This is a genomic window from Mesorhizobium sp. M6A.T.Ce.TU.016.01.1.1 (assembly GCF_003997065.1).
Classification (GTDB): domain Bacteria; phylum Pseudomonadota; class Alphaproteobacteria; order Rhizobiales; family Rhizobiaceae; genus Mesorhizobium; species Mesorhizobium mediterraneum.
Map to the genome: position 1 here is coordinate 111723 of NZ_RZTJ01000011.1, position 55691 is coordinate 167413.

At 63.0% G+C, this 55691-nt stretch carries 56 protein-coding genes and 1 riboswitch (2 of these 57 cut by a window edge); of the genes, 32 read left to right on the top strand and 24 right to left on the bottom strand.

Annotation, left to right across the window (positions count from 1 at the left end):
• Window positions 1-572, top strand: the 3' end of a protein-coding gene (fhuB, locus tag EOC94_RS20470; protein WP_127293052.1) for a Fe(3+)-hydroxamate ABC transporter permease FhuB. Its footprint begins 1426 nt before the window's first position; the window shows 572 of its 1998 coding nt (coding positions 1427-1998); its start codon lies beyond the left edge, outside the window; it ends in the stop codon at window positions 570-572.
• Window positions 565-1665: a siderophore-interacting protein gene (locus tag EOC94_RS20475; RefSeq protein ID WP_127293054.1), complete on the top strand. Its 1101-nt coding sequence runs from the start codon at window positions 565-567 to the stop codon at window positions 1663-1665. Before fhuB ends, EOC94_RS20475 begins: the two co-directional genes overlap by 8 nt.
• An 18-nt stretch (window positions 1666-1683) precedes the next feature.
• Here EOC94_RS20475 and doeB read toward each other — a convergent pair whose 3' ends face one another.
• From doeB to EOC94_RS20525, 10 genes are all read right to left on the bottom strand, one after another.
• Window positions 1684-2685 (bottom strand): N(2)-acetyl-L-2,4-diaminobutanoate deacetylase DoeB, encoded by a 1002-nt coding sequence (gene doeB / locus EOC94_RS20480; RefSeq protein ID WP_127293056.1) that lies wholly within the window; start codon window positions 2683-2685, stop codon window positions 1684-1686.
• A 5-nt stretch (window positions 2686-2690) separates the two neighbouring features.
• A complete protein-coding gene (gene doeA / locus EOC94_RS20485) occupies window positions 2691-3869 on the bottom strand; it encodes an ectoine hydrolase DoeA (protein WP_127293058.1) in 1179 nt (392 codons plus the stop codon).
• A 38-nt stretch (window positions 3870-3907) separates the two neighbouring features.
• Complete coding sequence (locus EOC94_RS20490) at window positions 3908-4900, bottom strand: cyclodeaminase (RefSeq protein ID WP_127293060.1); 993 nt, start codon at window positions 4898-4900, stop codon at window positions 3908-3910.
• Window positions 4897-5889 (bottom strand): hydroxyectoine utilization dehydratase EutB, encoded by a 993-nt coding sequence (gene eutB, locus EOC94_RS20495; protein ID WP_127293062.1) that lies wholly within the window; start codon window positions 5887-5889, stop codon window positions 4897-4899. Before eutB ends, EOC94_RS20490 begins: the two co-directional genes overlap by 4 nt.
• Before the next feature lie 4 nt (window positions 5890-5893).
• Entirely contained in the window at window positions 5894-6670 is a 777-nt protein-coding gene (gene eutA / locus EOC94_RS20500; protein ID WP_127293064.1) for an ectoine utilization protein EutA, read from the bottom strand.
• 6 nt (window positions 6671-6676) lie between these two features.
• Window positions 6677-7336 (bottom strand): ectoine/hydroxyectoine ABC transporter permease subunit EhuD, encoded by a 660-nt coding sequence (ehuD, locus tag EOC94_RS20505; RefSeq protein WP_127293159.1) that lies wholly within the window; start codon window positions 7334-7336, stop codon window positions 6677-6679.
• Window positions 7337-7352: 16 nt separating this feature from the next.
• Window positions 7353-8012, bottom strand: a complete 660-nt coding sequence (ehuC, locus tag EOC94_RS20510) for an ectoine/hydroxyectoine ABC transporter permease subunit EhuC (protein WP_127293066.1) — start codon at window positions 8010-8012, stop codon at window positions 7353-7355.
• Window positions 8013-8199: 187 nt separating this feature from the next.
• Window positions 8200-9051: an ectoine/hydroxyectoine ABC transporter substrate-binding protein EhuB gene (ehuB, locus tag EOC94_RS20515; RefSeq protein WP_127293068.1), complete on the bottom strand. Its 852-nt coding sequence runs from the start codon at window positions 9049-9051 to the stop codon at window positions 8200-8202.
• Window positions 9052-9155: 104 nt separating this feature from the next.
• Window positions 9156-9941 carry an ectoine/hydroxyectoine ABC transporter ATP-binding protein EhuA gene (ehuA, locus tag EOC94_RS20520; RefSeq protein WP_127293070.1) on the bottom strand — a complete coding sequence of 262 codons (786 nt, stop codon included), beginning with the start codon at window positions 9939-9941 and terminating at the stop codon, window positions 9156-9158.
• A 124-nt stretch (window positions 9942-10065) separates the two neighbouring features.
• The gene (locus EOC94_RS20525) at window positions 10066-11451 is read right to left on the bottom strand and encodes a PLP-dependent aminotransferase family protein (RefSeq protein ID WP_127293072.1); all 1386 of its coding nucleotides are present in this window, start codon (window positions 11449-11451) and stop codon (window positions 10066-10068) included.
• Window positions 11452-11535: 84 nt separating this feature from the next.
• On the opposite strand from EOC94_RS20525, the gene EOC94_RS20530 reads away from it, so the two are divergent.
• The 4 genes from EOC94_RS20530 to EOC94_RS20545 all read left to right on the top strand — a co-directional run bounded on the left by EOC94_RS20530 (window position 11536) and on the right by EOC94_RS20545 (window position 16185).
• On the top strand, window positions 11536-12027 hold the full coding sequence (locus EOC94_RS20530; RefSeq protein ID WP_127293074.1) for an Lrp/AsnC family transcriptional regulator: 492 nt from the start codon (window positions 11536-11538) through the stop codon (window positions 12025-12027).
• Window positions 12028-12158: 131 nt separating this feature from the next.
• Window positions 12159-13652 (top strand): NAD-dependent succinate-semialdehyde dehydrogenase, encoded by a 1494-nt coding sequence (locus tag EOC94_RS20535; RefSeq protein WP_127293076.1) that lies wholly within the window; start codon window positions 12159-12161, stop codon window positions 13650-13652.
• Window positions 13653-13687: 35 nt separating this feature from the next.
• A complete protein-coding gene (locus EOC94_RS20540) occupies window positions 13688-15067 on the top strand; it encodes an aspartate aminotransferase family protein (RefSeq protein ID WP_127205531.1) in 1380 nt (459 codons plus the stop codon).
• Between the two features lie 8 nt (window positions 15068-15075).
• Window positions 15076-16185, top strand: coding sequence for an alcohol dehydrogenase family protein (locus EOC94_RS20545; RefSeq protein ID WP_127293078.1), 1110 nt, complete (start codon window positions 15076-15078; stop codon window positions 16183-16185).
• A gap of 107 nt (window positions 16186-16292) precedes the next feature.
• On the opposite strand, the gene EOC94_RS20550 is transcribed toward EOC94_RS20545, so the two are convergent.
• The 4 genes from EOC94_RS20550 to EOC94_RS20570 form a co-directional block, all read right to left on the bottom strand.
• Window positions 16293-16973 (bottom strand): MBL fold metallo-hydrolase, encoded by a 681-nt coding sequence (locus EOC94_RS20550; RefSeq protein WP_127293081.1) that lies wholly within the window; start codon window positions 16971-16973, stop codon window positions 16293-16295.
• A complete protein-coding gene (locus EOC94_RS20555; protein WP_127293083.1) occupies window positions 16964-17263 on the bottom strand; it encodes a hypothetical protein in 300 nt (99 codons plus the stop codon). The genes EOC94_RS20550 and EOC94_RS20555 overlap by 10 nt, the downstream gene beginning before the upstream one ends.
• 270 nt (window positions 17264-17533) lie before the next feature.
• A complete protein-coding gene (locus EOC94_RS20560) occupies window positions 17534-18142 on the bottom strand; it encodes a YkoF family thiamine/hydroxymethylpyrimidine-binding protein (protein ID WP_127293085.1) in 609 nt (202 codons plus the stop codon).
• Window positions 18133-18244, bottom strand: a riboswitch (TPP riboswitch). (Overlaps the previous gene by 10 nt.)
• 347 nt (window positions 18245-18591) lie before the next feature.
• Window positions 18592-19968 carry an aspartate aminotransferase family protein gene (locus EOC94_RS20570; protein ID WP_127293089.1) on the bottom strand — a complete coding sequence of 459 codons (1377 nt, stop codon included), beginning with the start codon at window positions 19966-19968 and terminating at the stop codon, window positions 18592-18594.
• A gap of 273 nt (window positions 19969-20241) precedes the next feature.
• Here EOC94_RS20570 and EOC94_RS20575 point away from each other — a divergent pair, with 273 nt between their 5' ends.
• The 6 genes from EOC94_RS20575 (at window position 20242) to EOC94_RS20595 (ending at window position 22879) form a co-directional block, all read left to right on the top strand.
• Window positions 20242-20883 (top strand): FAD-dependent oxidoreductase, encoded by a 642-nt coding sequence (locus EOC94_RS20575; protein ID WP_245465611.1) that lies wholly within the window; start codon window positions 20242-20244, stop codon window positions 20881-20883.
• On the top strand, window positions 20816-21052 hold the full coding sequence (locus tag EOC94_RS34605) for a hypothetical protein (protein ID WP_245465612.1): 237 nt from the start codon (window positions 20816-20818) through the stop codon (window positions 21050-21052). The genes EOC94_RS20575 and EOC94_RS34605 overlap by 68 nt, the downstream gene beginning before the upstream one ends.
• Before the next feature lie 94 nt (window positions 21053-21146).
• A complete protein-coding gene (locus EOC94_RS20580) occupies window positions 21147-22031 on the top strand; it encodes a hypothetical protein (protein WP_127293091.1) in 885 nt (294 codons plus the stop codon).
• Window positions 22028-22252, top strand: coding sequence for a hypothetical protein (locus EOC94_RS20585; RefSeq protein ID WP_095489135.1), 225 nt, complete (start codon window positions 22028-22030; stop codon window positions 22250-22252). The genes EOC94_RS20580 and EOC94_RS20585 overlap by 4 nt, the downstream gene beginning before the upstream one ends.
• The gene (locus EOC94_RS20590) at window positions 22249-22464 is read left to right on the top strand and encodes a hypothetical protein (protein ID WP_095489134.1); all 216 of its coding nucleotides are present in this window, start codon (window positions 22249-22251) and stop codon (window positions 22462-22464) included. Before EOC94_RS20585 ends, EOC94_RS20590 begins: the two co-directional genes overlap by 4 nt.
• Before the next feature lie 55 nt (window positions 22465-22519).
• Window positions 22520-22879 carry a nuclear transport factor 2 family protein gene (locus EOC94_RS20595; RefSeq protein WP_127205528.1) on the top strand — a complete coding sequence of 120 codons (360 nt, stop codon included), beginning with the start codon at window positions 22520-22522 and terminating at the stop codon, window positions 22877-22879.
• Between the two features lie 181 nt (window positions 22880-23060).
• Here the strand turns inward: EOC94_RS20595 and EOC94_RS20600 are convergent, their stop codons facing one another.
• A complete protein-coding gene (locus EOC94_RS20600) occupies window positions 23061-23498 on the bottom strand; it encodes a CBS domain-containing protein (protein ID WP_127293093.1) in 438 nt (145 codons plus the stop codon).
• 235 nt (window positions 23499-23733) lie between these two features.
• Between EOC94_RS20600 and EOC94_RS20605 the strand changes: the two genes are divergently transcribed.
• Together EOC94_RS20605 and EOC94_RS20610 are read left to right on the top strand one after the other, a co-directional pair.
• Window positions 23734-24174 carry a hypothetical protein gene (locus tag EOC94_RS20605; RefSeq protein WP_127293095.1) on the top strand — a complete coding sequence of 147 codons (441 nt, stop codon included), beginning with the start codon at window positions 23734-23736 and terminating at the stop codon, window positions 24172-24174.
• Window positions 24175-24243: 69 nt separating this feature from the next.
• Window positions 24244-25434 carry an NADH-quinone oxidoreductase subunit D gene (locus EOC94_RS20610; protein ID WP_127293097.1) on the top strand — a complete coding sequence of 397 codons (1191 nt, stop codon included), beginning with the start codon at window positions 24244-24246 and terminating at the stop codon, window positions 25432-25434.
• Window positions 25435-25553: 119 nt separating this feature from the next.
• Here the strand turns inward: EOC94_RS20610 and EOC94_RS20615 are convergent, their stop codons facing one another.
• Window positions 25554-26306, bottom strand: a complete 753-nt coding sequence (locus tag EOC94_RS20615) for a metallophosphoesterase (protein WP_095489129.1) — start codon at window positions 26304-26306, stop codon at window positions 25554-25556.
• Window positions 26299-27111, bottom strand: a complete 813-nt coding sequence (locus tag EOC94_RS20620; RefSeq protein WP_095489259.1) for a hypothetical protein — start codon at window positions 27109-27111, stop codon at window positions 26299-26301. Before EOC94_RS20620 ends, EOC94_RS20615 begins: the two co-directional genes overlap by 8 nt.
• A 193-nt stretch (window positions 27112-27304) precedes the next feature.
• On the opposite strand from EOC94_RS20620, the gene EOC94_RS20625 reads away from it, so the two are divergent.
• Both EOC94_RS20625 and EOC94_RS20630 read left to right on the top strand, forming a co-directional pair.
• Entirely contained in the window at window positions 27305-27589 is a 285-nt protein-coding gene (locus EOC94_RS20625) for an acylphosphatase (protein ID WP_127293161.1), read from the top strand.
• Between the two features lie 246 nt (window positions 27590-27835).
• Window positions 27836-29542: an HAD family hydrolase gene (locus EOC94_RS20630; protein ID WP_127293099.1), complete on the top strand. Its 1707-nt coding sequence runs from the start codon at window positions 27836-27838 to the stop codon at window positions 29540-29542.
• Window positions 29543-29691: 149 nt separating this feature from the next.
• Here EOC94_RS20630 and EOC94_RS20635 read toward each other — a convergent pair whose 3' ends face one another.
• Entirely contained in the window at window positions 29692-30126 is a 435-nt protein-coding gene (locus EOC94_RS20635; RefSeq protein WP_095489126.1) for a hypothetical protein, read from the bottom strand.
• A gap of 301 nt (window positions 30127-30427) precedes the next feature.
• Between EOC94_RS20635 and EOC94_RS20640 the strand changes: the two genes are divergently transcribed.
• Entirely contained in the window at window positions 30428-30613 is a 186-nt protein-coding gene (locus EOC94_RS20640) for a hypothetical protein (RefSeq protein WP_095489125.1), read from the top strand.
• A gap of 37 nt (window positions 30614-30650) precedes the next feature.
• Here the strand turns inward: EOC94_RS20640 and EOC94_RS34140 are convergent, their stop codons facing one another.
• A complete protein-coding gene (locus EOC94_RS34140; RefSeq protein ID WP_158302706.1) occupies window positions 30651-30812 on the bottom strand; it encodes a hypothetical protein in 162 nt (53 codons plus the stop codon).
• 132 nt (window positions 30813-30944) lie between these two features.
• On the opposite strand from EOC94_RS34140, the gene EOC94_RS20645 reads away from it, so the two are divergent.
• The 8 genes from EOC94_RS20645 (at window position 30945) to dhaL (EOC94_RS20680) (ending at window position 40061) form a co-directional block, all read left to right on the top strand.
• Window positions 30945-32423, top strand: coding sequence for a sugar ABC transporter ATP-binding protein (locus EOC94_RS20645; protein ID WP_095489123.1), 1479 nt, complete (start codon window positions 30945-30947; stop codon window positions 32421-32423).
• A 35-nt stretch (window positions 32424-32458) separates the two neighbouring features.
• Window positions 32459-33463 (top strand): sugar ABC transporter permease, encoded by a 1005-nt coding sequence (locus tag EOC94_RS20650; RefSeq protein ID WP_095489258.1) that lies wholly within the window; start codon window positions 32459-32461, stop codon window positions 33461-33463.
• A 118-nt stretch (window positions 33464-33581) separates the two neighbouring features.
• Entirely contained in the window at window positions 33582-34568 is a 987-nt protein-coding gene (locus EOC94_RS20655; protein ID WP_127293101.1) for a substrate-binding domain-containing protein, read from the top strand.
• Between the two features lie 60 nt (window positions 34569-34628).
• Window positions 34629-35399: an SDR family oxidoreductase gene (locus tag EOC94_RS20660; RefSeq protein WP_127293103.1), complete on the top strand. Its 771-nt coding sequence runs from the start codon at window positions 34629-34631 to the stop codon at window positions 35397-35399.
• A 22-nt stretch (window positions 35400-35421) separates the two neighbouring features.
• A complete protein-coding gene (locus EOC94_RS20665; RefSeq protein WP_127293105.1) occupies window positions 35422-36414 on the top strand; it encodes a dihydroxyacetone kinase subunit DhaK in 993 nt (330 codons plus the stop codon).
• Window positions 36415-36424: 10 nt separating this feature from the next.
• On the top strand, window positions 36425-37087 hold the full coding sequence (dhaL, locus tag EOC94_RS20670) for a dihydroxyacetone kinase subunit DhaL (RefSeq protein ID WP_127293107.1): 663 nt from the start codon (window positions 36425-36427) through the stop codon (window positions 37085-37087).
• A gap of 146 nt (window positions 37088-37233) precedes the next feature.
• Window positions 37234-39330, top strand: a complete 2097-nt coding sequence (locus EOC94_RS20675) for a bifunctional sugar-binding transcriptional regulator/dihydroxyacetone kinase subunit DhaK (protein ID WP_127293109.1) — start codon at window positions 37234-37236, stop codon at window positions 39328-39330.
• A gap of 53 nt (window positions 39331-39383) precedes the next feature.
• The gene (gene dhaL, locus EOC94_RS20680; RefSeq protein WP_127293111.1) at window positions 39384-40061 is read left to right on the top strand and encodes a dihydroxyacetone kinase subunit DhaL; all 678 of its coding nucleotides are present in this window, start codon (window positions 39384-39386) and stop codon (window positions 40059-40061) included.
• A 48-nt stretch (window positions 40062-40109) separates the two neighbouring features.
• Here dhaL (EOC94_RS20680) and EOC94_RS20685 read toward each other — a convergent pair whose 3' ends face one another.
• Entirely contained in the window at window positions 40110-41042 is a 933-nt protein-coding gene (locus EOC94_RS20685; protein ID WP_185928286.1) for a GntR family transcriptional regulator, read from the bottom strand.
• 136 nt (window positions 41043-41178) lie between these two features.
• Between EOC94_RS20685 and EOC94_RS20690 the strand changes: the two genes are divergently transcribed.
• Genes EOC94_RS20690 through EOC94_RS20710 form a run of 5 tightly spaced genes read left to right on the top strand, consistent with a single transcriptional unit; the run spans window position 41179 to window position 46561 of the window.
• Complete coding sequence (locus EOC94_RS20690; RefSeq protein ID WP_127205003.1) at window positions 41179-42378, top strand: C45 family peptidase; 1200 nt, start codon at window positions 41179-41181, stop codon at window positions 42376-42378.
• Complete coding sequence (locus EOC94_RS20695) at window positions 42360-43301, top strand: ABC transporter permease (protein ID WP_095489116.1); 942 nt, start codon at window positions 42360-42362, stop codon at window positions 43299-43301. The genes EOC94_RS20690 and EOC94_RS20695 overlap by 19 nt, the downstream gene beginning before the upstream one ends.
• The gene (locus EOC94_RS20700; RefSeq protein ID WP_127205004.1) at window positions 43298-44125 is read left to right on the top strand and encodes an ABC transporter permease; all 828 of its coding nucleotides are present in this window, start codon (window positions 43298-43300) and stop codon (window positions 44123-44125) included. Before EOC94_RS20695 ends, EOC94_RS20700 begins: the two co-directional genes overlap by 4 nt.
• Before the next feature lie 11 nt (window positions 44126-44136).
• Window positions 44137-45798, top strand: coding sequence for a dipeptide ABC transporter ATP-binding protein (locus tag EOC94_RS20705; RefSeq protein WP_127293115.1), 1662 nt, complete (start codon window positions 44137-44139; stop codon window positions 45796-45798).
• Between the two features lie 7 nt (window positions 45799-45805).
• On the top strand, window positions 45806-46561 hold the full coding sequence (locus tag EOC94_RS20710) for an MOSC domain-containing protein (protein WP_185928287.1): 756 nt from the start codon (window positions 45806-45808) through the stop codon (window positions 46559-46561).
• A gap of 1063 nt (window positions 46562-47624) precedes the next feature.
• Here EOC94_RS20710 and EOC94_RS34610 read toward each other — a convergent pair.
• The 3 genes from EOC94_RS34610 to EOC94_RS20735 form a co-directional block, all read right to left on the bottom strand.
• The gene (locus tag EOC94_RS34610) at window positions 47625-49772 is read right to left on the bottom strand and encodes a hypothetical protein (RefSeq protein WP_245465613.1); all 2148 of its coding nucleotides are present in this window, start codon (window positions 49770-49772) and stop codon (window positions 47625-47627) included.
• Between the two features lie 323 nt (window positions 49773-50095).
• A complete protein-coding gene (locus tag EOC94_RS20730) occupies window positions 50096-51682 on the bottom strand; it encodes an ABC transporter substrate-binding protein (RefSeq protein WP_127293121.1) in 1587 nt (528 codons plus the stop codon).
• 31 nt (window positions 51683-51713) lie between these two features.
• Entirely contained in the window at window positions 51714-52559 is an 846-nt protein-coding gene (locus EOC94_RS20735; RefSeq protein ID WP_127293123.1) for an alpha/beta hydrolase, read from the bottom strand.
• 347 nt (window positions 52560-52906) lie between these two features.
• On the opposite strand from EOC94_RS20735, the gene EOC94_RS20740 reads away from it, so the two are divergent.
• Window positions 52907-53605, top strand: coding sequence for a GntR family transcriptional regulator (locus EOC94_RS20740; RefSeq protein WP_095489110.1), 699 nt, complete (start codon window positions 52907-52909; stop codon window positions 53603-53605).
• A 12-nt stretch (window positions 53606-53617) separates the two neighbouring features.
• On the opposite strand, the gene EOC94_RS20745 is transcribed toward EOC94_RS20740, so the two are convergent.
• Window positions 53618-54766 carry a serine hydrolase gene (locus EOC94_RS20745; protein WP_126105511.1) on the bottom strand — a complete coding sequence of 383 codons (1149 nt, stop codon included), beginning with the start codon at window positions 54764-54766 and terminating at the stop codon, window positions 53618-53620.
• A 352-nt stretch (window positions 54767-55118) separates the two neighbouring features.
• Here EOC94_RS20745 and EOC94_RS20750 point away from each other — a divergent pair, with 352 nt between their 5' ends.
• Window positions 55119-55691: the beginning of a glutamine synthetase family protein gene (locus EOC94_RS20750; protein WP_127293125.1), read on the top strand. The gene runs 783 nt beyond the window's last position; the window shows 573 of its 1356 coding nt (coding positions 1-573); it begins with the start codon at window positions 55119-55121; its stop codon lies beyond the right edge, outside the window.

Here is a 55691-nt window from a genome sequence, read left to right on the forward strand (position 1 = left end):
TCGGCTCCGAGCGGTTGCTGCTTGCCGGCATTGCCATGAGCGCGCTGTGCAGCGCCGTGATCACCGCGACGATCGCCATGGGAAATTCCCAATCCTATGTCCTGCTGCGCTGGCTCGGCGGCTCGACCAGCCAGGCGACCGGCGCCGATGCCTGGGTGGCCTTGGCGTGTCTGATGCTGTTGACGCTGCCGCTGTTTCTCGCCGCCCGCTGGCTCGATATCTTGCCGCTCGGCGAGGATACCGCACGCGGGCTCGGCCTGCCGATCGCGGGCGGACGACTGACGCTGATCGTGCTCGCAGCAATCCTCACCGCGCTTGCCGCGATGTTCGTCGGGCCGCTGAGCTTCGTCGGTCTCATCGCGCCGCACCTTGCACGGCTGATCGGCTTTGCCCGCGCCCGCCTTCACCTCGCCGGCGCGGTCCTTGTCGGCGCGCTGCTGATGATCGTGTCGGACTGGCTGTCGCGCATGGTGGCGTTTCCATACGAACTGCCCGTCGGCCTGTTCGCCTCGCTGCTTGGCGGACCTTATCTCGTCCATCTGCTCGCAAAAGGAGTGCCGCGCCATGGTTGAAATGCCGAGGAACCTCAAGGCATCCGCCGAAATCATGCTGTCTTGTCCGCAAGACATCATGAAGCGGCTTTGCGCGCATTTTGCCGACCATGGCGATGTCGCCGTCGACGGCGCCTGCAGCCGCATCGACACGGCCTTCGGTTCAGCCAGCATGGAAGCCTGCCAAAGCTGCCTGAAGGTTTTTGCCGAAGGCAAGGACGAGACATCCCTGGCCTATGTGAAGCTCTCCATCGCCGAGCATCTGCTGCATTTCGCGGCGGCGGAGAGCCCCAGCATCGTCTGGCAGGGCGACGGTGCAGCAGGTCAGCCGCTACCCTATTTCCGCGAGATGCGCGTTGTGCGGACCGCCGATGTGACACCGCATATGCGACGGCTGACCCTGGCCGGAAGCGACCTTGGACGCTTCGCAACGGGCGGGCTTCATGTCCGTCTGCTGCTTCCCAGGGATGGCGCCGCACCCGCCTGGCCTGTGACCGGCGTGGACGGCCGTCCGGTATGGCCCCAAGCGGAACGGCGGCCGGACGTGCGTGTCTACACGATCCGCCGCATCGACGTCGAAAAGGGCGAGGTCGATATCGATTTCGTGTTGCATGATGGCGATGGCATGCCCGGCGCACGCTTTGCGGCCAACGCACGCATCGGCGACATCGTCGGGATGACCGGGCCGGGCGGCGGCGACGTGCCCACAGCCGACTGGTGCCTGCTTGCCGGCGACGAGACCGCCCTGCCCGCGATCGGCCGCATGTTGGAGGCGCTGCCGGCAGGCGTGCACGCCGTCGTTCGCATCGAAGTCGCTGATGGCGACGAGGAGCAGGAGCTGGTTTCGCAGGCCACGCTGGACATAAAATGGCTGCACAGGAATGGCGTGGCGCCAGGCAAATCCGCTTTGCTTCAGGATGCGGTCCGGAACGTGCCCTGGCCCGAAGACGAGCGCAGCGTCTTCGCCTGGGTTGGCTGCGAGCACAAGAGCTTCCGCGCCATCCGGCCCTACCTCAGGCAGGACCGGAAGCTGCCGCGCGGCGCGCACCTCGTCGTCGCCTATTGGCGTTGCGGCTTCGAAGGCGATACCGCGCGGCAGAACGACCAAACCTGAGTTTGGCTGGCTCCGCCTTCAATCGACCAGCACAGCGACCACTGCGGTGCAGTCGCCCGCCTTGACCAGTCCGGGGAAATGCCGCGCGGCCAGAAGGCCGGACATTGTTGCCCTGATCTCCTGCGGTGCGGAACCGGTGCGGCCGATGGAATGGATGCGCGCCAGGACCTGGCCCTCTTCGACGGGCTCGCCGAGATCGATCATCGTTTCGATCATCCCGTCATCCTCGGCAAACGAGAAGCAATCGCCCGACGGCATGTCCAGCCAGCGGGTCGGCTGCATCTCGACCGCACCGGCGACAATGCCGGCATGGCGCAGCACATTGAGCACGCCGCGACGGGCGATCCGCACCGTTTCCGCGCGAGAAGTCCCACCGCCGCCAAGCTCGGTGGTGATGAACAGCTTGCCCATTTCTTCGGCGGCAGTGTCGAACATGCCGACCGCGTCGATCTCCAGCATCTTCATCGACCACGGTGCCGAGAACGCCTCGACCGCGGCGAAGCCCTTCGCCTCCAGCACCTTGTCGGGCCGGATATGGGCGGCGCAGAACGGCACGAAGTCGAGTGTCTTGCCGCCGGAATGGAAGTCGAGCGCGATGTCTGTGCGCGGCAAGAGTTCGCGCTGGAAGTAGTCGGCGATCTTCTCGGTCACCGTGCCGTCTGGCCGGCCTGGAAAGCTGCGGTTCAGATTGCCCTTGTCGATCGGCGAGGTGCGGGTGCCGGCGCGGAACGCCGGATAGTTCATCGCCGGCACGATGATGACCGTGCCGCTGACGTGCTTTGGATCGAGCGTGCGGGCGAGATCGTAGAGCGCCAGCGGCCCCTCATATTCGTCGCCATGGTTGCCGCCGGTGAGCAGTGCGGTCGGCCCGTTGCCGTTACGGATCACGCAAATCGGGATCATCACCGATCCCCAGGCCGAATCGTCGCGGCTGTAGGGCAGCCGCAGGAATCCGTGCTGCACGCCGTCGCGGTCGAAGTCGACGGTCGGCGTGATCGGCGATGGGCGAAGCTGGGACATCGGGCTCAATTCTTCACCACCAGCTTGCGCGGCACGTTGGCCAGGCACTCGACGCCGGTCTCGGTGATCAGGATGGATTCGGTGATCTCGAGCCCCATCGTCTCCAGCCACAGGCCAGTCATGAAATGGAAAGTCATGCCGGGCTTCAGCTCGGTGCGATCGCCAGGGCGCAGGCTCATCGTGCGTTCGCCCCAGTCCGGTGGATAGGAAAGCCCGATCGGATAGCCGGTGCGGTTATCCTTGACGATGCCATATCTCTTCAGCACGGCGAAGAAGGCATTGGCGATGTCTTCGCATGTGTTGCCGGGCTTTGCCGCGGCAAGCCCAGCCTCCATGCCTTCCAGCGTCGCCTTTTCGGCATCGAGGAATTCCTGCGTGGGTCTGCCAAGGAACACAGTCCGCGAAAGCGGACAATGGTAGCGGTTGTAGCAGCCGGCGATCTCGAAGAAGGTGCCCTCGCCCGACTTCATCGGCTTGTCGTCCCAGGTCAGATGCGGCGCCGACGCATCGGCGCCCGACGGCAGCAGCGGCACGATCGCCGGATAGTCGCCGCCGATACCGTCGACGCCGCGCGTGCCGGCATCATAGATCTCCGCGACCAGATCGCATTTGCGCATGCCGACTTCGATCTTGTCGACGATGCGCAGGTGCATCGCTTCCACGATGCGGGCGGCCTTGCGCATATAGTCGATCTCGGTCGGGCTCTTCACCGCGCGCTGCCAGTTGACCAGTGCCGTGGCGTCGACAAAGCGGGCATTGGGCAGATGTTTCTGCAGCGACGCGAAGGCAGCGGCGGAAAACCAGTAATTGTCCATCTCGACACCGATCCTGAGCTTGCCCCAGCCGCGATCTGTCAGCACCTGCGAGAGAAAATCCATCGGGTGTCGTTCGGTCGACTGCACATAGTGGTCGGCATAGCCAACGATGTTGTCGTGGGCGAGATAGGCGGTGCGCTTGGCGCCGTTGGCGTCCTGGCCGCGCCCGTACCACACCGGTTCGCCCGACGGCGGCACGATGACGGCCTGGTGCACATAGAACGACCAGCCGTCATAGCCGGTCAGCCACGCCATGTTGGATGGATCGCTGACAACAAGCAGATCGACGCCCTTGGCCTCCATGGCCTTCCGTGTCTTGGCGAGGCGCTCCGCATATTCGCCGCGCGAGAATTTTAGATTAGGCTGCATTGTTCTTGGTCCTCGTTTGTTGGGCCTTGCGGCCAGCATCAGCTTTCGAAAATAGTCCCGGTGTTGGCTGCCCGGGCACGATCGCGGGCGAGCGTGGCGATCGCTGTGTCCTGCACGCCAGTGCCGGTGAGGTCGGCGATGGTGATGTCGCTGGCCGAGCGCCGGCCATGTCTTTCACCGGCGATGATCTGGCCGAGCTCGGTAATCTCGGCATCGGCCGCCATGACACCTGTCGCGATGGCATGATGCAGTTCGCCCAGCAGCCGCGTCTGTTTCGCGCTGTCGGCGACGTAGAGATCGGCCATGCGCAGGATCGCCGGCGCGATCTCGTTCTTGTGCTCGGCGTCCGAGCCCATAGCGGTGATGTGCTGGCCGGCGGAGATGAAGCCGGCCTTGATCAGCGGCTCGGTCGACGGCGTCGTGGTGACGATGATGTCGGCGTCGGCCGCCGCTATTGCCGCATCGGGCTCCGCACGCACGACAATTCCCAGTCTTTCGCGCAATGCATCCGCCGCAGCCTCGGCCTTGGCGGCGTCCCTGGCCCAGATGCGGGCCTCGGCGATCGGCCGCACCAGCCTGAGTGCCTCGAGCTGCAGCCCGGCCTGGATACCGGCGCCGAAGATCGCGGCAATCGAGGAGTCCGGCCGCGAAAGGTGTTTCGCCGCGACCGCTCCAGCCGCCGCCGTGCGGACGTCGGTCAGATAGCCATTGTCGAGCAGCAGGGCCTCGACCAGTCCTGTTTTTGACGACAGCAGCACCATCATGCCGTTGACGCTGGGTAGGCCGAGCTTCGGATTGTCGAAAAAGCCGGGACTAATCTTTATCGCAAAACCGTCGATCCCAGGCACATAGGCGGTCTTGACGTCGACCTCGCCGCGATGCTCGGGAATGTCGAGCCGTAGGATCGGCGGCATCGCCACCGGCAAGGTGGCAAGCGCGCGGAAGGCATTCTCGACGCAGGCGACGGCATCGAGATCGAGCTTAACGATCGCGCGCAATTCGGCTTCGGTGAGTATCGTCATCCGGCTCATGCGGCGTGCTCCTCAATTGCTTCGCCGCAGATGATTTTCCTGTGCAGCGTCATATCGATGTTGCGGCCCGACAGAATGAGCACCGTGGGGCCGCTCGCCCTGACCTTGCCGGCAAGCACGGCGGCGATGCAGACCGCGCCGGCGCCTTCGACGATCTCGCGCTCCTGTTCATAGGCATGGCGGATGCCGGCGGCGATCTCGTCCTCGCTGAGCAGGATCACGTCGTCGAGCAGGTCGCGGCACATCGAAAAAGTCAGCCGGTTGTCGAGGCCGATGCCGCCGCCGAGCGAATCCGCCAGCGTCGGCAGTTCCTCGACCAAAACTGGATGTCCGGCATCAAGGCTTGCCTTCATCGCCGCACCCCGCGCCATCGAAACGCCGATGACCTTCGTGCTCGGGCTTACACCCTTCACGGCAGCGGCGACACCTGCCGCCAGCCCACCGCCTGACAGCGGCACCAGCACCAAAGCGGCATCCGCAACCTGCTCGATGATCTCCAGCCCGAGCGTCCCTTGTCCGGCGATGACATCAGGATGGTCGAAGGGCGGCAGCATGACCAGCCCCTCTTCCGCGACCAGCCGTTCAACCTCCTGCTGCGCATCGTCCTGGCTGTTGCCGACGATGCGGATCTCGGCGCCGAGCCGGCGGATTTCGTCGAGCTTATTCTGCGGTACCAGTCGCGACATGCAGATCGTCGCGCGCATGCCTTCGAGCTTCGCCGCATGAGCCAGCGCCCGGCCGTGATTGCCGGTCGACGCGGCGACCACGCCGCGCGTCTTCTCCTCGGTGTTCAGCGACGCGATGGCGTTCGAGGCGCCGCGCAGCTTGAAGCTGCCGGTGATCTGCCGATGTTCGAGCTTGAGATAAACAGGGGCGCCCAACTGCCCGGAAAGACTCGGGGAAAGCACGATCGGTGTGCGCTCGACCTTGCCTGCGACGCGCTCGCCCGCCGCGCGGATATCGGAGAGGATGAGGGGCGCAAGTGTCATGGCCTCAATGTCCCAACGGCAGCGTCATCAGACGGCCGAATTCAGCGCGCGGCTCGTCGTCGCCGCAAAGCCGCAGGCAGTTCCAGGCCGTTGCCTGGTTGCTGGTCACGACCGGACGGCCGATCGCCTCTTCCATGCCGACCACAGCAAGTGCGGCCCGCAGCGCCGTGCAGGAGACGAACAACGCGTCCGCTTGCGCATCGGTCGCCTCGCGCGCCAGATCGACCAGCGACGTTGGCGCAATCCGCGCCATCTCGCGGTCGTCCTCGAAGCCGAGGCAGGTGAAGCTGGCGATCTCGAAACCGTGCGCCGCGAAATAGTCCGCCATCGGCCGGCTGGTCTCGACCGTGTAAGGGGTGAGAATGCTGATCGTCCTGGCGCCCAGCGCCTTCAAGCCACGCACCCCCGCCATCGGCGGCGTGACCACGGGCACGCCGGGCTTGGCGGCCTGCACCGCCGCCTCGATCTCGGCATCGCCGATAACCACGGAGGCCGACGTGCAGGAATAGCAGATCGCGTCGAGTGGCTCGTCGGGCAGGATGAGCGCCGCGCCCGCGGTCAGCGACGGCTGCATCTTGCGCAAATTCTCCGGCGTCGTCGGATTGGCGTATGGGATGCGCGCGACATAGACGCCGATGCGGTCGCTTGCCACGATGCGACGAAAATCCGGCTCGGTCGTATGGTCGGTGGCAAGGATGATCAGGCCGACGCGCTTTTCCAGGGGGCGGGCGTCGAGCGCCGGCCGTGTCGGCGTCAGTCTGATTTCGGGCAAGTGTTTCATAAAAGACTACCTCTCGATCTTGCCGTAGCGGCGTTCCAGCCAGCGCAGCAGCACGACCGAGAATAGGCTGATGACGAGGAAGAAAGCGCCGACCAAGGTCATCGGCTCGACGTAGCGGTAATAGGTGTTGGCGACGCTCTTGGCCTGGTTCATCAGTTCCAGCACGGTGATCGCCGAAAGCAGCGGCGTCTCCTTGAACATGGCGATGAAGTAGTTGGCAAGCGCCGGGATCATCGGGGGAATCGCCTGCGGCATGATGATGTGGGTCCAGGTCTGCCTGGCGTTCAGATTGCAGGCCTTGGCGGCTTCCCACTGGCCGCGCGGCACATTCTCGATGCCGGCGCGGTAGACCTCGGCCGTGTAGGTGCCGTAATGCAGGCCGAGGCCGATGACGCCCGCCACCAGCGGCGGCAGCAGGATACCGATATCCGGCAGCACGTAGAAGATGAAATAGAGCTGCACCAGCAGCGGCGTGCCGCGGATGAATTCGGCGAGGAAGCCGACGGTGCGCGACAAGGTCTTGTTCGGCGAGCGCCGCGCCAGCGCGATGGCCAGCCCGATGATCGCAGCCAGAACCGAGCCGAGCAGCGTCGCCAGGATGGTGATCTTCACGCCCTGGATCAGGGTCGGCATGATCTCCCAGACGAAATTCCAATCCCACTCCATTATGAGGCCCGATCCATCAGACACGCACCCCGTCGAGGCCGCGCGCCATGCGCCTTTCAAGCGATCGGACACCCCAAGAAATGATCAGCGCAAGGGCGAAATAGATGATGAGGATTGTGGTGAACGGCACCAGCGTGTTGCCGGTCTGCGAGCGCACCACTTGCGCCTGGAAGGTCAAGTCGGTGAGCGAGATCAGCGAAACCACGGCGGTGGCCTTGAGCAATTCGATGGCGTTGTTGCCGAAGGTCGGCAGCATGACCAGCAGCGCCTGCGGCAGGATTACATGACGCATGGCTTGCCAGCGGCCGAGATTGAGCGCGGTGCAGGCCTCGTACTGTTCGCGGCCGATCGACTGGATGGCGCCGCGCACTACCTCCGCCGCATAGGCGCCGACGTTGAGGCCGAGCGCCAGCACGCCGGCCTGCAGCGGCGTCAGCGAAATGCCGATGAAGGGCAGCACGAAATAGGCCCAGAACAGCTGGACGAAGATCGAGGTGCCGCGGAAGAATTCGATATAGGCGGTGGCCAGCGCCCGAATGACGAAAAAACGCGACAGCCGCCCCAGCCCGGCGAGAAAGGCCATGACCAGGGCAAGCACCGACCCCATCAGCGTCAGCTCGATGGTGATCAGCGCTCCCTGCAATATCAGGCCGAAATAGCCGGACCATTGGGTCATGAAGTCAAGAGTTTCCAACGTTTACAGTTGTGCGAGACGGTAGTCTTGGCCCCTTCTCGCCGTTCACGGGGAGAAGATGCCGGCAGGCAGATGAGGGGCAGAGCCAGCTTCGTAAAACTTTGTGCCACACCTCATCCGACCCTTCGGACCCCCTTCTCCCCGTGAACGGGGAGAAGGAAAAAGGCGCCTACTTTGCCGAGCAGAGCTTGTCGCGGGTCGTCGACATCGCTGCCGCCGCCGAGAAGCCGTATGGCTCGATGATCTTGGCGAATTCACCGGACTCTTTCAGCTTGGCCAGCTCGACGTCATAGGCGTCGCGCAGCGCCTCGTCGCCCTTCTTGAAGGCCGCGCCGTCGCAATAGACCGGCGCGCCGACCACCGGGGCGACGACTTCGAGGTTCGGATCGTTGGCCTTCTTGACCAGATCGTTGATCGACAGCACCGGCAGCGAATAGGCATCGATGCGGCCGTCCTGCAGCATCTTCAGGCCACTCTGGCCGTCCGGCACGACGATGACGCGGTCACGCGGCACGCCGGCAGTGAGCGCCAGCTTCTCCTCGGTGCCGCCGCCCGGCGCCCCGATCGTCGCGGTGGCATCCTTGGCAACATCCTCATAGCTCTTGAAGCCCTTCGGGTTGCCCTTCTTCACCAGCATCGCCTCGGCGTCGCATAGCACCGGCTCCGAATAGACGACCGCTGCGCAACGCTCAGGCTTCATGAACAGGCCGGCGGTGACGACGTCGAAACGGCCTGCCTGCAGGCCGGGGATCATAGCGCCATATTCCGAGATCGAGGCGACGATGTCGTTGACGCCGAGGCGCTTGAAGATTTCACGCGCCACATCGGGCGCCGCACCCGAAACCTTGCCGTCGGCCGCAACCGCCGTATAGGGCGGCTCATTGGCGATGGCGACGCGGGCGAAGCCCTGTGCCTTGAGCTCTTCGAGCTTGCTGTCGTCGGCCGATCCCGCGGTCGATGCGGCCAGAATCGCGGTCAGTGCAACACCGGCCACGCCGGCCAGAATGCCAAGTTTCTTCATTGTTCCCAACTCCTTGTGTCTCTTCTTGGTTTGGTCGTTCTCGGTTTGGTTACGGGACGGCTTCGCCGCCTTTGAGGACGGCGTTACCGCCTCTGGCATGGCGGTCAGACGCGATGTCCAGCCGCGATGATCTTCTTCAGGAAGCCTTGCGTGCGCTCCTGCTTGGGATTGCGGAAAATCTCGTCGGGCTTGCCTTCTTCGACGATCTTGCCGCGGTCGAAGAACAAAACCCGGTCGGCGAAATCATGGGCAAAACCCATTTCATGGGTGACGAGCAGCATGGTCATGTCGGTCTCGGAGCAGAGCCGCCACAAGACATTCAGCACCTCCTCGACCAGTTCCGGATCGAGCGCCGATGTCACCTCGTCGAACAGCATGATCCTGGGCTGCAGTGCCAGCGCCCGGGCGATCGCCACCCGCTGCTTCTGCCCGCCGGAGAGCTGTGCCGGCATCGCTTTGGCCTTGTCGGCCATGCCGACCATGTCGAGCAGTTCCATCGCTCGCTTTTCGGCGGCGGCGCGCGGCATGCCCTTGGTCAAGATCGGCGCCAGCGTGACGTTGTCGATGACGCTCTTGTGCGGAAACAGGTTGAACAGCTGGAAGACCATGCCGATCTTCTGGCGCATTCTTGCCAGATGCCGTTCGTCGGCGGCCAGCAACTGGCCGTTGCGCACCATGTGGTAAAGCTGCTCACCGTCGATCTGGATGTGGCCGCTGTCGATCCTCTCCAGCGTCATCAGGATGCGTAGGATCGTCGTCTTGCCCGAGCCGGACGGGCCGATCAGCGCCAGCTTCTCGCGCGGCATGACCTGCATCGACAGGCCGTCCAGCACCTTGAAGGTGCCGAAGCTTTTCGAAATGCCGTCGATCTTGATGATGGGCGCGGACAATGAATTTCCCCGTGCTGGAGAACCTGGTGCCTTCAACGATGCGGAACGCGCCAAATCATGTCAATCAGGAAAATAATATCATGACAATGTTTCTGACTCCGCACAATTTCGCGGCAATGTCTGCCTAGATCGCCAGCAGAAGATGCTCCGGATCGCCGAGCAGAAGTTTGGTGACAACGCTCAAGCCGGCGCGCAGTTCCCCCTCGGTGGTCGAGCCCAGCGAGATCCGCACTGCCGGCTGCCATGGCTCCTGCGAAATGCGGAAGGATGTGCCTGGCGCGATCGCCACGCCCTGCAAACGGGCCTGTGAGACGAAACTCTCCTCGGCGCGGTCGCCGGGCAGCTGCAGCCACAGATGCAATCCGTCGCGATGGACACGGTAGTCGACCCCGGCAAGCACTTCGGTGGCGATCTCCTGCCGCCGCCGCAGCGCCGAACGTTGCCAGCGGACGAGCTCCATCGCCGTGCCGTCGGTCACCCATTTTGTCGCGATCTCCGCCACCATCGGCGTCGCCATCCAGTTGGAGACGAGATGCCGATTGGCGACGGCGGCGACATAGCGATCGGGCGCCGCGAGGTAGCCGATGCGCAGGCCCGGCACCACGATCTTGGTGAAGGAGGTAACGTAGAGCGTGCGCTCTGGCGCGAAGGCGGCGACCGGCGGCGGACGGCCCTCGACCAGGGGGCCGAGCACGTCGTTCTCGATGATGGCGATGTCGTGCTTGCGCGCCACCGCGGCGATCTGCTCGCGCCGCGCGGCGTCCATAAGCGTTGCGGTTGGATTGATCACCGAGGGCTGCACGAACACGGCGCGGATGTCGGAAAGCCGGCACGCCTCGTCGAGCGCCTCCGGGATCAGGCCGTTGTCGTCGATCGGCAGGCCCTCGAGATTGAAGCCGAGATAGCGCGCTAGCGGGATCAGCGTGTGATGGCCGATCGCCTCGGTGGCGACGGTCGAACCCGGCGGCGCCACGCTCATCAGCGCCACCGTCATCCCGGCCGTGGCGCCGTTGGTCAGGCTAACATTCTGCGCGGACACATCGAGACCGCAGAGCCGCAGCCAGTCGACCGCCACGGCGCGGTGACGTGGAAACACCATGTTCGGCCGAAACGACAGCGCCGAGCTCGACGGCAGGTTCTCGGCAAGCCAGCCCAACGCCTGCTTTAGCCGCTCCAGATGCATCGGCTCGCAGACCGGCTTCAGGATGGAGAGATCGATGACCTCGCCAAGGCGCTCAGGTAGGTATGGCGGCTCCGGCTCGCGGCGCTGTGTCTGCACGAAGCTGCCGCGGCCGATCTCGCCGGAGACCAGGCCCCGGCGGATCAGTTCCTCATAGGCGCGACTGACTGTCTGCACCGAAAGCTTCAATTCGTCGGCCAGCCGGCGATGTGTCGGCAGCCGCGCGCCGTTGGCCAGGCGGCCATCATGAATGGCGCGCGCGAACTGGTCGGCAAGCGACTGATAGGCCGGCCGCCGGATGAGCGCGGGATCTGGATGCCACAATGTCATGACATATTAGAGATCGAAATCAGTGCAATTGACAATCGAAATAATGCGCCGTCATGGTGTCGGGGACGAAAAAAGTGGACGCTCATGGCTGCACCTAAACTCGATCAGATCGACCTCAAAATCCTTGACGCGGTCCAGCGCGACGGGCGCATCACCAAGCTGGCGCTGGCCGACAAGGTTGGCCTGTCGCCGACGCCGTGCTGGATGCGGCTGCGCAAGCTGGAAAAGGCCGGCATCGTCTCCGGCTATCACGCCAAGGTTGCGATGCGCGCCGTCGCGCCGGTCGCCACCGTACTGATGGAGGTGACGCTGGCCAGCCACCGACAAGCCGATTTCGACCGCTTCGAGCGCGTCATCCGCGACGTCCCCGAAATCGTCGCCTGCTGGTCGGTAGGCGGCGGCGTCGACTATCTGCTGAAAGTGATGGCGCGCGACATCGATGCCTACCAGCGGCTGGTCGACGCCCTGCTCGAACGCGAGATCGGCATCGACCGCTATTTCACCTACATCGTCACCAAGACGGTGAAGGAGGAGATTGTCTTACCGGTGGCGGATCTGTTGCCGGTGTCGTCGTAACGCTAGAGAGATCGTCTGCCCGAGCGATGCAATAGAGACAATCTCTCTACGCAACGGCGTTGAAACAGTCTCTCTGTCTGCACCGCGCGCATAGTCTCTCCGCATCGCCTCGACATCGGGAGACCTCGAACATGTCCGCGCATTTTGCCCGCCCACACCGCCATGATGCACTCGACCGCCTCGCCGACCGCCGGCTGCTGCGCGAGCTCGCCTATGTCGACGGCCATTGGACGGCGAGTGAGGCCGCCGAGAGCTTCGAGGTGACCGATCCTGCCACAAGCGCCACCGTTGCCTGGGTTGCCGCGCTCGATAGCAGGCAGACGAGCAAGGCGATCGACGCGGCATCGCGCGCCTTTCCCGCCTGGCGCGGACTTTTGCCGCAGGAGCGCTCGAAAATCCTACGAAAATGGTTCGACCTGATCATCGCTGCCAAAGAGGATCTGGCGCTCTTGATGACGCTCGAGCAGGGCAAGCCGCTTAGGGAAGCGCTTGGCGAGATCGACTACGCCGCCTCTTTCGTCGAGTGGTATGCCGAGGAGGCAAAACGCCTTAACGCCGAAAGCGTCACCAGCCATCTGCCGAACGCCGAGATGATGGTGCGGCGCGAGCCGCTTGGTGTCGTCGGCGTCGTCACGCCGTGGAATTTTCCCGCGGCCATGCTGACCCGCAAGGCGGCCGCCGCCCTTGCCGCCGGCTGCACCATCGTCGCGCACCCCTCGTCTGAAACGCCGCTATCGGCACTGGCGCTGGCCGAGCTCGGCGAACGCGCCGGCCTGCCGGCAGGCGTCTTCAACGTTCTCACCGGCAAGGCTTCGACCATCGTTGGGCGGATGTGCGAAGACGCTCGCGTGCGGGCCATGAGCTTCACCGGCTCGACCGAGATCGGCAGGCTGATCGCCGCGCAAAGTGCGCCGACGATGAAGCGGCTGGTGATGGAGCTTGGCGGTCATGCGCCGCTGATCGTCTTTGCCGACGCCGATCTCGACAAGGCTGTGACCATAGCCGTCGATGCTAAATTCGCCACGTCCGGCCAGGATTGCCTCGCCGCCAACCGCATCTATGTCCAGCGCCCGATCTACGATCGTTTCTGCGCCGCCTTCGCCAGGCGCATCGACGCGTTGCGTACAGGCAATGGCCTGGCCGATGACACCGACATCGGGCCCTTGATGCACGAGCGCGGCGTCAAGAAGGTCGAGGAGCAGGTCGCCGATGCGCTCGCCCATGGCGCACGCTGCCTCACCGGCGGCAAACGCGATTCTGCAGGACCGCTGTTCTACCAGCCGACCCTGCTGGCCGATGTCACCGACGACGCGCTGATCATGCGCGAGGAAACTTTTGGTCCGGTCGCCGCGGTGACGCCCTTCGACAGCGAAGAGGAAGTCGTCGCCCGCGCCAACGCCACCGAGTACGGCCTCGTCGCCTATGTCGTCACCGAGAACGGCGGCCGCCAGTTGCGCATGGGCCGCGCGCTCGACTACGGCATGGTCGCCATCAACCGGGTCAAGATCACCGGCGCGCCGATCCCGTTCGGCGGCGTCAATCAGTCCGGCATCGGCCGCGAGGGCTCGCGCCATGGGCTCGAAGCCTTTACCGATCTCAAATACCTCTGCCTGGATGTGGCCTAAGCCGCGCCCCACACTTTTCCTTAGGAGTAAAAAAGATGCTCGACCAGTCCAACGAACTCGCCGCTTGGGACCGCGACCACTTCTTCCATCCCTCGACCCATATGGGCACCCACGCGCGCGGCGAGAGCCCGACCCGCATCATCGCCGGCGGCGAAGGCGTCACCATCTGGGACAATAATGGGCGCAAGAGCATCGATGCTTTCGCCGGGCTTTACTGCGTCAATGTCGGCTATGGCCGCCAGAAAATCGCGGACGCCATCGCCGCGCAAGCCAAGAACCTCGCCTACTACCATGCCTATGTCGGCCACGGCACCGAGGCGTCGATCACGCTCTCCAAGATGATCATCGACCGCGCCCCGCAAGGGATGTCGAGGGTCTATTTCGGCCTCTCCGGCTCCGACGCCAACGAGACCAACATCAAGCTGATCTGGTACTACAACAACGTGCTCGGCCGGCCGGAGAAGAAGAAGATCATCTCGCGCTGGCGCGGCTATCATGGCTCCGGCGTCATGACCGGTTCGCTGACCGGGCTCGACCTGTTCCACAACGCCTTCGACCTGCCGCGTGCGCCGATCCTGCACACCGAGGCGCCCTACTATTTCCGCCGCGCCGACCGCTCGATGAGCGAGGAACAGTTTTCCCAACACTGCGCCGACAAGCTCGAGGAGATGATCCTGGCCGAGGGCCCGGACACGGTCGCCGCCTTCATCGGCGAGCCGATCCTCGGCACCGGCGGCATCGTGCCGCCGCCCGTCCTCTACTGGGAAAAGATCCAGGCGGTGCTGAAGAAATACGATGTGCTGCTGGTCGCCGACGAAGTGGTCACCGGCTTCGGCCGGCTGGGCACCATGTTCGGCTCCGACCACTACGGCATCAAGCCCGACCTGATCACCATCGCCAAGGGCCTGACCTCGGCCTATGCGCCGCTGTCGGGCGTCATCGTCGCAGACAAGGTCTGGCAGGTGCTGGTGCAGGGTTCCGACAAGCTCGGCAGCATAGGCCATGGCTGGACCTATTCGGCGCATCCGATCTGCGTTGCCGCCGGCGTCGCCAATCTCGAGCTGATCGACGAGATGGACCTGGTGACCAACGCCGGCGAGACCGGCGCCTATTTCCGCGCCGAACTGACGAAAGCCGTCGGCGGCCACAAACATGTCGGTGACGTCCGCGGCGACGGCATGCTGGCGGCAATCGAGTTCGTCGCCGACCGGGACGACCGCGTGTTCTTCGACGCCTCGCAGAAGATCGGGCCGCAGGTCGCTACCGCCCTTGCGGCAAGCGGCGTCATCGGCCGCGCCATGCCGCAAGGCGACATTCTCGGCTTCGCGCCGCCGCTCTGCCTGACGCGCGAAGAGGCCGACATCGTCGTGTCGAAGACGGCGGATGCGGTGAAGAGCGTGTTTGCCAACATCTGAAAACTGACATGAACGCCATGACCAAAACCCTCCCCGCCACCATGGCCGCCGTGCAGCTGACTGGTCACGGCGGACCGGAAAAGCTCGTCTACCGCACCGACGTGAAAGTGCCGTCGCCCGCCCCTGACGAAGTGCTGATCAAGGTCACCGCTTGCGGCATGAACAACACCGATGTCTGGGTGCGACAGGGCGCCTATGGCACGGAGGAAGATGCTGCCGCCGTATCGACCTGGCGGCGTCAGGGCAACACGCTGACCTTCCCGCGCATCCAGGGCACCGACACGGTCGGCCACATCGTCTCAGTCGGCGATGGTGTCTCGCCGGACCGTATCGGCGAGCGGGTGATGGTCGACTTCTCCATCTACAACCGCGACGACGATTCACTCGCCGACATCGACTATATGGGCCACGGCCGTGACGGCGGCTATGCCGAGTATCAGACCGTGCCGGCCGAGAACGCCCATGTCGTCGACACCGAGTTGACCGATGTCGAACTCGCCACCTTCTGTTGCGCCTATCTCACCGGCGAGCAGATGCTGGAACGTGCCGCATTGAAGGCCGGCGAGCGCGTGCTGGTCACCGGCGCGTCGGGCGGCGTCGGCTCCGGCATCGTGCAGCTGGCGCGGGCGCGCGGCGCCGTCCCCTATGCAGTCGTCGGCAAGGGCAAGGAACAGGCCGTGCTCGACATCGGCGCCGAGGCGGTGATCACCCGGGGTGTGACCGACCTGCCGGCTGCGGTAAATGAGGCAACCGGCGGCCAGCCGATCGACGTGGTTGCCGATCTGGTCGGCGGCGCGATCTTCAACGATCTGCTGCGCATCCTCAGGCCCGAAGGCCGCTACACCACAGCCGGCGCAATTGCCGGCCCGGTCGTGCAGCTCGATCTGCGCACCATGTATCTCAAGCAGTTGCAGTTGCACGGCTCGAGCCAGGGCACGCGGCACGACTTCCGCCGTATTGTTCGCTACATCGAAGACAAGAAGATCCGGCCGCTGGTCGGCGGCGTCTACAGGCTCTCCGATTTCCACCGCGCCCAAGCGGATTTCATCGCCAAGGATTTCGTCGGCAAGCTGGTGGTCGTTCCAGACGCCATTTCGGATCTCGCAGCGACCCGTTGATAGCCAAGATTATCGCTCTCGCTTGGTTCTGCGTTCGACGTCTGACGCCGACCGGTTCGTCCGGCACGGCAGCCGTCGTCGTCCAGTTGGCAGCGGGTACTGTGATATTACCCGTCGGCTGCGAATACGTAGCCGTTGCCATCCTTGGACAACGTGCCGACGTTCGGCATCAACCAGTGAGTACCCGAAATGGTGAGCTTGTCGGCGACCGCGCGATCGAAGATCTTCCTTCGCGTTTCGACGGCCATTTGCGGATCCTGGTCGATAGCAAGCTGCCACTCGGGATTTGTTGAAACATGGGGCGCAAGATTGACCACGTCAGCGCTGATCAGGAGCTGTTTGCCGCCCGAGGTGACCAGATGCGCGACCATTCCCGGGCTATGGCCGGGGGCCTGAACGGCGTGCACGCCAGGTAGGAGTTCTGGTTCTCCCTCAAAGGTCCTGACGTTTTTCCACGTAGCCACCGTAGCCTGAATGCGCTGAGCGAGGCCCTTGCGCGTCGGTCCGAGATCGATCGACTCGACTCCCGGGCGCGTCCACCATTTCAATTCCTCGGCGGGCACCACGATGTCGGCATCCGGGAAGACCTGCGCATTGCTCTCATTGTTCATGAGGCCATAAATGTGGTCGCCGTGCAGATGGGAGATCAGGATTGTCTTGACTGCCTTGGGGTCAAGGCCCGCCGCAGCCATGCTCTCGAATAGCCGGCCGTTCCCCTCATCATAAATCGGATGACCGCCGGTACCCGAGTCGATCAGGACCACTTGATCGCGCAGCTTTAGCGCCATGACGATAAACCGCAGGGGCGCCTGATTGTCGGGAAACCGGCACCACGCAACGCCGTCTTGACCTGTTCGACGCTGACATTCCTGACCATACCCTCCCGCAGGGGAACGTCACGCATGCCATCAATCAGAGAAAAGACTTCAATGTCGCCAACCTTGTATTTTCGGAAAGGTTGAGCGACGGCGTGTTGAGCGCGGGCCGCGTCGACAAACGTGATCGGCTTGTGGAGCCCAAACGCAGCATGAGCACCGGCTGCGCCAAGTGTCAGGTCGCGACGCGAGATATCGAACATCCTTCCCCGCTGACGGAATGATCGAGCATATCAACGGCGGTCGGCACTGCACAAGGTCGGCTGGGTCGTGAGCCGCAAGTTAAACTGAGACATCACCTGAGCGCGATCCCGCCGCGGTGAACGCGGCGGCCGAGGGCCGGCCGATCGACGTCGTCGCCGAGCCGAGAATGGTGGGGTCCGAGAACGGGAACGGAGCGCACTTTTTGGGTGCGTGAGTATCGCAGGAAACCGCCGCTCGCAGGCCGGCATCACCCCGAATATCGACACGCCCTAACAAGGGCTCGGGCTGTTCGCCGACACGGTGAGGTCGAGCGCGACATGGCCTTGCGGCGCGCCGAAGCGAAGGAAGGCTTCCGACAGCGTCGCGAATACAGGTCCGGCATCGCCTCTCAGCTTGGTGCAGAAATTCTTCGACCTGTCGAAGACGCCCGAAGTCTTGAGGAAGTCGATGCAGCCGTAGATCTCGTCCATGTGATGGCCCTTGCCGAGCGGATAGAGCGAGAACTGCGCGGCGACCTCCTGTCCGAGCTTTTTCGCACTGTCGACATGCGCCCGCGCCGCGCCGATGCGCTCTGCCAGGGACAGCTCGTGGCTGCTGCCGGAAATCGGTGTGCAGATCGGATCGTCAGGCTCGCCCGGACAGCCGCGCGACACCGTCGCCGACAACACGCAATGCACGCCACTCGCCGCCGCCGATGCGAAGAGGTCGCGCATGGCCGGGAAAAGCTGTTCCGGCGGGCCGACGATCAGCGTCGAGATGTCGTCGGTCTCGATGCGGAAATTCGGTCGATACGGATCGAGCGCCGAAAGCGCCCCAAGGATGACGCCGACGAAATCGTCGCACATCGGATACAGGGAAATCTGTGCACCTGAAAACATGGTCGCCTCGCTCCGCTGGCATTACCCAGATCAGCTTGAGGGACCGAAGGCTTGCACCCACCATCTCAGCCCCGGCAATACGGAGCGCCCCTGTCGATATGGGCGACGTAGCACCCGCGCAACGGATGTTCAAGTGTGGCCCAGGGCAATCGTTCCCAGCAATCGCTTCAGACCAATTACCGAGCTTGGCGGCGCCGCCGAAGCTGCCGATCTCCCCCCTTGCGGGGGAGATGCCGGCAGGCAGAGGGGGTGCTTCCCTCCGACCTGTCAATCGATCGCAGCCGCGCCCTCAAGCTGATTCGGGTTGGCAAGGCTGAAGTCGAAAGTTGGCGATCCTTCACACCCCCCTCTGTCCTACCGGACATCTCCCCCGCAAGGGGGGAGATTGGATACCGCTTCGGCTTCGCCAATCACCAAGGCCCATTCAGCTCTGGCTTTGGACGACCTGATCAGCTCTGTGATCCGACCTGCTTGACCGCGGCTTCGAGCGATCTTTCAAACGCGTCGATCATCTGATCGACCTGGGGCTCGGTGATGATCAGCGGCGGGCAGAAGGCCAGCGCGTCGCCCATGTTGCGCGAGATGACGCCGTTCTGCTGCATGAAGCCGTTGACAAGCCCGCCCAGCGCGCCGGCCGTCTCCCACGGCGTCTTGGTCACCTTATCGCCGACCAGTTCGACCGCCGCGATCAGGCCGACGCCACGCACCTCGCCGACAAGCGGGTGCGAAGCGAGGTTGCGCAGCCGTTTCTGCATATGCGCGCCGACCGTGCGCGCATTGCCGACAAGGTCGCGCTCCTCGATCAGCTTCAGGTTCTCGAGCGCGACCGCCGCCGCGACGGGATGGCCGCCGCCGGTGAAGCCATGACCGAAGGTGCCGATCCGATTGCTTTCGTCGGCAATCGGCTCGAACATTTTCTCGTTGATCAGCAGGGCCGAGATCGGCAGGTAGGAGGAAGAGATCTGCTTCGACAGCACCATGATGTCAGGCCTGATGCCGAAGGTCTGCGAACCGAACATCTCGCCGGTTCGGCCAAAACCGCAGATGACCTCGTCGGCGACGAGCAGGATGTCGTATTTCCACAGCACCGCCTGTATCTTCTCCCAGTAGCCGGCCGGGGGAACGATGACGCCGCCGGCGCCCATGATCGGTTCGCCGAAGAAGGCGGCGATGGTTTCCGGGCCCTCGGCCAGGATCAGCTTTTCCAAGTCGTCGGCAAGCCGGCTCGAAAACTGCTCTTCGCTCTCGCCTGGCAGCGCCTCGCGCCAATGGTGCGGCGTCGACGTGTGCAGCACACTGGCGATCGGCAGGTCGAAGGAAATGTGATTGTTGGGCAGGCCGGTCAGGCTTGCCGAGGCGATGGTGACGCCGTGATAACCGCGAATGCGGCTGATGATCTTCTTGCGTGCCGGCTGGCCGAGCGCATTCGACCGGTACCAGATCATCTTCATGGCCGTGTCGTTGGCCTCGGAGCCGGAATTGGTGAAATACGCCTTGCTCATCGGCACCGGCGCCATCTGCACCAGCTTCTCGGCGAGATCGATCAGCGGCGAATGCGATTTGGAGCCGAAGTCGTGATAATAAGGCAGCTTGGACATCTGGCGCACCGCCGCATCGACCAGCCGCTTCTCCGAGAAGCCGACCGCGACGCTCCAGAGCCCGGCCATCGCCTCGATGTAGCGGTTGCCGGCCAGATCCTCGACATAGATGCCGTCGCCCTTCTCGATGATGAGCGGCCCTGCCTCCTCATGCTTGCGGGCATTGGTGTAGGCGTGCATGTGGTAGCTGATGTCGCGGGCTTCGGGAGAATTCGGTCGTGCGTCCATGATGGCTCCTGTCCTGCATGCCGGGACTAGGCCCTGCCGCCGTTCGGCGCGCATCGCCTCTTGCATTATGCTGTTGGATGCATCTGTTTCTCATAAGGGTGTCAAGCCCTTTCGGAAGGGCTGGCGGGTGGACGCAGACATGCTGAATTTCAGCTTCGAGGTCGCAGAACGCGAGAACCTGCGCGGAGCCGCCTATGCGCATCGCCGGATCGTGATCGTCGAACGGCTCACCGGCAGCACAACAACAAGGCTGAGGTGGCCCGATCATGGACCATGTCGACTGCATCGTGGCCGGCGCCGGCGTCATTGGCCTCGCGATTGCGCGAGAGATGGCGCAACGCGGCCCTGGACACCCTGATCCTCGAAGCCGAGAACGCCATCGGCACCGGGACCAGCTCGCGCAATTCCGAGGTCATCCATGCGGGCATCTACTATCCGGCCGGATCGCAGAAGGCCCGGCTCTGCGTGGCAGGCCGGGAGCAGCTTTACCGTTATTGCGAGGAGCGGGCGGTTCCGCATGCGCGCTGCGGCAAGCTCATCGTCGCCACAGATGCCGAACAGGAGCCGGCGCTTGCTTCCATCCTGGCCAACGCCTCTGCTTGCGGCGCGGGCGACCTGACACCCTTGACCGCAGCAGAGGCACGCGCGCTGGAGCCCAAGCTGCGGTGCACGGCCGCCGCCCTGCTGTCGCCCGCCACCGGCATCAGCCACGCCCTGATGCTTGCTTTGCGGGGCGACGTAGAGGAGCACGGGGCGGCACTCAGCCTCAACACCCGCATCGTCTGCGGCCGCCTCGAGGGTGGACGCATGGTTCTCGACACAGTCGACAGCACCAGCGGCGAGCGCTTTGAGATCGCCACCGCGCTTCATCAACGCCGCCGGGCTTGGCGCCACGACGCTTGCCCGCTCACTTGACGGGCTCGACCCGCAATTCGTGCCGGAACTTCGCTATGCCAAGGGCAATTATTTTTCGGTCGCCGGCCGGGCGCCGTTCTCGCGGCTGGTCTATCCCATACCCGAGCCGACACCGCGCGGGCGTGCCGCTGCCAAAGGCATAATCCAAACGCCCGTAAGCCATCCGTAAGCCGGGGTCGCAGAACCTCGGTCCGTCGATCACAGCCGATCACCGGAGGCCTCGAGCTCTCCGGAACCGTCGGCTCCATGACGAGGAGGGTTCGATGCGATTCGACAACGATTACGCGCCACTCCGCCGGGACGACGCGCTATCCGAATGGCGCACTGCCTCGGCGCTGGCCGAGCTCTTGTCCTTCGAGCCGTCGAGTCTCGACGCGAAACCGAAGGCTGCGGGTCCTGGCCGGACCGCGGAGGCGCTTTCACGATTTGCGGCGGCGATCCGGGCGCGTATGGCCGGTCCTGGCGGCTACTACAATCTTGGCAACGCGCTCGGGCTGGTGATGGGCGTCACGATCCAGCTCGCCGCCCCTCAGGGATCCGGCATGCGCGGCGGCGCCGCGCTGTTCGACAATTTCGCTGGCAGCAGCAGTGCGGTGGCGCTGACGTTGGCAACGCTGGTCTTCTTCTGCAGCGGCGAAGTCTATCACCGCGCCTGGGCCGGGCGGGATGTCCCCGATCCAGCGCTTAACCGCCTCGCCGATCTCCTGTCGGGGATCGGCGCGATCGGGCTTGGCGCAGCACTGTTCCTGTTCGGCCAGCCGGTGCTGGCGGCGACCGCCGGACTGCTGCATGCGCTCGGCAAGTTCGGCAGCGCCGCCTACAGGCCCGGCGCCAGCGTGCCCGGGTGGCCGGCTGGATGGCCCGATCCGTTCCGCAGTGCGGTGCTGGCCAACCGCCTGCCGGCGATGCTCGCGGCGGCGCTGTCGATGGGCGCCGCCTTGCCTGAGGTGTGGTTGGGCGGTTCCCCTGCCCTCGTTGCCGCGCCGCTGACATTGCTTGCCTGCTATCTGCTGTGGGCCAGGGCCGACCTTCTCCTGTTTGCCAACAGCGCTGGCGAAAGCGCGCCCGCACTGCCCACCACGGCACGGCCCATGCCCTTGCATCCTCGACCGCCCAAGGCAACCAAACGACCGGGACCATCGATATGAAGCACCGTTTCGAAGCTATACCGAACCCAAGCTGCCGGTTCGAGATCTGGGACAATGAGAACGACGAGCCCGTCGTCCATCACGACCGGCTGCTCACCTTCGCCTCGGCGAAGTTGGCGGCAAGGATCGCCGACTTCCTCAACGAGGGCCGCAGCCACCGGCGCCGCGCCGGCGCCGCCAAATGGCGAGTTGCGGACCGCGATGTCGACCGGGGAGGATGATCGCCACGCTGCTCTACCTCGGGGAAATCCAGGTCTCCCTGACCTTGGCGTCCATGCCGGTATTCAAGGCTAGCGCCAAGGATCCACTGCTGGGCTGGATCGCATCCGGAAGCAGTCTTCACATCAACCTCGGCGGCGAAACCACCTACGATGTTTCCCTCAAGGGCAGTGCCCAAGCCGCCAAGGCCTTTGCGGCAGCCTGCAACTCATGAGACCCTGCAGTTCGTGAGAACCTGTAGTTCATGAGAGCATCGGAGGAGTGTCGCCATGACCGATGAGCCAGGCCGTGAGCCGGCGCATGATCCCCAGGATTTGGAGCGCCTGCTGATTTCCCGGCAGTGGGTGGGAGACATCGACGGCATGGCCGCGCTTTTTGAGCAGAACGCCGTCGTCGACAGCGGTGAAGGGCAGCTGACGCGTGGCCGGGAAGCGATCCGGGCACTCTTCGCGGAGATCACCGCAACGGGCCGAAAATTTGCTGCCGGAAATCAGGCCCCGGCTGTTGTCAGCGGAGACCTGGCACTCACCTCAACCCATCTTCCCGATGGCACCGTGACCGCCGAGGTCGCCCGCCGCCAAGGCGACGGAACATGGCTGTGGGTCATCGATCGATTCTCCGTTGCATAACATCGGGCCCGACGCATGACCCCGGAAAATCGGAATCGATTTTCCCGGTGGATCATGCGAACGGGCGCACGGCGCTGTAGCGCAAAGGCGTGAAACCGTGCAGTTTTGGATTTCGAAGTTCCCGAGCGACGATGCCGGCGATGGAGCAGGAACTTCGAATTCAATTATGATGTATGATGCATCAGTGCGCTGTCTGCGAATGGTCGCCGCCCGGCTGCGAAATGCCGCCCAGCGCTTCGCCGGCCCAGGCCGCCTCGCCATTCGCGGCGAGATCGCCGAGCGAGACAATGCCAACCAACCGCCGGTCGCGGCTGATCACCGGCATTCGCCGCAGTTTGAGATTGCCCATGTTCTGAAGGACATCGTCGACTTCCTGGTCGTCAAAGCAACATTGCACCTCCGCGCTCATCACGTCCCTGATCTTGGCGTCAGGACCTCTGCCCTCCGCGATGCCGCGGACGGCAATGTCGCGGTCCGTGACCATGCCGACCAGCCGGTCATTCTCACCGACGGGCAGAACACCGGCGTCAAGATCGGCCATGGCTCGTGCGGCATCCCGTAAGGACTGGTCCGGACTGGCGACCTGAACATTCTGTGTCATGCACTCGCTGATTCTCATGGCTTTCTCCTCGAGGTGAAGCGCCCCGCCGAACCTGTGATCAAGGTGTGATTAGGGAAGAATGAATGCCTTTCGGAATCGTTCCATGTTTCGACCACGCGCGACCGGATGAGCGATGCGGCAGAGCTTCCACCAATGGCCATATCCGTGACGACGGGAACCATAATCCGGCACAATGGTTGAGTGGTGACCAAGTGATCCTCCCCGAGCAAAACGGAAAACGGAAGGAACGATCATGCGCATGTTGACGACAATTGCTGCCCTTTCGGGATTGGCCCTGGCGCAGCCGATCCACGCGCAATCCACCGACCCGCAGCTTCCCCAAATCGCACCCCCGGCCCCGGAAGTCCTGCCCGATCCAAGCCTGCCTAACCAAACGCCGCCCGACCAAGCCCTGCCGGATCAAGCGCTACCGGATCAGGGTTTCACGGACCAGAACTTTACCGGGATTGCGATCGTCGCCCTCGAGGATTTGCCTCCGGAACTCAAGACACAAGCCGAGGCCGTGATCACCCAGACCAGCGTTGAAGATCTGCTCACCCTGCAGAGCTCGATCGATGCGTCGCCGCAGGCAGCAACGGCGCTGGCGGCGAGCGGGCTGGATTCCTCGCAGGTTGTCGCTGCCAACATCGATGGCGATGGCATGCTGACGCTGATCATCCAGACAACGACCTGATCGGGCCGGGCGTGGCTGACCGGAGCACCCGGCTTCGGCCGTAAAGACCCAGTACAGCGGAGCACCGTCATGGTCGAAGCCGCAGTTCGCAACTTCACCCTCAACTTCGGGCCGCAGCATCCTTCTGCTCACGGCGTCCTGCGGCTGGTGCTGGAACTGGACGGCGAGATCGTCGACCGCGCCGATCCCCACATCGGCCTGCTCCACCGCGGCACGGAAAAACTCATCGAGTACAAGAATTATCTGCAGGCCTTGCCCTATTTCGACCGGCTCGATTACGTGGCGCCGATGAACCAGGAGCATGCGTTCTGCCTCGCCGCCGAGAAGCTGCTCGAAATATCGGTGCCGAAGCGCGGACAGCTTATCCGTGTTCTCTTTTGCGAAATCGGCCGGCTCTTGTCACATCTCCTCAACGTCACGACCCAGGCCATGGACATCGGCGCGCTGACCCCGCCGCTCTGGGGTTTCGCCGAGCGCGAGAAGCTGATGGTCTTTTACGAGCGCGCCTCCGGCGCCCGCATGCATGCGAATTATTTCAGGGTCGGCGGCGTGCACCAAGACCTGCCTCCGAAGCTTCTGGACGACATCTGGGCTTTCTGCGACCCGTTCCTCAAGGTCTGCGACAACCTCGACGAATTGCTCACCGGCAACCGCATCTTCAAGCAGCGCAATGTCGATGTCGGTGTGATCGGGCAGGACGACGCCTGGGCCTGGGGCTTCTCCGGCCCCATGGTGCGCGGATCGGGAGCGGCATGGGATTTGCGCAAGGCACAGCCATATGAATGCTACCCCGAGATGGATTTCGACATTCCGGTCGGCAAGAACGGCGACTGCTATGACCGCTATCTCGTCCGCATGGAAGAAATGCGCCAATCGGTCCGGATCATGAAGCAATGCCTGGAGAAATTGAGAGCGCCCGAAGGCCGCGGGCCGGTCGCGATCCCGAACCAGAAGATCACTCCGCCGCCGCGAGCGACGATGAAGCGCTCAATGGAAGCGACGATCCACCATTTCAAACTCTACACGGAGGGTATTCGCGTGCCCGCTGGAGAAGTCTACGCCGCCGTGGAGGCGCCGAAGGGCGAGTTCGGCGTCTATCTGGTTTCGAATGGCAGCAATACTCCGTATCGATGCAAGATCCGGGCGCCGTCCTTTGCCCATCTGCAGGCGATGGATTTTCTGTCGCGGGGGCACATGATCGCCGATGTCGCTGCGATCATCGGGTCGCTCGATATCGTATTCGGCGAGATCGACCGCTAGAGTATTTTGCAGCCAAGCGGAATCACTTGGCGTCGCAGAAATGCGGCTAAAACAAACAGATAGAGCGGGATGTCTAGTTCAACTTGAACGCGTCCCGCTCTAACAACGCGCAGGGAGTTTCAGATTTCGAGCAAGGCGTAAGGGCGGCCGGTCGGCTTCGCCACGTGCATGGCGACGTTATATACCGGGGCACCACCGGGTGTGCGGCCTTCATAGACGCCGCGATGCGCGTGGCCATGCACCACGGCGGTGACCTTGAACCGATCGATCGTCTCCGCCAGGCGCGACGAGCCCAGGAACGGAAAAATCTCCAACGGCTCGCCAGCGACCGTCTCGATGACCGGAGCGTAGTGCAGGACGACGAGCGTGCGTTCGGTGCGAACCTGCCGCATTGCGTTTTCGAGCCGCATCGACTCGCTGACGCTTTCAGCAACCATCGCCTTGATCGCCGGCTCACCGAACGAGCCGAGCATGCGTGACCCAAAACCGCCAATGAAACCCTTCACGCCGACAAAGCCGACCTCCTTGATTTCCGTCGTCTGGCCGTCAAGAAGATGGACGCCTGCCTGCCGAAGGATGTGGGCGACGTCTTCGACCGCGCCGGATTCATAGTCATGGTTGCCGAGCACGGCGACGACCGGGATTGCGCAGGCGCGCAAATCCTCCGCAAGGATTTCGGCCTCTCGGGGCTTGCCGAGATTGGTGAGGTCGCCAGTGAGAACGAGGACGTCCGCTTCGCGCGAGACCTCGCCGAAGAGATCACGGCAGGAGGCCTGGCCGTCTTCACGCACATGCAGATCGCCGACAGCCGCAATCCTGACGGTGCCGCCGTTCCCAACTCTTGCCGTGGCGGTTGTGCCCTTCTCAGCCATCACGAAATTCTCCTGTTCCACCGACGCCGGCAAAGCCCCATTCCTTCACGTCGATCTCGTAGTCGGTCGGCGAAAGCAGGCGTCCACGGCAGATTTTCATTCGGGGAGTAGGCAACTCCCTCTGCTTGGCGAGCCGGTCAAGCAATTCGTCGAGCAGCCAGGCCGGGATATGATCGCGCTCGCTCGGATAGATCCATCGGAAATTCAGAAGCTGCATCAGCAGCACCTCCCAGTGAACCTCCAGATAGGAAAGCAGCCGGTGCCAATCGATCTGATCCTGCGCCTTGAGGATTGTATGAGCGACGTCGGCGCCGTCGTGGCGGCCTCTGTCCTGGATGAAGCACTTGGACCAGATAAGCTCGGTCGGACCTACGATCCGCACCTGACTGCCCAGCAGCTCGATTTGCCGTGCATGCTCCAGCCATTGGTCGCCGACCGGCATGGTGCCATTGGCTGAAGCGAATATGACGTCAAAAAAATGCGTGCTTTTGAAGACCTTTCCGAGCCATCGGTCGTCCACGATCTCGACCGCATAGCCGGCCTGCTTGAAATGCGCGAGAATGCGCGCGTAGTCGCCGGCCTTGCAGAAAATGTCGAGGTCCTTCGTCTGGCGCGTGACGCCTGTGTAGGCGCTCACCGCATAGGTGCCGGCGACAAGAAAGGGGATGTCCGTCGCGGCGAGCTCGCGGATCGCCTCTGTGTAGAAGACCTCGGCCTCGGCGTGCTGAAGCGTCGGCGCGGCTTTTGGATCGATCGTCGGAACGGATGCCGGGATGGCGCCTCCCGTTGGAGAATCGTTAGTCATGAAATCGTGGCTCCGAAGCCCAGCAACCTGCAGCTGTCCGTCCTTAACAAAGCCGCCGCCGCATGGTTCCGTTGCCGACATCAGCGGATCGGACTGGCGGCCGGCCGAAGCCCTTGGAAATGCGAAGGCGGAGCCTTTTCCGCCGCCGGGGAGTTGAAGATATGAGAAAACCACTGGCACGGAGGTGATCATGATGGAGGATGGGCGCAAAGCGGTACGCGTCAGGCTCAGTGGAAGGGTGCAAGGCGTCTCGTTTCGCGTGTGGACACGGACCGAGGCCGAGAGGCTCGGTCTGTCCGGATGGGTTCGCAACGAAGATGACGGATCCGTAACGGCACTGATCGTCGGGGCCGAAGGCGCGGTTTCGACGATGATGAACCGGTTGTGGAAAGGGCCGACCGGAGCGTCGGTTTCCGGCGTGACATCCCAAGACGTCGATCACGGTCAGGAGCCGAACGGATTCAGGATCATCGGCTAGAAAGTGGGTACCAGCTTTGGGAAAACCCAATGCTCAACCAAAAAGCCAGGCCTCCGCGATTCTTGCCTTGCGCCGCTGGGAACAATCGACAGCCAGCGCCGTTGGGACCAATCAGCCATGATTGCGGGCGGCCATGACAAACGATGACGGGATTCGGCCAATGGAAGTCACCGAAACAGATGCCTTTCCGCTCAGTTCGGCGAGAAAGCATCTCCGGTCGGCTTTCGGGCTGCCGACAATGGCTCGATGTATGCCCTTGCGCTAGCCACTGACTACGACGGCACACTCGCGGAAAACGGGATCGTTTCCGATGCGACCCGTGCTGCGCTCGAGCGGCTGAAGGAAACCGGCCGCAAGTTGATAATGGTGACCGGTCGCGAGCTTGCCGACCTCGAAAGCGTTTTCCCGGAGCTTGGCATTTTCGACAAGGTCGTCGCCGAAAACGGCGCGCTCGTCTACACGCCGGCTTCGAAGAAGGAGCGCATCCTTGCGCCTGCCCCTCCGGCGGAATTCGTCGACAGGCTGATGATGCGCAAGATCGCGCCCCTGTCGATGGGACGTTCCGTCGTCGCCACCAGGGAGCCCAACGAGACCATCGTGCTGGAAGTGATCAAGGACCTTGGCTTGGAGCTGGAGATAATCTTCAACAAGGGCGCCGTCATGGTGCTGCCGAGCGGGGTCAACAAGGCGACCGGTCTTGCCGCTGCCCTCGAGGATCTGGAATTGTCCGCCCACAATGTCGTCGGCATCGGCGATGCGGAGAACGACCATGCCTTTCTGCGCGCCGTCGGCTTCGGTGTTGCAGTTGCCAATGCCCTGCCGAAGGTGAGGGAGACGGCGGGCCACGTGACGAATGGTGCCCGCGGCGCGGGCGTGAGGGAGTTGATCGAGGGCCTCATCTCGCATGACGCCGCCTCGCTGGACACAGCGCGGCAACGCATCGAGATTGGCGCGGACGACGGATCGGGCGCAGTGATGCACCTTTCACCACGCGGCGGCAGCGTCCTGCTGGCCGGCACGTCCGGGATCGGAAAATCCACCCTCGCCACCGCCCTGACCGAACGCTTCGTCGAGCAAGGCTTCCAGTTTTGCGTGCTCGACCCGGAAGGCGACTACGAGGAACTGGAGGACGTGCTGGTGGTTGGCGACGCCAAAAGCCCGCCGAGCTCACGCGAAATCTTCGACCTTTTGTCCAAGCCGTCCAACAATGTCGCCGTCAACATGCTCGGGATCAAGACCGGGGAGCGGCCAAACGCCTTCGCCAAGCTGCTGCCGGAGCTTGCCGCGCTTCGCGCCCGCACCGGACGCCCGCACTGGCTGATCATCGACGAGGCACACCACCTGTTGCCGCACGCGCGCGACGGCACATCCTTTGCGCTTCCAAAAAGCCTTTCGGCGACCATTCTGGTCACAGTCCATCCCGATCTGGTTTCGCGCGACGTGCTGACAGGTGTCGACACGGTGCTGGCTCTTGGCCCGGAAGCCGACAAGGTCGTCGAAAGCTTCTGTGCCGCAATTGGCGAGGACGTGCCGGAGGGCGTCGTGCCGCCGCCGGAAAACAAGGTTTTGTATTGGAACCGGTCGACAGCCGATCCCGCGAGGTCGATCTCGGTCGAACGTCCCCGGCAGGAACGCAAGCGCCATATACGCAAATATGCCGAAGGCGATCTTGGCGACAACAGCTTCTATTTCCGCGGCGCTGACGGCACGCTCAACCTGAAAGCGCAAAATCTCATGATGTTCCTCCATCTCGCCGAGGGGATCGACGACCGCACCTGGGAGCATCACTTGCGCGCGGGCGACTATTCGGCCTGGTTCCGCGACCAGGTCAAGGACAAGGAACTTGCGGAGGAAGCGGCTATCATCGAGGATGACGATAGTCTCGATCCGCATAGAAGCCGCGCCGCCATCGCGGAAGCGGTCCATCGCCGCTACACCGCGCCCGCCGACTGAATCCCGCCCACGCGGATGGTATCCAAGTCTCGCCGATGGCGGATCGCCCCCGAACGACATCCGTCATCAACGACCGTTGGAGGCGTGAAAATCACTTCGCCGCCTCCATCATCCGAACATGCCGACCTGTAGCGTCAATGCCCGCTGCTTCAATGCATGAATGTTCCGCGCAGCCAGGCAAAGAAACCGAACCTCTCCGACATTGCCGCACGGACGCGAGAGGCAGCCCACCGCGCTCGTATCGTGGCGCCGACATGGCAATGGCAGACGATTTCGTGCAACTGCCAGTCGGTCAGCTCGAAGAAGCGCCTGGCTTCGCCATAGGTGTCATCTCTCAAGCCTTGTGCGCGAAAAATCGGATCCTCGAAGGCAACGGTGAGAGGCGAGTCGTTGTAGCGCATTTTTTCGCGTATCTCAGGGGATTTGTATTCGGTGCCCGTCAGCGCTTCGAGACGCCGATCGGGATTTTGCTCCAGCAGTTTCGCCCAACGTTCGAGACGCTGGCTTCGAGTCGCCACGAGGTCTGTTGCTTCAGCGTGAACGTCGGCAACGGCATGCAGTTGGTCAAGTGTTTGGTGCTTCACGACCGCCTCCTATTCAGCAGGTGAGTTTGTCCCACCCTGAAATGGAAATTATGGCGCTCCACGACGCCGACAAGGCCCTCATGCGGGGACCATTCGATCAATTTTCTGACGGCGCCGTCCTGCCACGGGCGCCTGATGCCTGCGGGATCGTCGGAGGCTCGTATCGGAACCATAGGCACGCGTGGTCGTTCAGCGTGCATCAGCCCGTAGAGCGAAACCGGTCGACGGGTGGCGTCAGAAATCCCACCCGACGTCGATGACCCGCCAAGGCAGAATGCAGCGAGCGGAAGGAAATCACACCATGGCCATTCTTCCCACTCCCGAACCAACGCCCACTCCGGCGCCCACGCCACCGCCGTTTCCCGAGCCGAAGCCGGTGCGTGAGCCGGATCCGGACAGACTTCCCGACGAAGCCCCCGTCCCCAATCCGGATGAAAACGACGCGCCACTGAAAATTGGCCCCAAAGCGTCCGATCCCGGCATTTGACGGATCGGATCTAGCGTGAAGCGATCGGGGAAAACACTCATTCCAGATCGCCCGACTCCTTATGGATGCCGCAGAAGATGTCGGCGCACTGCGTGGCCGAACGGCCGGCATGCGCGTTGCGGTCGCCGTCGTCTCGGCACCTACCCGGCAAGTGCGATGTTGCGGCCGCTTCGACCCTGATTTCCAGCGCCACGATCAAGCCGAATCCACGACTTGACATTTGTCGAACAAATATTGACTATTGTCACATTGGCACCAGGGCGGAGGCTACCCGTGTCGATCGGCTCCCCACCAAAAAGGATTGCCGAATGCCCAAAGGGAGGAAGACTACGTGGAGCTTTTGCTCGAGGTGGAAGGGCTGGCAAAGTCCTTTGGCGGCGTTGCAGCCTTGCGCGAAGGCCGCCTCCAGCTTCGCGCCGGCACGGTCCATGCCCTGTGCGGCGGTAACGGCGCCGGCAAGTCGACCTTTCTCAAGATATTGATGGGTATCTTCAACCGCGATGCCGGCTCGATCCGCCGCCGCGGCAAGGATGTGGAATTCGCAAGCCCCGCCGACGCGCTGGCGTCGGGCATTGCCATTATCGAGCAGGAGCTCAGCCCTGTTCCCCACATGACGGTTGCCGAGAATATCTATCTCGGCCGCGAGCCCAAGGCGCGCTTCGGAGGCATCGATTTCCGTGCGATGAACCGGTCCGCGCAAAGGCTGCTGGACGATCTGGAATTCGATATCCGGGCCACACAGTACATGATGAACCTCTCGGTTGCGCAGATGCAGCTCGTCGAGATTGCCAAGGCGCTCAGTCACGACGCCGAGGTCATCTTCATGGATGAGCCGACGTCGGCGATCGGCGAGCGGGAGGCGCAGCACCTGTTTGCCGCGATCCGCCGCCTGCAGGCGCAAGGGCGTGGCATCGTCTATGTTTCCCACCGTCTGTCGGAGATCTTTCAGATCGCCGATTCCTACACGGTCTTTCGCGACGGCGCCTATGTTGGCAGCGGCGCGCTTGCGGACATCGATCGGCCCGAGCTCATTCGCATGATCGTTGGCCGCGAGCTGTCGGAGGAATTCGCCAAGACCAGCACGCCGACGCAAGAACCCGGTATCGAAATTGCCGGGCTCAGTTGCCCCAACAAGATCGAGGACATTTCGTTTTCGGTGCGAAAGGGTGAAATCTTCGGCATCTACGGCCTGATGGGAGCCGGGCGGACAGAAATCTTCAACTGCCTCTTCGGGCTCGACAAGCCATCGACGGGAAGCATCAAGGTCGACGGTATCGAGGTCACCATTTCAAAGCCGGCGGATGCCATGGCGCATGGGTTGGCTCTGGTCACCGAGGACCGCAAGCTGACCGGTCTCAATCTCTCCGACAGCGTGCGCGCAAACATCTGCATGGCGAGCCTGCCTGAAATGAGCCCCAGCTTCGCCATGGATCGGGCTCGGGAGGCGCAAGCAAGCCGCGACATGCGCGAGCAGTTCCAGATCAAGGCTGCCCGCGACACGATGCCGGTTTCCGGCCTTTCGGGCGGCAACCAGCAGAAGGTGGTGCTCGGCAAATGGTTCCTTCGCAATCCGAAAGTCCTGCTTCTGGACGAGCCGACCCGCGGTGTCGATGTCGGCGCCAAGCGTGAAATCTACCGGATCATCAGCGATTTCGCCGCTGCCGGCGGCACGGTCGTGATGATCTCGTCCGAAATCGACGAGGTCCTCGGCATGGCGGACCGGATCATGGTGATGCGCGCCGGCAGAAGTGCCGGAATCTACAGCCGGGAGGAAACGAATGCCCAATCACTCGTCCACCTTTCAACATGAACAGGGGCGTTCGCTCAGCGGCAAAGGAGCCGGTGATGTCGGTTAGCGACAACAGGAATGCGAGCGGCTGGCTCGGCTCGGAGCAGCGCCGGCTGTTGATTCAGGAATACGGGATCTTCCTCGCGTTCCTGATCCTGGCGGCGGTTCTCTCGGTCTCCAACGAGTTCTTCCTGACGGCCGGCAACATCTCGAACGTGCTGCTGCAGACCTCGATCAACGGTGTCCTCGCCATCGGCATGACCTTCGTCATCCTGACGCGCGGCATCGATCTCTCGGTCGGCTCCGTCGTCGCGCTTGCCGGCATCGTCAGCGCCAGCTTCGTGACCTCCTCCGCGACCGCCGGGATTTCCGGCGCGCCCTACCCGGTCGCCCTGGGTCTCGGCATCGGCCTGCTGGTCGGCATTGCCTGCGGTGCCGTTTCCGGCGTGATCGTGTCGCGGTTTTCGGTGCCGGCCTTCGTGGCGACGCTAGGCATGCTGTCGGCGGCGCGCGGACTGACCCTCATCTATGGCGGAGGTCGTCCGGTTCCCGCGTTGACACCGGCATTCCGCTGGATCGGCACAGGCAACGTCCTTGGCATACCCGCACCGGTCGTCGTTCTCGCAGTCGTGTTCGCGGTCTCCTGGTGGATCCTCAATCGGACCCGTTTCGGCCGTTACATCTATGCCGTCGGCGGCAACCCTCACGCGGCCAGGACCTCGGGCATCAACGTTACCCGCATCCAGTTCGTCGTCTATGTCATATCCGGCGGCCTTGCCGGCCTCGCCGGGATGCTGCTCAGCGCCCGCACCGGCTCCGCGCTTCCCCAGGCCGGCATTGCCTATGAGTTGGATGCGATCGCGGCGGTGGTGATCGGCGGGACCAGCCTTTCAGGGGGCATCGGCCGGGTGACGGGCACGTTGATCGGCGCGCTGATCATCGGCGTCATGAACAACGGCCTCGATCTGATGGGTATCCAATCCTACTACCAGCAAGTTCTCAAGGGCGCCCTGATCGTCGGCGCCGTGATGCTTGACCAGAAAAGAAACTACGGGGCTTAGAGCATCGGACCAAATCCGATGCTCAGACAAAAGGCCTCTTTGCGAAATCGGACCTGCACTGCGCGTGTCCGTTGATAGGCGAACCATGTCGGTCGCTCACTTAAAGTGGAGGTACGGAATGAAAAGATTGATGATAGCGCTCGCGTCCGCGACCGCGCTGCTGGCCTCGTCGGCCATGGCGCAGGAGAAGATCAAGATCGGCGCAGCGCCTTACGGATTGAATGCGGAGTTCATGCAGATCTGGTCGGCAGCGCTTCAGGAGCACCCGGCCGTCAAGAGCGGCGAAGTTGAGCTGACGGTCTTCGACGGCCGCTATGATGCCCTGGTCCAGCAGGACCAGTTCAAGACGATGGTCACCCAGCAGTACAATGCGATCATCTTCGCTCCGATCGACGTCGACGCCGGCGCGGCAGCCGTGCAAACGGCAGCCGATGCTGGCATTCCGGTTGTCGGTTCGAACACCCGCGTCAATTCCGATCTGTTGACCTCCTATGTCGGGTCCGACGACACGATCTCGGGCTACATGGAAGCCAAGACCGTGCTCGACAAGATCGGTTGCAAGGGCAATGTGGTCATCCTCGAAGGACCGGTCGGCCAGTCCGCGCAGATTTCCCGTCTCGAAGGCAACAAGAAAGCGCTTGCCGAGTGCCCGGATGTCAAGATCCTTGAAGACCAGACCGCAAACTGGTCGCGCGCCGAAGCCCAGACGCTCATGGAAAACTGGCTCACCTCGCATCCGAACCAGATCAACGGCGTGATTGGCCAGAATGACGAAATGGCGCTTGGCGCCATCGAAGCGATCAAGGCCGCTGGCCTCGACGTGAAGAGCTTCGCCATTGCCGGCATCGACGGCATTACCGATGCGCTCCACGCCGTCAAGGCCGGTGAAATGACCTCGATCCTTCAGGACGCGCGCGCCCAGGCTCAAGGTGCGCTCGACCTTGCCATCTTCGCTGCCAAGAAGGGGGACTACAAGCCGCAGTCCGACATCTGGGCAACCTACAAGGACATGCCGTGGAACGACGGCAAGGAGAAGATCTACAATGTGCCGTGGACGCCGGTGACGGCGGAAAACGTCGACCAGCTGCTTGCGACGCGCAAGTAATCCAGCCGTGGGGCGGGCTCTCTTGCCCGCCCCACTTTCCAACAAGCCGGGAAGAGCACCATGACGGATTCAATACAGGTTGATCTCAATTTTTCGCTGGGCGGCAAGGTCGCTCTGGTCACCGGCGGCGCCTCCGGCATCGGCAGCGCCATAGCGTCGGCGTTTGCCGCGAAGGGCGCTGTCGTCGGGGTGATCGATATCAATGAATCGGTTGCGAGATCGAAGGCCGACGAACTCGGCAACGGCGCGAAATCCTTCGTCTGCGACGTGTCGGATCCGCAATCGGTGGAAGCCGTGTTTGCTGCGGCGCAAGCCGCCTTCGGCCATATCGACATCGTCGTCAACAGCGCCGGCGTCGCCCTGCTCGCTCCCGCCGAGGACCTCAGCCTCGATGCCTGGGAAAGGACCATCGATATCAATCTCAAGGGAACGTTCCTTGTTTCCCAGGCCGCCGGACGCGTCCTGATCAAAGCCGGCAAGGGCGGCAAGATCATCAACATGGCCTCGCAGGCCGGCACTGTCGCGATCGACCAGCACGTCGCCTATTGCGCTTCGAAATTCGGCGTCATCGGCCTGTCCAAGACACTGGCCGCCGAATGGGGCAAGCACGGCATCACGGTCAACACGATCTCGCCGACGGTGGTGCTGACCGACCTCGGCAGAAAGGCCTGGGACGGGCCGCGCGGGGAGGCGCTGAAGCAACGCATTCCGACCGGCCGCTTTGCCTTCCCGGAAGAGATAGCCGCCGCGGCGGTGTTCCTGGCATCGAACGGCGCCGACATGATCAATGGCGCCGACCTTCTGGTCGATGGCGGCTACACCATTGTCTGACCGGCGCAGGATTGGAGCAACAATGCAGCGGTTCATCAACAATCCCGACGAGGTCGTCGAAGACACCGTCAAGGGCTTCGTCAAGGCGCATGCCGACATCGTCAGGCTCGGCAGCAACCCGCGCGTCATCGCAGCCCGCCATGCGCCGGTCAGCGGCAAGGTCGGCGTGATCACCGGTGGCGGCTCCGGCCATGAGCCTGCCTTCATCGGCTACACCGGCCGCAACATGCTGGACGCGGTCGCGGTCGGCGAGCTCTTCTCGTCGCCGACGGCAAAGAGCTTCCTTGACGCCGCAAGGGAGGCGAATGGCGGCAAGGGTGTCGTTTGCCTCTACGGCAATTATGCCGGCGACAACATGAATGTGAAGATGGCCGTCAAGCTCGCGGCCAAGGAGGACATTACGATCGCAACCGTCGTCGCCAACGACGATGTATGCTCGGCCGGACCGGATGAGCGTGAGAAGCGCCGAGGCGTCGCCGGCGAGATCTTCATGTGGAAATGCGCCGGCGCCAAGGCCCAGCAAGGTGCCAGCCTCGAGGACGTGCAGGCAACGGCGCAGCGGGCGATCGACAATTGCCGCTCCGTCGGCGTTGGCCTTGGCCCTTGCACGCTGCCTGCCGTGGGGCATCCCAACTTCCTGATCGAGCCGGGCACGATGGAAGTCGGCATCGGTCATCATGGTGAGCCGGGCGTAAGGGTCGAGCCGCTGAAGTCCGCGGTCGAAATAGCGCAGCAGATGGTCAGGATCGTGCTGGATGATCACGATCTTGCGGCCGGAACCGAAGTTGCGGTTCTTGTGTCCGGCCTCGGCGCAACGCCGGTCAACGAGCTCTACATCCTCCACGATACGATCGAGCAGGAAATCACCGGACGCGGGTTAGCCATCTACAAGACCTACATCGGCAACTATTTCACCTCGCTGGAAATGGTCGGCGCCACACTCACGGTCATGGCGCTCGACGCCGAGCTGAAAAGGCTGCTGGACGTGGATGTCGATTGTCCCGCAAGGCTTTAGGAGCAGGCGAATGCAGCAGTTTGACAACGCTTCCGCTGGCGACATCGTTCTTTCGATCGCCGATCGGATCATCGAAAACCGGGCCTATTTGAGCGAGATCGACGGCAAGATCGGTGACGGCGACCACGGCGTCAACATGGCCAAGGGCTTCGGCATGGCTGCGGAGCGGATCAGGGGCAACGACATGTCGCTGGCCACCGCCTTTGATACGCTGGGCACGGTGCTGATGACCGAGATCGGCGGCTCCATGGGGCCGCTCTATGGCGTCATGTTCACGCAATTCGCCGAAACGATCGAGAAATCTCCATCCATCGATGCCCGGACTTTCAGCGCCATGCTCACCAGTGGTCTCGACGGCATCCAGGCGATCGGATCGGCCAAGGTTGGCGACAAGACGCTTCTCGATACGCTCGTGCCGGCGATCGAAGCGTTCGACGGCGCCAACGCCGACGGCAAGCCGTTCCCGGAAGCTCTGGATGGGCTCGTCGTCGCAGCCGAAAAAGGCCGTGACGCCACAAAGGATCTGGTTGCAAGGATTGGCCGCGCCAGCCGCCTGGGCGAACGCTCGCTCGGCGTGCTCGACGCCGGCGCCACATCCTGTGCATTGATCCTGAAAGCCCTGGCGTTCGGTGCCAAGGAGAAGCTGCAGCAGTCCACGACTGCGAGTGATTGAGCTACGAATACGCTCCTCCCGAGCGCTGGCCTCCGGCTGATTTTACAGCCGGAAGCCAGGTTAACGCCTGATCGAACCAAGATTGTGAGTTCTTCCGTTTGCGCTCATCTTGAGGATCGATTCTGGATTCGGGGAAACCAGGCAGCATGACAGTCAAGACATCATCGGCGCGGAAGAACGGAACGGTGCGGACAGGACTCGAGGCTGGCGCCGAACCCATTCCCTTGCGCTATGGTGACGATCCCTATGTCTGGGCCTGTTGGCTTTACTACGAAGACCACATGACGCAAGGCGATATCGCCGAAATCATGGGCATTTCGCGGGCGACAGTGAACAGCTACCTAGCCGATGCCCGCGCCCGCGGCATCGTCAACATTTCCCTCGAGCCATCACGGCTGAGTTCGCTCTCGATCGCACAGGAACTCAAACGGCATTTCGGGCTGCATGACTGCCTCGTCGTGCCGAGCGACGACAATGCGCGTCCGCTGATCGATCGTCTCGGCACCGCGGCCGCGCAGGCTCTGACCAAGCTTCTGAAATCCGGCGACACGGTGGCCGTTGCCTGGGGGCGAACCGTGTTGGCGATTGGCGAGCAGGCCTCCGTGCCCGGCCTTCAGGACGTCACTGTCGTGCAGGCGACTGGCGGCACGCGAGCAAGTTTTGCCTATACTCCGGAACTCTGCGCGGCCGCCATCGCCAATGCCGTCAATGGCAAGCTGATCAACATCACCGCGCCGGCTATCGTTTCCAATGCGGAAGTCCGCCACATTCTTCTGCGCGAGCCGCTGATCGAAAGTCAGTTCGCAGCGCTTTCTAAAGCCAACAAAGCGCTATTCGGCATCGCCTCGCTGCGTCCGAATTCAACGATCCACACCAGCGGTTTTTTCGAATCGGTTTCGGTGCAGCAATATCTCGCCAAAGATGCCGTGGGCGTCCTCGCCGGACGCTTCATCGACGGGCGGGGCAACCCGGTAGCCGGCCCGCTCGACGACCGGACGATCGGAATATCGCTCGATATGCTCAGGGCTATCGGCCTGCGGATCGCGGTCGCCGGTGGTTTCGACAAGGTGCCGGCGATCCTTGCCGCGCTCCGCGGCGGCTACGTCAACGTGCTCATCACCGACGCTGCCACGGGCCGCGGCATTCTGAATGCCGATGGCGTGACGGAGCTCGATCAAAAGCTTTCCCAACGCCCGAAGATCGATAGCTCGGTGGCCCTGCCCAGCAACTTCCGAACCCACATCAAGAAGTTCCTGAACGACCCTGACGATGTCGTCGAGGAGATGCTTGACGGCGTGGTGAAAGCGCATGGCGCCTATATCGAGCCGATCAAAGGCTCGCATCGCGCCCTCGTTGCCCGCACGGGGCCGCGACCTGGCAAGGTGGGGCTTGTGATCGGCGGCGGCACCGGGCACGAGCCCTGCTTTCTCGGCTATGTCGGCAAGGGTCTCGCCGATGCCGTGGCTGTCGGCAATATCTTTTCATCGCCGCCTCCCGGCCCGATCTTTCAGTGCGCCAGGGCGGCATCCGGCGGCGAAGGCGTGCTCTTCGTCTATGGCAACTACGCCGGCGATGTCATGAACTTCGAGATGGCGGCCGAGATGGCGGCGGAAAACGACATCGAGGTCCGAACGGTCGTGACGACCGACGATATCGCCTCTTCGCCGCTGGAGGACAGGGAAGGCCGCCGCGGCGTTGCCGGCAACTTCTTCATGTTCAAGATCGCCGGCGCCGCCTGCGATCGCGGCCTGTCGCTCGATGCCTGCGAAGCGGCGACACGCAAGGCCAATTCGAGGACATTCACGATGGGCGTCGCATTGGAGCCCTGCTCCCTCCCGCAGACCCGCCGCCACAATTTCGAGATCGGCCCCGATGACATTGAGATCGGCATGGGCATCCACGGCGAACGCGGCGTCATCCGCGAAAAAATGATGAGCGCCGACGAGATCACCGACCGGGTGATGGACCGTATCTTTTCCGAAATGAAGCCGGCATCGGGCGACCGTGTCGCGGTGCTGATCAATTCATTCGGGGCAACGCCGCTGATGGAACTCTACATTTTGTTCAGGCGCGTCGAGCAGCGGCTGAGCGCCAAGGACATCAAGATAGAGGCGAACTGGGTGGGACATTATTGCACCTCGCTCGACATGGTCGGTGCGTCCATATCGATCCTGCACCTCGACAATGAGTTGACGGAGCTATTGCACCATCCTTGCGATACCGCTGTCCTGCGGGTCGGCTGAGGATACAGGATACGCGCCTGTGGCCGCATCCTGCTGGAACCGGGAGGAACATGATGTCCGAAAACGCGGCGCAATGCCTGAGCAGGATGTTTTATCGCATATCCATCGCGATCGAGGCGGGAAAGGACCATCTCTCGGATCTCGATGGCGCCATTGGCGATGCCGACCATGGCATTACCATGTCTCTCGGCTTCATGGCTGTGAACGCTGAGCTGGCCAAGCTCGATCTCGACCATATGCTGCCGTCAGAGGTTTTCACGGCTGCCGCGTCCGCCTTTCTCGATGCCGTCGGTGCTTCCACCGGGCCGCTTTATGCGACCGCGTTCCGCAGAGCGGCGCAAGCCCTCAAACAGGACGAATGCCTTTCACCTTCAGGCCAGGCGGCGATCATCGAGGCCATGACGACCGGCATTCGAGAGCGCGGCAAGGGGCAGCGCGGCGACAAGACCATGCTCGACGCCTGGATTCCAGCAACCGAAGCTGCGGTCAGCGCACAGGCGCGCGCCGCCGGCAGCCGGGAGATGTGGAACGGCATCCTGGCGGCCGCGGAAGCCGGCGCGAATTCGACACGGTCCATGGTCGCTGCCCGTGGCCGGGCGGCACGGCTCGGGGAGCGGTCCCTGGGGCACATCGACCCAGGCGCGGCCTCGGCCGTCATTATCCTGCGCGCAATGAAAGACACCTTTTCTGACAGCGCACCAGGAATGATCAGCAGTAGTGGAACGGACTGATCAGGCTCGAACCTGACCAGCCCAAATAGCGGCCGGAATCGCTGCCCGTCAGATAGAGCGCTGCGGCGCAGCGAACTCGGAGGCCTGCCGTAGATGCTGGCGCAGCAGCGCCTCGGCCCATTCGATCTCGCCCGCCTCGACGGCATCGAGAATGGCGAGGTGTTCCCGGCAGGACTGCTCGATGCGTTCCGCCGGCAGTTCCTCGAAACCCGCCGATTCCTGCAACCGGCGCAGATTGTTCTGCTGACGCACCGCATCGGCCAGGAACCGGTTGCCGGAACAGGCCGCAAGTCCTTCATGAAATGACGCGTTGATCCGGAACCATTCATCGCCGCCGATCAGCGTCTTGCCTGTCGACACGATCGCCAGGATGCGCTCGTGTGCGCGGCGGACCGGCGCCAGTTGCTGGGGGTCTGCATTGAACATGGGCGACCGCAGCGCCGCGCATTCAACAGCCATCCGGAATTCATAGCTTTCCCGGTAGGCATCCTCGCCGACAAGCGTGTCGGCGAAACGCCAGCCGTGCCCCGGCAGGCGCTGCACCAGGCCTTCGGCGGCAAAGCGAAGCAAAAGCTTGCGCACGATGCCGCGTGATGCCTGATAGCGCGGCATCAGTTCCGCCTCGGACACCTCCTGGGGCAGTTGGTCGAGCGCGCGTTCCCGCATCATCCTGCGGTAAAGCTCCTCGAGCGGAGAACTGGGCAGTATATCCTCCGGGTCGAGATCGGCGACATCGCGCGCCAATTGCAGCCCCCTCGTCTCGAAGGGACTTAAGATGCCCTGGGCGACCAGCAGTTCCAGCGCTGCGCTGACGGGAGAACGCGAAACGCCGAACGTGCGGGCAAGGTCCGGCACCGAGACGCGGGTTCCAACCGTCCAGCCCGAATCCCTGATCCGCTCCAGGATCCGCCGCGCCAGATCTATCTGCAGCGGGCTGGCCGCCTCACTGCGTGGCTGCCGGTCGATGATCGTTTCGTTCATATGCACTTCCTCAGGCATTCGCATTATAGATATGCGCCACGCAGTTCGAACTGGCAATCTATCGAATTTTTCTGCTTTTCATTCAATCAAAATGCATTACTATCCGGACTCATACGAGTTTGAGGCTTTCCTTTTGATGACAACAGTCACACCATTTCCGCTTGTCGAAATCGCAGGAGCGCCGAAAGCGCGCGGCACGGCCTACGGCGAACAGGCGCGCGGGCGCATCGGCGCTTCGGTGGCGCTCTACGCTGCGCAGCTCGACCGTTTCGGCTTCAGGCGGGACGATGTCGGGCGGTTCTCCGGCATCTTCCTGCCTCGCCTTCGGCAATGGGCGCCCGACCTCGTCGAGGAAATGGAAGGGATCGCGTCAGGCGCCAATGTCGATCTGTCCTCGATCGTCCTGGTCAATGCGCGCACCGAAATCCTGCAGCTTGCCCGGCGCGAGAAAGGCATTTCCGACGACGAGCCCGACGGTTGCACGGGCGCGGCGATCCTGCCGGAAGCAACCCGGAACGGCAGGCTCATCCATGGCCAGAACTGGGACTGGAGGGCCGAATGCGCCGAGACATCGGTGGTGTTGCGCATCCGGCGAACGGACGGGCCGGACCTCCTCACCTTCACCGAAGCCGGCGGACTGGCGCGCAGCGGCTTCAACGCGGCCGGCATCGGCATCACCGCGAACTATCTCGAATCCGACCGTGACTATCGCGAGATCGGCATTCCGCTTCCCTTCATCCGCCGCCGGGCCCTCGAGGCGCAGCATTTCTCCCACGCCATCAAGGTGGTGGCGACGACGCCGAAATCCGGCTCCAACAACATGATCCTGAGCACCGCCGAGGGGTTCACGGTCGATCTCGAATGCGCGCCGGACGAGGTGTTTGCGATCTATCCGGACAAGGACATGATCGTCCATGCCAATCACTGGCAAAGCCCGGTCGCGCTGTCCAAGCTGCGTGAGACCGGACTTCGCGATGTGCCGGACAGTCTCTATCGTGACCATCGCGTGCGCCGGCATTTGTCGGCGCGGCATGGCGACATCACGATCGACGATGTGAAGGAAGCCCTGTTCGACGATTTCGCTTCGCCGTTCAGCGTGTGCCGTCCAGTGGTCAGGAAAGAAGGCGGCAATCTCTCGGCGACAGTCGCGATGATCGTCTTCGAACCAGCCACCGGCGTCATGGAGATCGCTCCGATGCCGGCTGAAAACCGCGAGTTCACCAGCTACGAGCTCACCATGGACGATGCGGTCCTCGCAAGGGCGGAGAAGGCAGTGCCGGCACGGGAGACATCTTCGATATCAGCACAGGAGAAACGATGGTCCGCTTTGTCCTGACCCGCATCGCCAGCGCCATACCGACACTTATCCTGGTGTCGGTTGCGGTCTTCGTGATGATGCGCTTCATCCCGGGCGATCCCGCGACCTTGATGCTGGGAGACCTCGCACAGCCCGGACAGGTCGAGGCGATGCGGCATCAGATGGGGCTCGACCAGCCCGTGGTGGTGCAATACCTGATCTGGATCGGCAATGTCCTTTCAGGCGATTTCGGGCGCTCGATCGGCAGCGGGCAAGAAGTGCTGCCGCTGATCCTCGACCGTTTCGCCGTCTCCTCGATCATCGTTTTTCTTGCTGTGCTTGTCGCCTCGGCGATCGCCGTGCCCGCCGGCATGCTGGCCGCCTGGAAGCAGGACAGTCTGCGCGATATCGCCGTCGTCGCCACCTCGACCATCCTGCTCTCGATCCCCAGTTTCTGGCTGGGGCTGATGCTCATGCTGATCTTCGGCCTCTATCTCGGCTGGTTGCCGATCGTCGGCTATGTGCCGTTCAGCCGCGACTTCGCGCAAGCCGCTCTGTATGTGATCCTGCCCGTGGTCACCCTGGTGCTCGTCGAGTCCGGCCCGATTGCGCGCATGGCCAGGGCCAGCACGATCGAGGTGGCGCGCCTGGAATACATCACCCATGCGCGGGCAAAGGGGCTTTCGGAAAGCGCGGTGATGTGGCGCCACGCATTCAAGAATGCCTTCGCGCCCACCTGGACCCTGATCGGGCTCGTGCTCGGCAGCCTGCTATCCAGCATCGTCGTCATCGAGACCGTCTTCACCATTCCCGGCCTCGGCCGGCTGCTGGTCGACGCCATCTATGCCCGCGACTATCCCGTCGTTCAGGGAACGATGCTGTTCGTCGCCTTCATCTATGTCGCGGTCAATCTTCTCGTCGACCTCGTCTATCCGCTGCTCGATCCGAGGGTTACCGCATGATCGCCCGTGCTCTCGGCCGGCCCGGTCTGAAATTCAACGCGATCTTCGGGATCATCGTCACCGGAACATTGATCCTTCTAGCCGTGTTCGGTCCGTGGATCGCTCCCTACGATCCGCTCAAGCTCGATCTGCCGTCGCGCCTCAGCGGGCCCTCGTCTCTGCATCTGCTCGGCGCCGACGAATTCGGACGCGACGTGCTCAGCCGCCTCGCCAGCGGCGCGCGTACCAGCGCCTGGATCGCTTTTGCAACTGTTATATTCGCATTGATCACCGGCACCGTGTTCGGCGTTCTCGCAGGTTTCCTGCGGGGCTGGGTCGATCGCATCATCATGATGGTCAACGATGCCTTCCTCGCCTTCCCAGGCCTGCTCCTGGCGCTTGGCCTGATGGCGGTGATCGGTGCCAGCCGCGAAGGCATCATCCTTGCGCTCGGCCTTGCCTATATGCCGATCGTGGTGCGCGTGGTGCGGGCTTCCGTAATGTCCATTCGCGAGCGGGAATATGTCGAGGCCTCGCGCGTGATGGGCAACAGCGAGATCATCACCATGGCGCGGCACGTGCTGCCCAACTGTGTCGCCCCGATCATCGTGCTCGCCACCACCATGTTCGGCTGGATCATCCTGTCGGAGAGCGCGCTGAGCTTTCTGGGACTGGGCGTCCCGCCTCCGGCGCCGAGCTGGGGCAACATGCTGTCGACGGCACGGCCCTATATCGGCCAGGCGCCGCATTTGATCATCCTGCCAGGTCTCTGCATCTCGATCACGCTGCTCGGCATCAACATGCTGGGCGACGCGGTGCGCGACTGGCTCGACCCGAAAATGTAGGTGCTGGAAACATGCTCGTGCCGACCGGGGACAAGAACACGATGCTTTCAGTGCGCAACCTGTCGATCTCGGTCGGGCCATCGGGAAAGCGGATCGTCGACGAGCTGAATTTCGATCTCGCGCCCGGTGACATGCTGGCGCTGGTCGGCGAATCCGGTTCGGGCAAGACGATGGCAGCCCGCTCGATCCTCAACCTGCTCCCTGCCCCGCTGGTCACGACCCCGGACAGTAGCATCCGCTTCGGCGGGCAGGAACTCACCAGCCTTGCCCCAAAGGCGCTGCGCCAGATACGCGGTGCGCAGATCGGCATGGTTTTTCAGGAGCCGATGGTCTCGCTCAATCCCGCTGTCACCGTCGGCGAGCAGATGGCGGAAGGGCTTCGCCTGCATCGCGACATGTCGCGCGCCGAGATAAAGGACCGCTCGCTGGCAATGCTGGAGAGAATCCAGATCAAGGATCCCGGCAAATGCCTTGCCGCCTATCCGCACGAATTCTCGGGCGGCATGCGCCAGCGCATCATGCTCGCATCGGTCATGCTGCTCAAACCGCGCCTGCTGATTGCCGACGAGCCGACCACCGCGCTCGACACGCTGGTGCAGCGCGACGTGCTTGACCTCATGGTGGAGCTGACGCGGGAGAATGGAACCGCCGTCCTGCTGATCAGCCACGACCTCGGCATGGTGTCGCACTATGTGAACAACGTGACGGTGATGTGCGAAGGCAAGGCGGTCGAACAGGGAAGCAGCACCCAGGTTCTTCACGCACCGCAACACGATTACACGAGGCGGTTGGTCGATGCGCTTCCCAAACGCAGCGCCGGCGGATCGAGAAGAGCCATCAACGGCCCGCCCCTGGTCGAGATCAGCAATGTCGTCATCGACTATCCGGGCCGTCCCAGGCTGTTTGCACGCGCGGAACCGAAGCGCGCCGTCGATGGCGTCGACCTGATCATCCGGCGTGGCGAAACCCTGGCACTGGTCGGTGCGTCGGGCTCCGGCAAGACGACGCTCGGCCGCGCCATTGTCGGCCTCGTCAAGCCGTCCGGAGGAACGATCTCGTATCTTGGAACCGCGATTGCGAATGGACGATCGGCTGACGCGCGACTGCAGCGTCGCGACATGCAGATCGTTTTCCAGGACCCCTATTCCTCACTTGACCCTCGCCAGTCCATTGCGGAGATCGTCACCGAGCCATTGAAGCTCGACACCGAATTGGACCGCAAGCGGCGGACCGCGCGCATGGATGAGGTCATCGAGGAGGTGGGGCTGGCGCGCGACCTTCTCACGCGTTTCCCGCATCAGCTGTCGGGCGGCCAGCGCCAGCGCGTCGCGATTGCGCGGGCGATCGTCAGGCGACCAGCCTTCGTCGTCGCCGACGAGCCGGTTTCGGCGTTGGACATGACGGTGCAGAAACAGATCCTGCTGCTGATCCGGTCGTTGCAGGAACGCTACGGTTTCGCCTGCCTCTTCGTCTCGCATGATCTGGGTGCGGTCGAGCAGGTTGCCGACCGGGTCGCCGTCATGCAGGACGGAAAGATTGTCGAGCTCGGCGACCGCGACGACGTCTTCGACCGGCCGCGCCACGCCTATACGCGCGCCCTCCTCGATGCGGCGATGCTTATCGACCGCCGTTTCGCCGATGGCGCGGGCGCCCGCAAGGCCGTGGCGCAATGAAGGCGATATGGCTCGTCTCCGCACCATGACACCGTTCGGCCATATCAAGGAAATCTGGCGATATCCCGTCAGTTCGATGGGCGGCGAACGGCTGGACGGGGCGGAGCTTGCGGAAGGCGGGATTCCGGGCGACCGGATCTGGGGCATCGTCGATCGGCGCGACGGAATTGTTGCCGCGCCGGAGAAGCGAAAGCATTGGCGGCCGCTGCCCAACCTTCTTGCAAGGCTGAAGGGCGACCGGCCGGAAATCGGATTGGACGATGGCTCCTGGATCGATGCCGGCTCCAGCCGCGCAGGCGAGCTGGTTTCGGCCTTCCTCGATTTCCCGGCGGCGCTGCACCCGCACGTCCCCTTCGGCTCGGAGGCCCAGGATCATATCGCGCCACGCTATCAGCGCGCCGACATCCACATCGTCACGTCAGCCTCGATGGACAGGCTCGCCGGCCTGCTTGCGGATCCCTCGCAAGTGGATTCCAGGCGGTTCCGGCCCAACATCGTGATCGAGACCAACGCTTCGCAGGACGGTTTTGTCGAGCAGCAGATCATCGGAAAAGTGCTTTCGATCGGCGAGGCGCGGATCATGATTTCGGAATCCTGCGCGCGCTGCACCTTCACGGCGCTGGCGCAAGGCGATCTCGCTTTCGAGCCGGCAGTGCTGCAAACCATAGCGCGCCACGGCGAAGGCGGCTTCGGCGCGCTCTGCCAGGTCATGCAGCCGGGCAAAGTCAGGCTGGGCGACCGGGTCACCTTGAACGAAGCCTGATCTTTATCCAGCTTTCGGTGTTGGACGGCGGCACGTTGCGGCGGCTGATGGGTGAGATGGGCCGTAAGTTTGATGGCGGCTATGCGGAGTATGCGTTGTTTGCCGAACTCGCTGCTGATGCCGGCCACTACGCACCGCGTCCTTGATACACCGGATTCATCCCCTAGTTTAGCTCCGTGGGCGCCTTAGTCGCGAGTTTGCCTGAGGGCGGCGGCGGTCGCTCCGTCCTGACTGCATGCCGCGGAAAGACGGTTCGACCGACGCACTTTATGGAGGTGGTCGTGCGTCAATCCCCTGAATCCAGCTGGGCATATTTCGCATTCGTTTGCTCGATCGCGGTAGCTTGCGTAGGAGCTGCTGCCGGCGGCGAGCGCGGCGGAGGCAATAGCGCTGGCAACCATGGTGGCGGAGGCAATAGCGCTGGCAGCCATCACGGTGAAGGCCGCAAAGGCGGCGCGCACAAAGGACCTGGCGGCGTTCCTAGCTCCAGCAGTAGTTCACCGGTGGACGACGATGGGACCAGCACAACTGCAACGGCGGCAATGACGGCAACTCCGGCAGCCACTGCCGTCAGTGTCGCCCGGTCCGCAGGGGCCGGACGGTCGCTCGACCTCCCGGCCAACCTCCAGCCTCTCAGCGCCAGCAACAGTCCATCGACGGTCAGTCCAATCAAGGCGCTGCCGGGCGTCCCTGATGAAGTCGTTCGCGCCTGCGATGATGCAATCGAGTCGGCCGCCGCCCCGTTTGGCGCGACCAGTGTGCGCGTCAGCAGCGCAGGTTCCATACGTCGGTTGAGCCCGGATACGATCTCGGCTCCCGTTGAGGTAAGCATCGACTATGGACGGCAAGGCAACGTGGAGACGCGGCAGGCGCCGATCAAATGCGAATTGAACGCGACAGGCAGGGTGATCGGGCTGACATAGCGTATCGCGCAGAACTCCCCGCCGACGAGAGCAGGATGAATTCGAAGGGTGATCCATCCGCGGCGTCGTGAGAGGGTGCGAGGCAACGCCTCCCAAAGGCCCTGGGCCTTCGATAGGAGGACGCACATTCGTTTTGGAAATCACTCCAAGGTCACGTGTCTTGGCCTGAGGGAATAGGGAAGTGTGAGAGAACGCACCCGGGCAATCCGCGACGGGTTGCGAACCTTGCTGCGTGCAGTCTTCTGGCTGACAGCCTTCAACCCGCCGGCAGCGGCTGCTGCGCGGCCAGCGCGCGGCTTCAGCGGCCGCTCAATCTGCGCGCTGCGGCGCTCAGCCCTGAGCCTGTCATTGTCCGCGCGCGCCGCGGCCAGGTCGCGGGCAAGAGAAACAGTGGCTTCACGTTGCTTGTCCAGAGCCTCCTTCAGCCTGGCGACCTGTATCAAAAGTGCTCGGGCGGCAGCGCGTTCGAGGCGAACCTTATCGAGATCCTCATGGGTCGAGACTGCCGCAGCGCGCTCTCGCGCCAGCGCTTGCGCCGTCTCGGTTGCAGTCTGCTCGGCACGCTCTCTCGCTGAGACTGCTCTGGCTCGTTCCTGTTCGGCCGCGACGCCCTCGAGGCGAGCTTTTTCCAGCTCGTCACGCGTCGACGCTGCTGCAGCACGTTCTCGTGTCAGAGCCTGTGCCGTCTCGGTTGCAGTCTGCTCGGCACGCTCTCTCGCTGACACCGCTCTGGCTCGTTCCTGTGCAGACGCGTCGCGCTCAAGGCGAACTTTTTTTAGCTCCTCACGAATCGACGCTGCTGCAGCGCGTTCTCGAGCCAGCGCGCCCTCCGTCTGGGCCGCGGTCTGCTCCACTCGTTCTCTCGCTGTGACTGCACCGGTCCGTTCCTGCTCAGCCGCGTCCGCGCGCTCCTTGAGCGCGGCATTGGACAGTTTCACTTCGGCGAGATCGCCACCAAGGTTCTCTGACTTCCGGCGTTCGTCGTCGAGCATTCCGCTCGCTTGCGCCAGCGAAGCCTTGGCCTTGGCGCGATTCTCGGCCGCCTCGGCCTCAAGCTGTTCAATTTTCGCCCGCGCTCGCGACAGATCGCGCGCCCGCCATTCGGCTCGCTGACGCTCCAGATGAGCAGCGGGCATCTCCGTAAAGACATAGTTGGTGGCCTCGCGCAGCATTGTGCGGGCATCTCCCGCTATGCGCCGCAATGCGTCAAGTGTGCGGGCTGCCGCGAGCTCGTTGCGCAATCGCTCCTCGTGCGCGTTGTCGGAGGCTGCGATGCTTGTCCTCAGCGCATCGATCTGCTTGCGCGACTCGAGGAGTGCTCCCTGTAGAGCAGCGCTCCTGGCGCGTTCGCTTTCCGCCACCCGGTGCTCCGGGCCGCCCAATTCCCCTGCAGCGGCTGCCTGACCACCGGCTGCCCCGACTTGCAGCCGGGCAGCCGTGAGATCCGGGCTGAGCAAGTCGACACTCGTGCCTTGGGCCCGCGAAATGGCGGGGGCGCTTTCGACCCAGTTTTGTCTCGTCATCGCATAGCTAAGCGGCACGGCCAGACAGATTGCGGCGACGCCCAAGCGGGGCACAAGACCGATTGGCTTGCCAACGCGAGGAGGGGTGGCCGTTACGATGGTCGGCTCGGGATCCAGGCTGAACCCTCCCCTTTGAGCTGTGACATTCAAACCGCGATGCGCCGGATTGGCCAACTGAGCAACTTTGCGCGGCGAAACCTTATGACCCAATTGGTCCCATGCTGACCCGCAAATTCGCTCCCCACGTTCCGCCGCGGCGAGTTGTGTCGGCATACGGCTCAGGGCCCTCAATACTGGACTACTTACGTTGGCAAGATTAGCAGCCACCTGCCTACGAACATAGCCAGCGATTTCTCTGACCGATGTCGCAAGGCGGCCGGATTGCGGCATGTTCGTCGCGGAAGCGAAAGCGTTGGTCTGGGCCACAGACGAGCTCTCGTAAGCTTCGGAGATCACGTCGAAATACTCGATTCGCACCCCGAACCGAAGGTAAGTGGCATCGTGATGCCGATCATCCAGGTCTGCCGTGTCTGAGGGCACGGCAACCTGAGAAGAAGAAGCAGGCTCGGTTGCAAGGTCGACCGGGCTTTCCCAATCCCAAGATGCCTCCTCGGGGGGATCAGATTCGCCTTCGCTCTCATCTGATGTGAGGCGACGGATACGCCGGAGCATAAGATAGAGGCCCACCGAGGCAAGTGTTGCTATCCCGCCCAGGATAACGAGATCTGCGTTGTTTGCGTAAATTTCGGCAAGATGATTTGGCATTGCCGTGCCTGTGGGCGGTCCGCTTGAGCTTTAAGTTAGGTCACAAAGCTAGGTCACAGACCTCCACGGTCAACCGTCACCTCATGCTAAACGTCAGTAGCACTTCGGCCACGCACAACGGCCATTGCTGCTCGGATCGCTGTCGAACGACCGCCCCTGGCGCAAACGAGCAGTCGGAGAGCTGGTGAGCTTAGATCTCCTTCCAACCCTGAGCGGGCTAATGGGCCCGAACCAAGCGGCAGGTTTTCACCACCAGGTAGCTCAAACGAAAGATCGGAGGCCACACGCCTCCGACCTTTCGAGCGACAGAGAACCGCCAGCTCCTATTCGCTTTTCCAGACACCCCATGCGCGGGGGTTTGCCGCGGGCCATACTGAATAGCCCTTCACTGTCGGCAACACGGCGTCGACGGATGGCTCGTAATAGAGGCCAAGGATCGGCACATCCTTTGCCATGAGCGCATGGAGCTGCTTGAACAGCGCTTTGCGTTGCGATGGGTCCGTCGTGGCCATCGACTTCGTGTAGAGGTCGAGGGCCTCTTTGCTGTCCCACTGCGCTGTCGGGTCGGTCGCCTTGTCGCCGAGGATGACGCCATACATCAGCGACGGATCGAGACGCGCCGAATAGCCGAAGGACTGGATCTGGAACTTGCCGGCAAGGTAATTGTCGAGCTGTGCCGCCCAATCCAGCACTTCGAGCTGCGCATTGAAGCCCGCGGCCGTCAGCATCGCCTGCAGCAGCACCGCGTTCTCATACATGCCCTGGTAGCGGGTGTTGGTCTGGATCTTGATCGGCTCGCCCTTATAGCCGGCCTCGTCCAGCAGTGCCTTGGCCTTGACCGGGTCGTATTCCGGCCATTTGAGGAAATCACCGTCGAAGAATGAGCTCGCCTGGGCGACGGCAGAGGGGTCACCGGCAGCGACACCGTTGGTGCGAGCGGCGGCGATCTGGCTGATGTCGGCGGCATGCGCCAGCGCCTCGCGTATCTTGACGTTCGACAGCAGCGGATCCTTGGTCTGCAGCAGGATCGCCGTCCACGACAGGCCTTGCGTCGACAGCACCGTCATGCCCCGCGACTTGGCTTCCTCGACACGCGACGATTCAAGATCGGGCAGAACGTCGAGCTCGCCGGCAAACAGCGCGGTCTCCGCCGCTGCCGTGTCGGGAATGACCATGAAGCGCACCTCGTCGACATAGGCCTCACGGCTGCCGGCAAAACCGCTCGGCGCCTCCTTCACCGGCTTGTAGTCGGCAAAGCGTTCGAGCGTGACATACTGGCCCTTGACCCATTCCTTCAGCTTGAAGGGGCCGCTGCCGATGGCGGAATCGGCGATCCACTTGCCGTCGGCGCCGACATTCTTCGGGCTGGCGACCCAGCCATTGCACTGGACATTGGCGAGCTGCGCGAGAAAGAGCGCATTCGGCGCGTTGAGCGTGAAGACAACGGTGCGTGGATCAGGCGTCGCCACCTCATCGACCTTGAGCCCCTGGCTGCCGTCGAAGAACGGAATGCAGAACCACTCGTTAGCCGCGTCCATGCGGCGGTCCCAGTTCCATTTGACGTCAGATGAGGTCACGGCGTCGCCATTGTGGAAAACCGCGCCGTCGCGCAGCGTGAAGGCATAGGTCTTGCCGTCGTCCGACACTTTCCAGGATTCGGCCAGTGCCGGGCCGACCGTGAGATCGGCGCGGTAGGCCACCAGCGTCTCGAATATCTGGTGCAGCACCGTGTCGGTGTTCGCGTCCCGGTTAAGACCGTCGGTGGCGCGAATGTCGGCGTTGATACGGACCTTGAGCGTGCCGCCGGTTTTTGGCTGCTCCTGCGCCATCGCCGGCAGCGCACACGCCATCACGGCGATTGCCGCCAGCACCCGGATCAATCGTCTTCCCATTCCCGATCTTGTTCCCATTTTTATCTCCAGTTTTGTTGACTGCAGTTTTTCAGACGGGCGCGGCATTCAATGTCCGCGCAAAGAAGTCCTTGACCTTGGCGATGAGCTCGCGGTCGTCGTGGGTGATGCCGGGCACGACGTCCAGCTGCACCTCGACGCCGTGTCTCTCCAGGCTGCCCTTCAACGACCTGATCCGGTCGTTGCGGGTGGCGCCGGCGAGATCTGCGCCGGGCATCCACCAGGCATCGTCCGGCTTGATGGTGATCTCCCAGGTTTCGAGATCGTCACCGCCGATCACCATCTGCACGGCGACCTTGCGCATGGCGTCGAGGTCGACCTTCTTGCCGAACACTTTCTCGAAGTCGCGCACCCCGACCCAGAAATCCTGATCGAAGTCGAGCAGGGTCACAACGCCTGGCGCGCCGATCGATGCAGCCAGCAGGCGTTCGGGATGGAGGAACAGGAAACGATGGGTGAAATGGCCGCCGCCGGAGAAGCCGTACATCAGCACCCGGTCGCCGCGGATGCGGTAGCGCTCCCGCATTTCCTCGACCATGTCGAGCATCACGGCATCGTAGTGGAGGTCGCCCTCGCGCAGCATCTTGTAAGAGGAAAGGTCGCCCGGAAAACAGATATTAGCCGGGAAGAGCGGGGCGAGCACGATCACGCCGTTCTGCTCGGCGAAGTCGGCAAAGGCATCGCGGTAGGCGAGCATGCCGCGTTCGGTGCCATGCACGATCACCGCCAGCGGATAGGTCTTGTCGCCGTCCTCGTCATAGTCGTCGGGCACATAGGCGCAATAGGGGAAGCGCTGATCGAAGCGGGAGGCGTACACCGTCGTGTGGCCGAAATCGTAATAGGACAGGCGCTTGCCATGTCCGCTGACGTTGCGCATCGAATTTTCCCCAGTCTCAATTTTATTGTTTCATCATTTTGTGTGACTGAAAAGCATTTATTTATCTGAGACGCCGGGAAAGTACGCATTTTACATCGCGTAACGCCGAGCGCTCCTGGAGCAGGCATGAGCTGTTGTCCGGCCGGCTTTGTGTCGGCGCGGCATTTGCTGGGCGCAACCCGGAAGGCGGCGACGACGCGGCTTGCAGCGCTGCGGTTGCAGCGTCTATCATGTGCTTGAAAAATCGCTGACTTCGGCCTTCATGCCGCGTTCGGCCAGCCATCATTTCTAGCGGCAGATGTAGCCAGCTGCGTAGATTTCAGAACGAATGAAGTAGCGCACCGCCAATGGCCGATAAAACGCTTTTCGGGTTGACCGCCGTCGACACCGTGCCCCTGCATGAGAAAGTCTATCTCGAACTCGTCAGGGCATTGATGTCGGGCCAGTTTGCGCCCGGCCAGAAGCTGACCTCGCGCAAGCTCGCCAAGGAACTGGGCACCAGCGACATGCCGGTGCGCAGCGCCTTCATGCGGCTGCAGGCGTTGCGTGCGCTGAGCCCGATGCCGAACGGCAGCATGGAGGTGCCGGTCATCTCGGCCGAAAGGTTCTCGCAGCTGACCGAGGTGCGAACGATCCTCGAAGGCTCCGCGACCGAGCTTGCCGCAAAGCTGATCAATGGCAACAATCTGCGAGCGATCCGTCGCCACTGCACGGAGCTGACCTTGGCAGCCCGCAAGGGCGACATCGACGATTACCTGCGCAAGAACTACAACTTCAAGTTCTCGATCTATCGCCACTGCGGCAATGAGCAGATGATCTTCCTGATCGAGACGGTGTGGATGCAGGTCGGTCCGTTTCTCAGGAACCTGACCACCGGTTTCGAGGACAATCTCGCCGCCATTCTCGACATCGATTACCACGAGGAAGCCGTCGCCGCGATCGAAGTCCAGGACGGGCCGCGCGCGCGTGCCGCCATCGTGCGCGACATAAACGACGGCGCGACGCATCTTTTGCAGCACGTCAAGTTTCCGGAAACCCGTAACTGACTATCGAGGCCGTCACGAGGCGGCGGAAACTGCCTTCATCACCGCGACGACCGTCTGATCCATCCGGTCGTTGACCGGGTCGGGTTCCGAGGACTGCCTGACAATGACGGTTTGCGTCGCCGGATCGATCCAGAGCCACTGGCCATGGATGCCCAAGGCGGCGAGCGCACCCGTGCCGGTGTCGTACCAATAATTGCGGTAGCTTCCGCCCGGATAGGCATAGCCCTGGTCGCCGGCGGCCCAGATGGCGCGGTCGCCGCCGGCCCAGAGGCTGGCAACCCAGTCTGCCGGAACGATGCCGCGGCCACCGGTGCGAACCAGCTCACCGACGCGGGCGAGATCGCGCGCGGTCATCGAGATGCCGCCCGAGGCGCGCGGATTGCCGGCCCGATCGACGGTTATCTGCGCATCGGAATGGGCGCCCATCGGCTGCCACAGGAGCCGGCTCAGCAATTCGGCGAAGCGCTCGCCCGATGCCTGCTCGAGGATGATGGCCGCCATGTCGACATTGGGTGACCGGTAGGCGTGCCGCGTGCCGTGCGGATGTGCGGCCTTCGGCAAGGTGCACAGGAAAGTCTTGAGATCGGGCGCGGGATCGTCCGCCTTGTCCGGATTCCACAGCATCGCCCGCCTGTAGCGATCGAAAGCGCCGTCTCTGCTCAGGTAGGCTTCGTCGAAATCGATGCTGATCTGCATGTTGAGGAGATCGCGTAACGTGGCGTCGCCATAGGCCGATCCAGCGGCTTCGGGCAGGTGCTTTGCCAAGCGGTCGTCCAGCGAGAGCATCCCTTGGCCGATCAGGATTCCCGCCAGAAGGCCGGTGATGGATTTGGACACCGAAAACACCAGATGCGGCTTTGCCGGATCGCTTGTCGGGGCATGCCACTCGGCCACGAGATTTCCGCCGCGCATCACCGCGAAATTGTCGGTGTCGCTTTCAAGCAGGAAATCCGGCAATGGACGCGGCTTGCCGGCAACGTCGGCAACCACAAGGTCGGACAGCCGCCCAAGGTCGAGTGTCGGCGTTTCCGGCTGGCGCGCGCTGCGGATCGTGGCGGACGGCACCAGTTCCGCCGCGTTCTGGAACGACCAGGCCGAATAGGGCCTTGTCCTCCAGTTCGACAGGTCGATCTCCGCGCGGTGCGACGGCGTATTTGTCATTTGGCTCATCCCTCTGACTGCTGCGTGGCGGCGAACGGTGTCTTCGCAACCGCCCGCTCCTGTTCTTTCATGTCCCGGCGCGAAGGGCGGCTCGGCCTATTCCCGCTCCTTGCCGAGCCGCCAATAGCCCGGCTCAAATGCCGCTTGGCTTTCCCCAACCTTACCACTATATTGCGATCGCAAATCGCGCAATTGGTCCTGAAATGCCACCCGATATCCCAGCTAGTGAATTGAAAAAATAAGCAAAATCCTCTGGTGACAGCCAGAGCGGTTTTCATAAACTCACAAGCTATCTATAAGAGATATCGTAACCGATCAGGGCCGCGGCACCTTTCGGAACCAGGGGTTGAAATTGGGCGATGCAATCACGGACGTTCTGAATTGGCTTGAAAGCAGGGACGACATCCACAGCCTGAGGGCTGCGGTGTGCGACCTCAACGGCATCATGCGCGGCAAGCGCATACCCGTCGAGCAGGCACGCAAGGCGCTGGAGGGCAAGCTGCGCATGCCTTATTCGCTGGTTGGGCTCGACATCTGGGGCGAGGATATCGAGAACAACACGCTGGTTTTCGGCAACGGCGACGCCGACGGCCTTTGCCAGTGGACGGGACGCGGCATCGTGCCGGTGAACTGGACGGCACATCCGACAGCACTCGTTCCGCTCTGGCTTGCCGATGAGAACGGCGCGCCGTTTCTCGGTGATCCGCGGCGGGCGCTGGCTCGTGTCCTCGACCGCTACAAGGCTCTGGGCCTGACCCCGGTCACTGCCACGGAACTGGAATTCTATCTGGTCGACCCGCAATCGCAGCGGCCTATCGGGCCTGTCTCGCCGGTAACCGGTCGCCGTCTCGATTCCGATGCGGCCCTGTCGATCGACGAGATTGACGACTTCGAAGCCTTCATCCACGACGTCTGCGACGCCTGC

Bases quoted from the DNA above. Each gene is read 5' to 3' on its own strand.
- EOC94_RS20475 (WP_127293054.1), top strand. From the start codon at position 565: ATGGTTGAAATGCCGAGGAACCTCAAGGCATCCGCCGAAATCATGCTG.
- EOC94_RS20535 (WP_127293076.1), top strand. From the start codon at position 12,159: ATGTCCGCGCATTTTGCCCGCCCACACCGCCATGATGCACTCGACCGC.
- EOC94_RS20610 (WP_127293097.1), top strand. From the start codon at position 24,244: ATGGTCGAAGCCGCAGTTCGCAACTTCACCCTCAACTTCGGGCCGCAG.
- dhaL (WP_127293111.1), top strand. From the start codon at position 39,384: ATGTCCGAAAACGCGGCGCAATGCCTGAGCAGGATGTTTTATCGCATA.
- EOC94_RS20650 (WP_095489258.1), top strand. From the start codon at position 32,459: ATGTCGGTTAGCGACAACAGGAATGCGAGCGGCTGGCTCGGCTCGGAG.
- EOC94_RS20550 (WP_127293081.1), bottom strand. From the start codon at position 16,973: ATGGCGCTAAAGCTGCGCGATCAAGTGGTCCTGATCGACTCGGGTACC.
- EOC94_RS20630 (WP_127293099.1), top strand. From the start codon at position 27,836: ATGTATGCCCTTGCGCTAGCCACTGACTACGACGGCACACTCGCGGAA.
- EOC94_RS20665 (WP_127293105.1), top strand. From the start codon at position 35,422: ATGCAGCGGTTCATCAACAATCCCGACGAGGTCGTCGAAGACACCGTC.
- EOC94_RS20710 (WP_185928287.1), top strand. From the start codon at position 45,806: ATGGCTCGTCTCCGCACCATGACACCGTTCGGCCATATCAAGGAAATC.
- EOC94_RS20700 (WP_127205004.1), top strand. From the start codon at position 43,298: ATGATCGCCCGTGCTCTCGGCCGGCCCGGTCTGAAATTCAACGCGATC.
- ehuB (WP_127293068.1), bottom strand. From the start codon at position 9,051: ATGAAGAAACTTGGCATTCTGGCCGGCGTGGCCGGTGTTGCACTGACC.
- EOC94_RS20585 (WP_095489135.1), top strand. From the start codon at position 22,028: ATGAAGCACCGTTTCGAAGCTATACCGAACCCAAGCTGCCGGTTCGAG.
- EOC94_RS20560 (WP_127293085.1), bottom strand. From the start codon at position 18,142: ATGTTTTCAGGTGCACAGATTTCCCTGTATCCGATGTGCGACGATTTC.
- EOC94_RS34610 (WP_245465613.1), bottom strand. From the start codon at position 49,772: ATGCCAAATCATCTTGCCGAAATTTACGCAAACAACGCAGATCTCGTT.
- EOC94_RS20660 (WP_127293103.1), top strand. From the start codon at position 34,629: ATGACGGATTCAATACAGGTTGATCTCAATTTTTCGCTGGGCGGCAAG.
- EOC94_RS20620 (WP_095489259.1), bottom strand. From the start codon at position 27,111: ATGACTAACGATTCTCCAACGGGAGGCGCCATCCCGGCATCCGTTCCG.
- ehuC (WP_127293066.1), bottom strand. From the start codon at position 8,012: ATGACCCAATGGTCCGGCTATTTCGGCCTGATATTGCAGGGAGCGCTG.
- EOC94_RS20605 (WP_127293095.1), top strand. From the start codon at position 23,734: ATGCGCATGTTGACGACAATTGCTGCCCTTTCGGGATTGGCCCTGGCG.
- EOC94_RS20685 (WP_185928286.1), bottom strand. From the start codon at position 41,042: ATGAACGAAACGATCATCGACCGGCAGCCACGCAGTGAGGCGGCCAGC.
- EOC94_RS20625 (WP_127293161.1), top strand. From the start codon at position 27,305: ATGGAGGATGGGCGCAAAGCGGTACGCGTCAGGCTCAGTGGAAGGGTG.
- EOC94_RS20745 (WP_126105511.1), bottom strand. From the start codon at position 54,766: ATGACAAATACGCCGTCGCACCGCGCGGAGATCGACCTGTCGAACTGG.
- EOC94_RS20600 (WP_127293093.1), bottom strand. From the start codon at position 23,498: ATGAGAATCAGCGAGTGCATGACACAGAATGTTCAGGTCGCCAGTCCG.
- EOC94_RS20570 (WP_127293089.1), bottom strand. From the start codon at position 19,968: ATGGACGCACGACCGAATTCTCCCGAAGCCCGCGACATCAGCTACCAC.
- EOC94_RS20655 (WP_127293101.1), top strand. From the start codon at position 33,582: ATGAAAAGATTGATGATAGCGCTCGCGTCCGCGACCGCGCTGCTGGCC.
- EOC94_RS20730 (WP_127293121.1), bottom strand. From the start codon at position 51,682: ATGGGAACAAGATCGGGAATGGGAAGACGATTGATCCGGGTGCTGGCG.
- EOC94_RS20580 (WP_127293091.1), top strand. From the start codon at position 21,147: ATGCGATTCGACAACGATTACGCGCCACTCCGCCGGGACGACGCGCTA.
- doeA (WP_127293058.1), bottom strand. From the start codon at position 3,869: ATGCAGCCTAATCTAAAATTCTCGCGCGGCGAATATGCGGAGCGCCTC.
- EOC94_RS20545 (WP_127293078.1), top strand. From the start codon at position 15,076: ATGAACGCCATGACCAAAACCCTCCCCGCCACCATGGCCGCCGTGCAG.
- EOC94_RS20735 (WP_127293123.1), bottom strand. From the start codon at position 52,559: ATGCGCAACGTCAGCGGACATGGCAAGCGCCTGTCCTATTACGATTTC.
- doeB (WP_127293056.1), bottom strand. From the start codon at position 2,685: ATGTCCCAGCTTCGCCCATCGCCGATCACGCCGACCGTCGACTTCGAC.
- EOC94_RS20675 (WP_127293109.1), top strand. From the start codon at position 37,234: ATGACAGTCAAGACATCATCGGCGCGGAAGAACGGAACGGTGCGGACA.
- EOC94_RS20695 (WP_095489116.1), top strand. From the start codon at position 42,360: ATGGTCCGCTTTGTCCTGACCCGCATCGCCAGCGCCATACCGACACTT.
- EOC94_RS20705 (WP_127293115.1), top strand. From the start codon at position 44,137: ATGCTCGTGCCGACCGGGGACAAGAACACGATGCTTTCAGTGCGCAAC.
- EOC94_RS20525 (WP_127293072.1), bottom strand. From the start codon at position 11,451: ATGACATTGTGGCATCCAGATCCCGCGCTCATCCGGCGGCCGGCCTAT.
- dhaL (WP_127293107.1), top strand. From the start codon at position 36,425: ATGCAGCAGTTTGACAACGCTTCCGCTGGCGACATCGTTCTTTCGATC.
- EOC94_RS20490 (WP_127293060.1), bottom strand. From the start codon at position 4,900: ATGAGCCGGATGACGATACTCACCGAAGCCGAATTGCGCGCGATCGTT.
- EOC94_RS20575 (WP_245465611.1), top strand. From the start codon at position 20,242: ATGTCGACTGCATCGTGGCCGGCGCCGGCGTCATTGGCCTCGCGATTG.
- EOC94_RS20640 (WP_095489125.1), top strand. From the start codon at position 30,428: ATGGCCATTCTTCCCACTCCCGAACCAACGCCCACTCCGGCGCCCACG.
- EOC94_RS20615 (WP_095489129.1), bottom strand. From the start codon at position 26,306: ATGGCTGAGAAGGGCACAACCGCCACGGCAAGAGTTGGGAACGGCGGC.
- EOC94_RS20590 (WP_095489134.1), top strand. From the start codon at position 22,249: ATGATCGCCACGCTGCTCTACCTCGGGGAAATCCAGGTCTCCCTGACC.
- EOC94_RS20530 (WP_127293074.1), top strand. From the start codon at position 11,536: ATGGCTGCACCTAAACTCGATCAGATCGACCTCAAAATCCTTGACGCG.
- EOC94_RS20595 (WP_127205528.1), top strand. From the start codon at position 22,520: ATGACCGATGAGCCAGGCCGTGAGCCGGCGCATGATCCCCAGGATTTG.
- ehuD (WP_127293159.1), bottom strand. From the start codon at position 7,336: ATGGAGTGGGATTGGAATTTCGTCTGGGAGATCATGCCGACCCTGATC.
- EOC94_RS20740 (WP_095489110.1), top strand. From the start codon at position 52,907: ATGGCCGATAAAACGCTTTTCGGGTTGACCGCCGTCGACACCGTGCCC.
- EOC94_RS20690 (WP_127205003.1), top strand. From the start codon at position 41,179: ATGACAACAGTCACACCATTTCCGCTTGTCGAAATCGCAGGAGCGCCG.
- EOC94_RS20540 (WP_127205531.1), top strand. From the start codon at position 13,688: ATGCTCGACCAGTCCAACGAACTCGCCGCTTGGGACCGCGACCACTTC.
- eutB (WP_127293062.1), bottom strand. From the start codon at position 5,889: ATGACACTTGCGCCCCTCATCCTCTCCGATATCCGCGCGGCGGGCGAG.
- eutA (WP_127293064.1), bottom strand. From the start codon at position 6,670: ATGAAACACTTGCCCGAAATCAGACTGACGCCGACACGGCCGGCGCTC.
- EOC94_RS20555 (WP_127293083.1), bottom strand. From the start codon at position 17,263: ATGTTCGATATCTCGCGTCGCGACCTGACACTTGGCGCAGCCGGTGCT.